General features: G+C 61.6%; 36 protein-coding genes. 22 read left to right on the plus strand and 14 right to left on the minus strand.

Features of this window, described 5'->3' with window-relative positions:
* Positions 1-182: 182 nt before the first annotated feature.
* The 4 genes from HYE77_RS21705 to HYE77_RS21720 all read left to right on the plus strand — a co-directional run bounded on the left by HYE77_RS21705 (position 183) and on the right by HYE77_RS21720 (position 7,526).
* Complete coding sequence (locus HYE77_RS21705; protein ID WP_008438591.1) at positions 183-1,094, plus strand: SDR family oxidoreductase; 912 nt, start codon at positions 183-185, stop codon at positions 1,092-1,094.
* Between the two features lie 485 nt (positions 1,095-1,579).
* Positions 1,580-3,370, plus strand: a complete 1,791-nt coding sequence (locus HYE77_RS21710) for a DUF1302 domain-containing protein (protein ID WP_177069310.1) — start codon at positions 1,580-1,582, stop codon at positions 3,368-3,370.
* Between the two features lie 26 nt (positions 3,371-3,396).
* A complete protein-coding gene (locus HYE77_RS21715) occupies positions 3,397-4,764 on the plus strand; it encodes a DUF1329 domain-containing protein (protein WP_003212808.1) in 1,368 nt (455 codons plus the stop codon).
* A gap of 272 nt (positions 4,765-5,036) precedes the next feature.
* Positions 5,037-7,526, plus strand: coding sequence for a LuxR C-terminal-related transcriptional regulator (locus HYE77_RS21720; protein WP_177069311.1), 2,490 nt, complete (start codon positions 5,037-5,039; stop codon positions 7,524-7,526).
* Between the two features lie 155 nt (positions 7,527-7,681).
* Here HYE77_RS21720 and HYE77_RS21725 read toward each other — a convergent pair whose 3' ends face one another.
* Entirely contained in the window at positions 7,682-8,470 is a 789-nt protein-coding gene (locus HYE77_RS21725; protein ID WP_008438587.1) for an IclR family transcriptional regulator, read from the minus strand.
* Positions 8,471-8,589: 119 nt separating this feature from the next.
* Between HYE77_RS21725 and hmgA the strand changes: the two genes are divergently transcribed.
* The 4 genes from hmgA to HYE77_RS21745 all read left to right on the plus strand — a co-directional run bounded on the left by hmgA (position 8,590) and on the right by HYE77_RS21745 (position 13,362).
* Positions 8,590-9,873, plus strand: coding sequence for a homogentisate 1,2-dioxygenase (hmgA, locus tag HYE77_RS21730; RefSeq protein WP_102368144.1), 1,284 nt, complete (start codon positions 8,590-8,592; stop codon positions 9,871-9,873).
* A gap of 3 nt (positions 9,874-9,876) precedes the next feature.
* Positions 9,877-11,163: a fumarylacetoacetase gene (gene fahA, locus HYE77_RS21735; protein WP_177069312.1), complete on the plus strand. Its 1,287-nt coding sequence runs from the start codon at positions 9,877-9,879 to the stop codon at positions 11,161-11,163.
* A 12-nt stretch (positions 11,164-11,175) separates the two neighbouring features.
* Positions 11,176-11,811 (plus strand): maleylacetoacetate isomerase, encoded by a 636-nt coding sequence (gene maiA, locus HYE77_RS21740; protein WP_177069313.1) that lies wholly within the window; start codon positions 11,176-11,178, stop codon positions 11,809-11,811.
* A 165-nt stretch (positions 11,812-11,976) separates the two neighbouring features.
* Positions 11,977-13,362, plus strand: coding sequence for an aromatic acid/H+ symport family MFS transporter (locus HYE77_RS21745; protein WP_087695182.1), 1,386 nt, complete (start codon positions 11,977-11,979; stop codon positions 13,360-13,362).
* Here the strand turns inward: HYE77_RS21745 and HYE77_RS21750 are convergent.
* The gene (locus tag HYE77_RS21750) at positions 13,286-14,089 is read right to left on the minus strand and encodes a SirB1 family protein (protein WP_003212796.1); all 804 of its coding nucleotides are present in this window, start codon (positions 14,087-14,089) and stop codon (positions 13,286-13,288) included. The two genes, HYE77_RS21745 and HYE77_RS21750, sit on opposite strands and share 77 nt — an antisense overlap.
* 186 nt (positions 14,090-14,275) lie before the next feature.
* Between HYE77_RS21750 and HYE77_RS21755 the strand changes: the two genes are divergently transcribed.
* Positions 14,276-15,295: a Glu/Leu/Phe/Val dehydrogenase dimerization domain-containing protein gene (locus HYE77_RS21755; protein WP_010176963.1), complete on the plus strand. Its 1,020-nt coding sequence runs from the start codon at positions 14,276-14,278 to the stop codon at positions 15,293-15,295.
* Between the two features lie 6 nt (positions 15,296-15,301).
* Here HYE77_RS21755 and HYE77_RS21760 read toward each other — a convergent pair whose 3' ends face one another.
* Positions 15,302-16,609, minus strand: a complete 1,308-nt coding sequence (locus HYE77_RS21760; RefSeq protein ID WP_102368149.1) for an acetamidase/formamidase family protein — start codon at positions 16,607-16,609, stop codon at positions 15,302-15,304.
* Positions 16,610-16,826: 217 nt separating this feature from the next.
* Here HYE77_RS21760 and HYE77_RS21765 point away from each other — a divergent pair, with 217 nt between their 5' ends.
* Complete coding sequence (locus tag HYE77_RS21765) at positions 16,827-17,552, plus strand: dienelactone hydrolase family protein (RefSeq protein WP_087695180.1); 726 nt, start codon at positions 16,827-16,829, stop codon at positions 17,550-17,552.
* 208 nt (positions 17,553-17,760) lie between these two features.
* Here HYE77_RS21765 and HYE77_RS21770 read toward each other — a convergent pair whose 3' ends face one another.
* A complete protein-coding gene (locus tag HYE77_RS21770; protein ID WP_003212789.1) occupies positions 17,761-18,021 on the minus strand; it encodes a YebG family protein in 261 nt (86 codons plus the stop codon).
* A 305-nt stretch (positions 18,022-18,326) separates the two neighbouring features.
* On the opposite strand from HYE77_RS21770, the gene HYE77_RS21775 reads away from it, so the two are divergent.
* Both HYE77_RS21775 and HYE77_RS21780 read left to right on the plus strand, forming a co-directional pair.
* Positions 18,327-18,584, plus strand: coding sequence for a DUF6124 family protein (locus tag HYE77_RS21775; protein WP_008438570.1), 258 nt, complete (start codon positions 18,327-18,329; stop codon positions 18,582-18,584).
* 283 nt (positions 18,585-18,867) lie between these two features.
* Positions 18,868-19,356 (plus strand): phosphate-starvation-inducible protein PsiE, encoded by a 489-nt coding sequence (locus tag HYE77_RS21780; protein WP_003212783.1) that lies wholly within the window; start codon positions 18,868-18,870, stop codon positions 19,354-19,356.
* Here the strand turns inward: HYE77_RS21780 and HYE77_RS21785 are convergent.
* The 3 genes from HYE77_RS21785 to HYE77_RS21795 form a co-directional block, all read right to left on the minus strand.
* Positions 19,353-19,670: a DUF3509 domain-containing protein gene (locus HYE77_RS21785; RefSeq protein WP_003212781.1), complete on the minus strand. Its 318-nt coding sequence runs from the start codon at positions 19,668-19,670 to the stop codon at positions 19,353-19,355. The genes HYE77_RS21780 and HYE77_RS21785 overlap by 4 nt on opposite strands.
* A gap of 300 nt (positions 19,671-19,970) precedes the next feature.
* Positions 19,971-21,266: a serine/threonine transporter gene (locus HYE77_RS21790; protein ID WP_177020374.1), complete on the minus strand. Its 1,296-nt coding sequence runs from the start codon at positions 21,264-21,266 to the stop codon at positions 19,971-19,973.
* A gap of 60 nt (positions 21,267-21,326) precedes the next feature.
* On the minus strand, positions 21,327-22,703 hold the full coding sequence (locus HYE77_RS21795; protein ID WP_177069314.1) for an L-serine ammonia-lyase: 1,377 nt from the start codon (positions 22,701-22,703) through the stop codon (positions 21,327-21,329).
* Positions 22,704-22,840: 137 nt separating this feature from the next.
* On the opposite strand from HYE77_RS21795, the gene HYE77_RS21800 reads away from it, so the two are divergent.
* The gene (locus HYE77_RS21800; protein WP_003212775.1) at positions 22,841-23,788 is read left to right on the plus strand and encodes a LysR substrate-binding domain-containing protein; all 948 of its coding nucleotides are present in this window, start codon (positions 22,841-22,843) and stop codon (positions 23,786-23,788) included.
* A gap of 211 nt (positions 23,789-23,999) precedes the next feature.
* The gene (locus HYE77_RS21805) at positions 24,000-24,410 is read left to right on the plus strand and encodes an HPF/RaiA family ribosome-associated protein (RefSeq protein WP_003212772.1); all 411 of its coding nucleotides are present in this window, start codon (positions 24,000-24,002) and stop codon (positions 24,408-24,410) included.
* Between the two features lie 72 nt (positions 24,411-24,482).
* On the opposite strand, the gene HYE77_RS21810 is transcribed toward HYE77_RS21805, so the two are convergent.
* On the minus strand, positions 24,483-25,991 hold the full coding sequence (locus HYE77_RS21810) for an MFS transporter (protein ID WP_177069315.1): 1,509 nt from the start codon (positions 25,989-25,991) through the stop codon (positions 24,483-24,485).
* 104 nt (positions 25,992-26,095) lie between these two features.
* On the opposite strand from HYE77_RS21810, the gene HYE77_RS21815 reads away from it, so the two are divergent.
* Positions 26,096-26,968 (plus strand): LysR family transcriptional regulator, encoded by an 873-nt coding sequence (locus HYE77_RS21815; RefSeq protein ID WP_008438547.1) that lies wholly within the window; start codon positions 26,096-26,098, stop codon positions 26,966-26,968.
* Here the strand turns inward: HYE77_RS21815 and fecA are convergent, their stop codons facing one another.
* The 3 genes from fecA to HYE77_RS21830 all read right to left on the minus strand — a co-directional run bounded on the left by fecA (position 26,969) and on the right by HYE77_RS21830 (position 30,831).
* Positions 26,969-29,314 (minus strand): TonB-dependent Fe(3+) dicitrate receptor FecA, encoded by a 2,346-nt coding sequence (fecA, locus tag HYE77_RS21820; protein ID WP_003212766.1) that lies wholly within the window; start codon positions 29,312-29,314, stop codon positions 26,969-26,971.
* A gap of 90 nt (positions 29,315-29,404) precedes the next feature.
* Positions 29,405-30,346 (minus strand): FecR domain-containing protein, encoded by a 942-nt coding sequence (locus tag HYE77_RS21825; protein ID WP_087695174.1) that lies wholly within the window; start codon positions 30,344-30,346, stop codon positions 29,405-29,407.
* Positions 30,343-30,831, minus strand: a complete 489-nt coding sequence (locus HYE77_RS21830; protein WP_177035647.1) for a sigma-70 family RNA polymerase sigma factor — start codon at positions 30,829-30,831, stop codon at positions 30,343-30,345. The genes HYE77_RS21825 and HYE77_RS21830 overlap by 4 nt, the downstream gene beginning before the upstream one ends.
* Positions 30,832-30,990: 159 nt before the next feature.
* Here HYE77_RS21830 and HYE77_RS21835 point away from each other — a divergent pair, with 159 nt between their 5' ends.
* From HYE77_RS21835 to HYE77_RS21860, 6 genes are all read left to right on the plus strand, one after another.
* Positions 30,991-31,293 (plus strand): DUF3649 domain-containing protein, encoded by a 303-nt coding sequence (locus HYE77_RS21835; RefSeq protein WP_003212759.1) that lies wholly within the window; start codon positions 30,991-30,993, stop codon positions 31,291-31,293.
* Positions 31,290-32,864 (plus strand): PepSY domain-containing protein, encoded by a 1,575-nt coding sequence (locus HYE77_RS21840; RefSeq protein ID WP_177069316.1) that lies wholly within the window; start codon positions 31,290-31,292, stop codon positions 32,862-32,864. The genes HYE77_RS21835 and HYE77_RS21840 overlap by 4 nt, the downstream gene beginning before the upstream one ends.
* Positions 32,865-33,191 (plus strand): DUF3325 domain-containing protein, encoded by a 327-nt coding sequence (locus tag HYE77_RS21845; protein WP_003212755.1) that lies wholly within the window; start codon positions 32,865-32,867, stop codon positions 33,189-33,191.
* Between the two features lie 11 nt (positions 33,192-33,202).
* Positions 33,203-33,763, plus strand: coding sequence for an RNA polymerase sigma factor (locus HYE77_RS21850; protein ID WP_003212753.1), 561 nt, complete (start codon positions 33,203-33,205; stop codon positions 33,761-33,763).
* A complete protein-coding gene (locus HYE77_RS21855; protein ID WP_177069317.1) occupies positions 33,760-34,749 on the plus strand; it encodes a FecR family protein in 990 nt (329 codons plus the stop codon). Before HYE77_RS21850 ends, HYE77_RS21855 begins: the two co-directional genes overlap by 4 nt.
* Positions 34,750-35,022: 273 nt before the next feature.
* Positions 35,023-37,263: a TonB-dependent receptor gene (locus HYE77_RS21860; RefSeq protein WP_177069318.1), complete on the plus strand. Its 2,241-nt coding sequence runs from the start codon at positions 35,023-35,025 to the stop codon at positions 37,261-37,263.
* 135 nt (positions 37,264-37,398) lie between these two features.
* Here HYE77_RS21860 and HYE77_RS21865 read toward each other — a convergent pair whose 3' ends face one another.
* Entirely contained in the window at positions 37,399-37,749 is a 351-nt protein-coding gene (locus HYE77_RS21865; RefSeq protein WP_003212747.1) for a glutaredoxin family protein, read from the minus strand.
* Positions 37,749-38,753, minus strand: a complete 1,005-nt coding sequence (gene yejK / locus HYE77_RS21870; RefSeq protein ID WP_003212745.1) for a nucleoid-associated protein YejK — start codon at positions 38,751-38,753, stop codon at positions 37,749-37,751. The genes HYE77_RS21865 and yejK overlap by 1 nt, the downstream gene beginning before the upstream one ends.
* A 396-nt stretch (positions 38,754-39,149) precedes the next feature.
* On the opposite strand from yejK, the gene HYE77_RS21875 reads away from it, so the two are divergent.
* Entirely contained in the window at positions 39,150-39,431 is a 282-nt protein-coding gene (locus HYE77_RS21875) for an HU family DNA-binding protein (protein WP_003212743.1), read from the plus strand.
* A gap of 64 nt (positions 39,432-39,495) precedes the next feature.
* On the opposite strand, the gene rlmF is transcribed toward HYE77_RS21875, so the two are convergent.
* Positions 39,496-40,518, minus strand: coding sequence for a 23S rRNA (adenine(1618)-N(6))-methyltransferase RlmF (gene rlmF, locus HYE77_RS21880; protein ID WP_003212741.1), 1,023 nt, complete (start codon positions 40,516-40,518; stop codon positions 39,496-39,498).
* Positions 40,519-40,609 lie beyond the last annotated feature (91 nt).

Genomic DNA, 40,609 nt, shown 5'->3' on the forward strand with positions numbered 1-40,609 from the left:
GCTGTAAGAGCGGAACCAATATCAGCCATCACCCAAATAACGGATATGTACCCACCCCCCGGCCACGCCAATCATCCCCCAGCCTTATCGCGCACCATTCACCCCCAGCCGTATTTATTGTGACCCCAGGCCCCGTGCCTGACACTCAACCCATCCACCCCTAACCACCCCTGGAGTCCCCAATGAGTGAGCCTGTGCAGTTCCAAGACAAGGTCGTGATCGTCACCGGTGCCGGCGGCGGACTAGGCCGCGCCCACGCACTCCTGTTCGCCAGACACGGCGCCAAAGTGCTGGTCAACGATCTTGGCGGCTCAACCCAGGGCGAAGGCGCCAACGCCTCGGCGGCCGACCGCGTAGTGGCCGAAATCCGCGAAGCCGGCGGCATCGCCGAGGCCAACCACGACTCCGTCACCGACGGTGACAAGATCGTCCAGAACGCCCTCGACGCCTTCGGCCGCATCGACGTCGTCGTCAACAACGCCGGGATCCTGCGGGACAAAACCTTCCACAAAATGGAAGACAGCGACTGGGACCTGGTCTACCGCGTACACGTCGAAGGCGCCTACAAAGTCACCCGCGCCGCCTGGCCCCACCTGCGTGAACAAGCCTACGGCCGGGTGATCTTCACCGCCTCCACCTCCGGTATCTACGGCAACTTCGGCCAGTCCAACTACGGCATGGCCAAGCTCGGCCTGTACGGCCTGACCCGCACCCTGGCGCTGGAAGGCCGCAAGAACAACATCCTGGTCAACGCCATCGCCCCCACCGGCGGTACACGTATGACCGAAGGCCTGATCCCGCCGCAAGTCTTCGAACGCCTCAAGCCGGAATTGATCAGCCCGCTGGTGGTGTACCTGGGCAGCGAGGCGTGTCAGGAAACCTCCGGGCTGTTTGAGGTGGGCGGCGGCTGGATCGGCAAGACCCGCTGGGAGCGCAGCCTGGGGGTTGGGTTTGATCCTGAAGCCGGGTTCTCCCCGGATGATGTCGCCGCCCACTGGCAGCAAATCTGTGACTTCGACGGGGCCGCTCACCCCAAGGACAACATCGAGGCCTTGAAGGAGATGATGGCCAACCTGCAGAAGTACAGCCTGTGATCATTACGTGAAAAAGTTTTAATCAAGCGGGGCGCCATGGCGCCCCGCTTTATTTCAGGCATAAAAAAAGCCGCTGCAAAGGCAGCGGCTGAAGTAAGACGTTTGATCAAGGAGCAATAAATCAACGTCAGTGAACACCGGTAACAGATTGAAAATATTGATCAATCCATAAAAAACTGGCTGTTCTTCCAGGTTCTGGAAGCGGGCGGTTTGCCCTGAAAGCCAGGCAAGAATAGGCTTTTGTTACAAAATGAAAAATAGCGATTCGAGACAAGGACTGTTACCAAACCCGCAACAGTGGCAATAACACCTCATCCATCCTCCTGATAATCCTTCATCCATCTCGTCCATGGCCTCTCCAAGACCCCGGCCAGAGCGCCCTCTCATCCTTTCGAGCGACAACACGAATACCTCCTTGGTGCGCTTATCGCTCTTGATCGCGGGCAGTAGGGTGGGGCCTTCTGTCACACCACCGGGGAAGACGCATGACAAAAACAACAATGCGCGCCATCTTCAGGCCACAGGCGCTGGCCGCTGCGGTTGCTTTGGGTTGCTGTGCCCAGGCGCAGGCTGTTTCGTTCAACATCGGCGAGATCGAAGGGCAATTCGATTCCTCGCTGTCGGTCGGTGCCAGCTGGGGCATGCGCGATGCCGACAAGAAGCTGGTGGGCATTCCCAACGGCGGAACGGGCCAGGCTTCCACCGGCGATGATGGTCGCCTGAACTTCAAGAAGGGTGAGACCTTCTCCAAGATCTTCAAGGGCATCCACGACCTGGAACTCAAGTACGGCGACAGCGGCGTGTTCGTGCGCGGCAAGTACTGGTACGACTTCGAACTGCAGGACGAAGACCGCGAATTCAAGCAGATCAGCAATAACCACCGCGACGAAGGCGCGCGCTCTTCCGGCTACGAATTACTCGATGCATTTGTCTATCACAACTATTCCATCGGCGATTTGCCGGGCAACGTGCGCGTCGGTAAACAGGTGGTCAGTTGGGGGGAAAGTACGTTCATCGGCAACTCCATCAACAGCATCAACCCCATCGACGTTTCCGCGTTCCGCCGCCCTGGCGCCGAGATCAAGGAAGGCCTGATTCCGGTCAACATGGTGTTCGCCTCCCAAAGCCTCACCAACCAGTTGAGCGTGGAAGGTTTCTACCAGTTGAACTGGGAAAACACCGTGGTGGACAACTGCGGCACCTTCTTCGGTAACGACGTGGTGGCCCACGGCTGTAACGGCAACTACACCGTCGGCAGCCCGGCGATTGCGCCGTTGCAACCGGTGGCGGCGGCGTTTGGCCAGGGCTTCCAGGTTACGAAAGAAGGCGTAGTGGTGCAGCGTGCAAAAGACCGCGAGGCGCGCGATGGCGGCCAGTTCGGCGTGGCGTTGCGTTGGCTGGGGGATGACACGGAGTACGGCCTGTACTTCATGAACTATCACAGCCGCACGCCCACCGTCGGTACCATCACCGCCAACACCAACCTGGCAACCATTGGCGCTATTGCCAACGCGGCCAACGGGATCGCCCCGGGTACCGGGGCCGGCCTGGCGCAAAGCACGATGCTCGGTCGCGGCCAGTATTACCTCGACTACCCGGAAAACATCCGCCTGTTCGGTGCCAGCTTCTCGACCACCTTGCCCACCGGCACCGCCTGGACCGGCGAAATCAGCTACCGCCCGAATGCCCCCGTACAACTCAACACCACCGACCTGACGCTGGCCCTGGTCAACCCGATTGCCGGCAACGCCGCTTCACCGATCAGCAGTTCCTTCGGTGCCGACAACGCCGGCTACCGCCGCAAGGAAATCACCCAGATCCAGAGCACCATGACCCAATTCTTCGACCAGGTACTGGGCGCCGAACGCCTGACCCTGGTGGGCGAGGCGGCCTTTGTGCACGTCGGCGGGCTGGAGGCGAAATCCAAGCTGCGTTATGGCCGTGACTCGGTCTACGGCCAGTACGGGTTCGGCGGCGACACCGATGGGTTTGTCACGGCCAACTCCTGGGGTTATCGCGCCCGGGCCATCCTCGATTACAACAACGTATTCGCCGGGGTCAACCTCAAGCCCAACGTGTCGTGGTCCCAGGACGTCAGCGGCTACGGCCCCAACGGCCTGTTCAACGAAGGCGCCAAGGCCATCAGCGTCGGCGTGGATGCGGACTACCGCAACACCTACACCGCGAGCCTGAGCTACACCGACTTTTTTGGCGGTGACTACAACACCCTCACCGACCGCGACTTCATCGCCCTCAGCTTTGGCGTGAACTTCTGATTTGGCTTAAGTAAGGACAAGAGACTATGCGCAAAATGATTCTGCAATGCGGGGTGTTGGCCCTGAGCCTGTTGGCCGCCAACGTGATGGCCGCAGTGTCGCCGGAAGAAGCGGCCAAGCTCGGCACTACCCTGACCCCGGTGGGCGCCGAGAAGGCCGGTAACGCCGATGGTTCGATCCCGGCATGGACCGGTGGTATCCCGAAAAACGCCGGGGCGGTGGACAGCAAGGGTTTCCTCGCTGACCCGTTCGCCAATGAAAAGCCGCTGTTCGTGATCACCGCCGCTACGGTCGACAAGTACAAGGACAAACTGTCCGAAGGCCAGGTGGCGATGTTCAAGCGCTACCCGCAAACCTACAAGATCCCCGTGTACCCGACCCACCGCACGGTCAACCTGCCGCCGGAGATCTACGAGTCGATCAAGCGCAGCGCGCTCAACGTACACGCGATCAACGACGGCAATGGCCTGGAAAATTTCACCGGCAACCGCTACTACGCCTTCCCGATTCCGAAAAATGGCGTGGAAGTGCTGTGGAACCACATCACCCGTTACCACGGCGGCAACCTGCGCCGCATCATCACCCAGGCCACGCCGCAGACCAACGGCAGCTACACGCCGATCCGTTTCGAGGAAGAAGTGGCCGTGCCGCAACTGATCCCGGACATGGACCCGGTCAAGGGCGCCAACGTACTGACCTTCTTCAAACAATCGGTGACCGCCCCGGCGCGCCTGGCCGGCAACGTACTGTTGGTGCATGAGACGCTCGACCAGGTGAAGGAACCGCGCCTGGCCTGGGTCTACAACGCCGGCCAGCGCCGGGTACGCCGTGCGCCGCAAGTGGCCTACGACGGGCCGGGCACTGCGGCCGACGGCCTGCGCACCTCGGATAACTTCGACATGTTCTCCGGCGCTCCCGATCGCTACGACTGGAAGCTGGTGGGCAAGAAGGAGATGTACATTCCCTACAACAGCTACAAGCTCGATTCGCCGACTCTCAAGTACGACGACATCATCAAGGCCGGCCACATCAACCAGGACCTGACCCGCTACGAGCTGCACCGGGTCTGGGAAGTGATCGGCACGGTCAAGCCGAGCGAGCGGCACATCTACGCCAAGCGCCACATGTACATCGACGAAGACAGCTGGCAGGTGGCGCTGGTGGACCACTACGACGGCCGCGGCCAGCTGTGGCGTGTTGCTGAAGGTCACGCGCAGTTCTACTACGACCATCAGGTGCCGGCCTACACCGTCGAAACCCTGTACGACATCATCGCCGGGCGCTACATCGCCCTGGGCATGAAGAACGAAGAGAAGAGCAGCTTTGTGTTCGGCTTTGCGGCCAAGGCGGCCGACTACACGCCGGCAGCATTGCGCTCGGAAGGCGTGCGCTAAAACCTGATTGAAATGCGATGAAACTGTGGGAGCGGGCTTGCTCGCGAAGGCGGTCTGTCAGTTAAAGCATCAGTGACTGATACACCGCCTTCGCGAGCAAGCCCGCTCCCACATTTACGGTGTTCCACCTTTAGAACGAGTGCCGGGTGGCCTTTTGGCTCCCGGCTTTTTTATGCCCGCCAATCAGCCTGCTGAATACTCCTCAACAACCGCCAGCCACAGGACTAGGGTAGGGCGCACGCCGCCTAATAATAAAAAACAGGGACGCAGTAATGACCGCCATGACCCGTTGTCTGGATCGTCCTGGATTCATGCCACGCTTGTCTCCCCATCATCTGTTGCGCCCGCGCCTGGCCGTGCCGCTGCTCAACGCCACGGCACGGGTGAAGTTGCTCTGCGCCCCGGCCGGCAGTGGCAAGAGTGCATTGCTCGCCGAGTGCGCGTTGCAGGCGCCTTCGCAGTGCCAGGTGTACTGGTTGCCGCTGAATGGCGTGGCCTCGGATTTGTGTCAGCGCCTGGCGCAAAGCCTTGGCCTCGACTTTGTTGATGAGCCCACGTTGCTGCTGGCCCTGAACCGCTGGCAAGCGCCGGCCTGGTTGTTTCTCGATGACTTCTGCCGCGTGCCGGCGCCTGAACTGGATGGGTTGCTTGACCGCATTCTGGCGGCCAGCAGCCCGGCCTTGACCTGGTGGATCGGCGCGCGGCGGCGGCCGGCCTGCAACTGGCCCCGGCTGTTGCTTGATGATGAGCTGTGGGAATGCAGCGCTGCCGAGTTGGCGTTTGACCCCAGCGAAATCCAGCACTTGGCCGGGCCCAGCGCCGACAAGGTATTGCAGTTCAGCGCCGGCTGGTGCGCCGGAGTGCGTATCGGATTGCTTGAAGGCGACGGGCACCCGGACAAAACCTTGCTCGACTACCTGCAACACGAGTTGTTCACGGGCCTGGCGCCGGAATTGGCTGAGGCCTGGCGCGTGCTCGCGCACCTGCCACGCTTCAACCCGAGCTTGTGTGACCACCTGTTCGGCTTTGGTGACGGTGGCGACTACCTGCGAGACTTGCAGACGCTGGGTGCCTTTATCGAGCCCTGGGAGGAGTCCACCGACTGGCTGCAAGTCTTCCCGCCACTGGCCCAACTGATGCGCGCCGAACCCTGGCCAGCCAGGCGCTCCTGGCACCGGCGCGCGTGCCAATGGTTTACCGCCGCCGAGGACTGGCAGGCCGCGTTTGAGCAGGCGCTGCTGGCCGAAGAGTACGAAGTGGCCGTGAGCCTGTTGCAGCACTTCAGTTTTGAAGACCTGTTCCGCCAGCAAAATGCGGTGCTGTTGTTGCGCCTGCATGAGCAGCATGGCGATGAATTGATGCTGGGCTCGGCGCAACTGGTGGGCTTGGTCACGGCGGCGTTGCTGTTTGCCGGGCGTTTCGACCAGGCGGCGTTGTGCATTGACCAACTGGCGCGTTTCACTCCGCAACCGACCGCGCACCTGCAGCGTTATCTGCTGGCCCGCTGGCAGGCGCAATGGGGCTGGCTGTTGCATCTGGGCGGCGAAGCCGCACGGGCCCGGGAACATTTTCTCGAAGCCCTGCAAGACTTGCCCGAGAGCGCCTGGACGTCGCGCCTGATGTGCCTGTCGGGCCTGACCCAGCAAGCCTTGCTGCGTGGCGAGCTGGACGTGGCCCAGGCGCTGAACCGCGAGGCGTTGTGCCTGGCGCGCTCCCACGGCTCACTGCTGTTGGAGGCATTGTTGGAGCTCGATCATGCGCAGTTGCTGGAGCAGCGCGGCGCGCCGTATCGGGCCCAGAGCCTGCTGGAAAATGTGCAGCGCATGCTGGTGCAACAGCGGCTTAAAGCCGGGCCGTTGATGGGTCGGATTTGCTTGCGACGTGGGCACCTGGCGCTGCGCCAGGGCCACGACGGCGTGGCCGCCGAATGCTTCGAATCCGGCCTGGGCATGTGCCTGCACAGCCAGGACAAACGCGTGCTCTACGGCTACCTGGGACTGGCGCTATTGGCCGCCAACAAGGGCGATTACGCCCAGGCGTTTATCCAGTTGCGCGACGCTGAGCGCCTGATGCAGCAACGCCAGGTGCCCGACACCGTCTATCGCGCCGTATTGCTGTTGCTCAGCGGGCATTTCTGGCTGCAACAGGGTCGCGCCGAACTGACCCTGGAGGCGGTGACCCGGGTGCTGCGGCACTACCGTGGCCCCAAGGCGAAACAAGCACCGCCGGCCACCCTGGAGTTGATCCCCAGGCTTGAATATTTGCAGGTGCTGGCCGAAGTGAAATTGCATCGCGCCGAAGAGCCTGTCGCCCGCCTGAGTGCGTTACTGGAGGCCGCCCGTCAGCGGGGCATGCTGTGCCTGGAAGCGGAGTTGCACTTGGTGCTGGGGGAAGTGGCCTGGCAAGTCAGCGATCGCCCGTTGGCCGTGCGCTCGCTGGAAGCCGGATTGGAACTGGCGGGGCGTTGCCAGGTACAGCAGGCGATTCGCGAGCTGCGCCTCAGGCAACCGGGGTTGTTGAGTGCATTGGGGCTGGAACCGCAGGAATGCCCGGCGGCGGCGGGGGAAAATCCCCTGAGCCAGCGCGAACTTGAGGTGCTGCAACTGATTGCCCAGGGCAATTCCAATCTGGAAATTGCCAGCCAATTGTTTATCTCGCTGCACACGGTAAAAACCCATGCGCGGAGGATTCACAGCAAATTGGGGGTGGAGCGGCGCACCCAGGCAGTGGCCAAGGCCAAGACGCTGGGCTTGATGGCTTGAAGCCATGCACTATTCGTCAAACAATGACGATCAAATGTGGGAGCGGGCTTGCTCGCGAATGCGGTGTATCAGTCACTGATGCTTTAACTGACAGACTGCATTCGCGAGCAAGCCCGCTCCCACATTTTGTTCTGTTGGGTGCCTGATACTGAGCGTTACGGCTGATAACCCATGCGCCAACTCACCGCCTGGGTCGCCGCCAGCAAACGCTTCGCCGCCGGGCCGTCTTCATCGGCATGGAACAGCGACGTCGGCCCCACCACGGTCAACACCGCCGCCACTTGCCCGACCGCGTTGAACACCGGCGCCGACAACGCGTCCACACCCGGCATCAGCAAACCATGCACAAAGTGCAAGCCGCGCTGGCGGATCTGCTCACAGGTGGTCGCGTATTCCTGGTCATCCGCCAACGCATGGGCGACGCCCGCCTGAATCTCCCGCTCGCGCAACTCCACGGTTTCCCGCGACGGCAGGAACGCACTGAACACCAGCCCGGTGGACGAACTGAGCAACGGCAACACCGAGCCCAATTGCGTGACCACCGTCACCGCGCGCACCGCCGGCTCGATATGCACCACCGTCGCGCCCTGGTTACCCCAGACGGCCAGGAAGCAGGTTTCATTCAACTCATCCCGCAGTTCCGCCAGGGGCAGGGCGGCGACTTTCAGCACGTCCATGCTGCCCAGCGCGGCCAGCCCCACGCGCAAGGCTTCACGGCCCAGGCCGTAATGGTTGGTGGCGGTGTTCTGTTCGGCAAAACCCGAGGCAATCAGCGCCTGCAAATAGCGGTGGACCTTGCTCGCCGGCATTTGCACGTGCTCGGCCAGGCGCGACAACGAGGTGGCCGGCGACAGTTCAGCCAGGGCCTTGAGGATGTCGGTGCCCACTTCAGCCGAGCGGACTTTCTGTTTACCGGTGTCGCGGGGGGCGGGCGGCTTTTCCATGGAGGGCATGAATCCGAAAGACGAATGGGCGTCTTTATAGCTTGACGGTCAACAGGTATCAAATTACGTTATGCGTAACTGGATTACGATAAAAACAACTTCCGCTCAGAGGATGATCCATGACCCTCGAATACCAATCGGGTTTTGGCAATGAATTTGCCACTGAAGCCTTGCCCGGTGCATTGCCCGTCGGCCAGAACGCCCCGCAGAAAGCGCCCTACGGGCTGTACACCGAACTCTTTTCCGGCACCGCCTTCACCATGGCCCGCAGCGAAGCCCGGCGCACCTGGTTGTACCGCATCCAGCCGTCGGCCAATCACCCGGCGTTCGTCAAGCTGGAACGGCAATTGGCCGGTGGACCGCTGGGCGCTGTGACGCCCAACCGCCTGCGCTGGAACCCGCTGGATATTCCGGGTGAGCCGACAGATTTCGTCGATGGCCTTGTAGGCATGGTCGCCAATTCCGGATCGGAAAAACCCTCGGGCATCAGCATCTACAACTACCGCGCCAACCGTTCGATGGACCGCGTGTTCTTCAACGCGGACGGCGAACTGTTGATCGTTCCCGAGCAGGGCCGCCTGCGCATTGCGACCGAACTGGGTGTGCTGGAAGTCGAGCCACTGGAAATCGTCGTGCTGCCCCGGGGCCTGAAATTCCGCGTCGAACTGCTGGATGCCCAGGCCCGCGGTTACGTCGCCGAGAACCATGGCGCGCCACTGCGCCTGCCGGACCTTGGTCCTATCGGCAGCAACGGCCTGGCCAACCCACGGGATTTCCTCACCCCCGTCGCCCATTACGAAGACCTCAAGCAACCGACCACGCTGGTGCAGAAATTCCTCGGCGAACTGTGGGGCTGCCAGCTCGACCATTCGCCGCTGAACGTGGTGGCGTGGCACGGCAACAACGTGCCGTACAAATACGACCTGCGTCGTTTCAACACCATCGGCACCGTGAGCTTCGATCACCCGGACCCGTCGATCTTCACCGTATTGACCTCGCCCACCAGCGTGCACGGCCTGGCCAACCTCGACTTCGTGATCTTCCCGCCCCGCTGGATGGTCGCCGAAAACACCTTCCGGCCACCGTGGTTCCACCGCAACCTGATGAACGAATACATGGGCCTGATCCAGGGTGCCTACGACGCCAAGGCCGAAGGCTTCGTGCCCGGCGGCGCGTCGTTGCACAGCTGCATGAGCGCCCACGGCCCGGATGGCGAGACCTGCACCAAAGCCATCAACGCGACGCTTGAGCCCCACAAGATTGATAACACCATGGCGTTCATGTTCGAGACCAGCCAGGTGCTGCGTCCCACCCAGTTCGCCCTTGAATGCTCGCAGCTGCAACCTTCCTACGACGCTTGCTGGGCCTCACTGCCCGCAACCTTCAACCCGAATCGGAGATAACCCATGACGCAGCCTAATCTCACCCGCAGTTGGGTGGTTTCCGCCAACGGTCACCGGGATTTCCCGCTGCAAAACCTGCCGTTGGGGGTGTTCAGCCTTAATGGCTCGGCACCGCGCAGTGGCGTGGCGATTGGCGAGCAGATTCTTGATCTGCACGCCGCGTTGGAATGCTTTGAAGGCGAAGCCCGCCGGGCCGTTGAAGCCACCGCCGGCGGCCAACTGAACGCATTTTTCGAACTCGGCCGTGGCCCGCGCGTGGCCCTGCGTGAACGCCTGCTGGAACTGTTGGCCGAAGGCAGCGAACAGCAAGGCAAACTGCAAGCTGCGCTGCACCCGGCTGCCGATTGCCAGATGCACCTGCCGGCCAGGATCAACGACTACACCGACTTCTACGTGGGCATCGAGCACGCGCAAAACGTCGGCAAGCTGTTCCGCCCGGACAACCCGCTGCTGCCCAACTACAAGTATGTGCCGATCGGCTACCACGGCCGCGCGTCGACGATTCGCCCGTCGGGCACCGAGGTCCGCCGCCCGAAAGGCCAGACCCTGCCAGCCGGCCAGACCGAGCCGACCTTTGGCCCCTGCGCACGCCTGGACTACGAGCTGGAGCTGGGCATCTGGATCGGCCAGGGCAATGCCATGGGCGACTCGATTGCCATCGGCGACGCGGCTGATCACATCGCCGGGTTCTGCCTGCTCAACGACTGGTCGGCGCGGGATATCCAGGCCTGGGAATACCAGCCGCTGGGCCCGTTCCTGTCGAAGAGTTTCATCACCAGCATTTCGCCATGGGTGGTGACGGCTGAAGCCCTGGAACCGTTCCGCAAGGCACAACCGGTGCGCCCTGAAGGCGACCCACAACCGCTGCCATACCTGCTGGACAAGCGCGACCAGGCGGCCGGTGGTTTTGATATCGAACTGGAAGTGCTGCTGACCACCGCCTCGATGCGCGAGCAGAACCTGCCGGCCCATCGCCTGACCCTGAGCAACACCCAACACATGTACTGGACCGTCGCGCAAATGGTTGCGCACCACAGCGTCAATGGTTGCCAGTTGCAGGCGGGTGACCTGTTCGGTTCGGGCACCTTGTCGGGGCCGGAAGCCGGGCAATTCGGCAGCCTGCTGGAAATCACCGAGGGCGGTAAAAAGCCGATCGAACTGGCCTCCGGCGAGGTGCGGAAATTCCTCGAAGACGGCGACGAAATCATCCTGCGTGCCCGCTGCACCCGCGACGGTTTTGCCTCCATCGGCTTCGGCGAATGCCGGGGTACCGTGGTCGCGGCGCGCTGAGAGGGCAGGGCCATGGAACTCTATACCTACTACCGCTCCACTTCGTCCTACCGGGTGCGGATCGCGCTGGCCCTCAAGGGCCTGGGCTTCACCGCCGTGCCGGTCAACCTGCTGGTGCCCAAGGGCGGCGCCAACCATCAGCCGGAGTACCTGGCGATCAACCCGCAAGGTCGCGTGCCGGCCTTGCGCACCGATGAGGGTGATGTGTTGATTCAGTCGCCGGCGATCATCGAGTACCTGGAGGAACATTATCCACAGGTGCCGTTGCTCTCCACGGATCTGGCAACCCGCGCCCATGAGCGCGCGGTGGCGTCGATCATCGGTTGCGACATCCACCCGCTGCACAACTCCAGTACCCAGAATCTGCTCAAGCAATGGGGGCACGATGAAGCGCAGGTGCTGGAGTGGATCGGGCACTGGATCAGCCAGGGCCTGGCGGCGGTGGAGCAGTTGATTGGTGATCAGGGTTATTGCTTTGGCGAGCAGCCGGGGATGGCGGATACGTTCTTGATTCCACAGTTGTATGCGGCCGAGCGGTTCAAGGTGTCGCTGGCGGCGTACCCGCGCATTCAGCGGGTGGCGGGGTTGGCGGCGCAGCATCCGGCGTTCATGGCGGCTCATCCCGCCAACCAACCGGATACCCCATAAATCTCCAGGCTCACACCGGCCAAATGTGGGAGCGGGCTTGCTCGCGAATACGGTGTATCAGTCAGCAGATGTATTGACTGGCATACCGCTTTCGCGAGCAAGCCCGCTCCCACATGTGATCTTCAGCGTGTCCAAAATATATAAAAACAATACAGGTCCCTTGCGATGCACAATCAGATTGCCAGCTTTCGTGCGGCACTCGACGCCCGTCCGGTGTCGCGCTATCAGTGGTTGATTCTCCTGTTGCTGGCACTGTTGCTGGTCACCGACGGCTACGACGCCCAAGTCCTGGGCTACGTAGTACCGGCGCTGGCCAAGGACTGGGGCTTGGAAAAAGCCGCGTTCGGCCCGGTGTTCAGCGCCAACCTGCTGGGGCTGACGCTGGGCTCCCTGGCCGTCACGCCGCTGGCGGATCGCTTCGGGGTGCGGCGAATCCTGCTGTGCTGTGTGTTGATCTACGCCAGCCTCACGGTGCTGATGGTGTTCGCCAACTCTCTCAATACCTTGATGGCCGCCCGCTTTATCTGCGGCATCGGCATGGGCGGTGCAATGCCCAGCGCCATGGCCCTCATGTCGGAATACTCACCACCCCGCCTGCGAACATTGATGGTGACGCTCGCCGCCTGTGGCTTTTCTTTCGGCGGTGCGGCCGGAGGTTTTGTCGCGGCCGGGTTTATCGACAGTTTCGGCTGGCAGGCGGTGTTCCTCGCCGGTGGTGTGACGCCATTGCTGTTGTTTCCGTTTCTTGCCTGGATGTTGCCCGAATCCCTGCCACGCCTGCTGCGTGATGCACCGCCGTATGCGCGCCTGCAAAAAGTCACCGCGCGAATGCTGCCAGGCTGGCAACCGCCGCCAGCGAGCGAGGCTGAAAACCGCCAGGAGCAAGGCAGCAAACTGACGGTGGTGGAGCTGTTCCGCCATGGTTATGCGCGCCCGACCTTGCTGCTGTGGGCAACGTTTTTTGTCAGCCTGATCCTGCTGTATTTCATGATCAGCTGGCTGCCTTCGCTGTTGCTGGAAAGCGGCCTGGGCCTGAACGAAGCCAATCTGGTGACCTCGATGTTCCTGTTCGCCGGGACACTGGGCGCCATCGGCATGGCCTGGTTTGCCGACCGGCTCAAAAGCAAAGTGCGCCTACTGTCCGGCGTGCTGGCAGCGGCTGCGGTGTGCACCATCCTGCTGGGGCTGAATCACGACAATCCGCGCTATCTGGTGGCCTGCGTGTTTGCGGCGGGCTTCTGCATCATCGGCGGCCAACTAACCCTCAATGCATTCGCCAGCAACTTCTACCCGGCTCACGTGCGGGCCACCGGTACAGGCTGGGCACTGGGTGTCGGGCGGTTCGGGTCGATCCTGGGGCCGCTGTTCGGCAGCCTGCTGCTGGCGATGCACATACCGGTGCAGCAGATTTTCTTCTTCTGCGCGATTCCGGCGGTGATAGCGGCGTTGTTGATTATCCAGGTGCGCTCGCCAGTCAATGCACCACAGAGTTCGGCGGCAAATGCCCCAGCCGTTCGGTCAGGCGTAGACGCTGGATCGGGTCTTCGCTGAGCATCAACGCGTGTTCCAGGTCAAAACGCTCGGCGTTTGGGCAATCCAGGCGCTGATACAAACTGGCCCGGGCCAGGTAATCGGCGGCGCTGGCATTGCCCAGCTCCAGCACGCGTTCGGCATCCACCAGAGCCGCCAGGTGGTCGTCGTTGGACAGGTGCAACTGGCGCAGATTACGCGACAGCCGTTGCAGGATCGATCGCGGCTCGGCGGTGTGCAGGTGGTCGGCCTGCAACTTGAGATTGGGCCCGTACTGGCGGGTCAGCAGGTCGCGGCAATCGTTGGGGTACAGGCGTCGGCCGCCGCAGGGGTCGAGGAGGTGATCGGCGCCCGGCACGCGCAACAGGAAGTGCCCCGGGAAGTTGACGCCCACCAGCGGAATGTCCAGGCGCCGCGCCAGCTCCAGGGCAATCAGCCCGAGAGCCAGCGGCTGCCCGCGTTTACGCTTCAACACCTTGTCCAGCAGCGCGGCGGCGGGGCGCAGCGGGGTGTGGTCATCCTGGGCGAACCCCAGGTCGTTCATGCGCCGCAGCAACGGTTGTCCGAGTTCATCCGCCGGCAGCATCGGCATGCTGAGGCTGACCAATTGCTGCAATACCTTGAAGTCCTGCAGGATGGCCAAGGGGTCCACCGCCGGGTCGTGCTCGGCCGCCATCCACAGCGCGGCTTCAAACAGCGCGGGCGGTGAGCGTTCCAGGCAGGCAAAAAAGGCGTCGCGGGGCTTCATTGGGTTCTCCGGCGGATGTCTCGTTTTAGCCTTGCTGTGAACTTTCGTCCAGTGCCTTAAGACAGGTCCTACCTGTTTATGTCGCAAACCCTTTAAAACCGGTGGTCTTATTCCTGCGCGCTTCAGCAGGGTTTCGCTGGCAGTCCTATACTTGGCGCCTACCAGAAGTGATTCGGGAGCTTGACGATGTTTGCGCTCATGCACAGCACCCGCCTTGAATCGCTGCACCTGAGCGTTGACCCGGCCACCGGGTTGAAGGCGGTCATTGCCATCCACAACAGCCGCCTGGGTCCCGCCCTTGGAGGCTGCCGCTACCTCTCTTACCCCGACGATGAAAGTGCCGTGGCGGATGCCGCGCGCCTGGCCCAGGGCATGAGCTACAAGGCCGCGCTGGCCGGTTTGCCGGTGGGTGGCGGCAATGCGGTGATCATCCGCCCCGCCCATGTGGAAAGCCGCGCGGCATTGTTTGAAGCCTTCGGCCGCTGCATCGAGCAGTTGGATGGCCGCTACATCACCGCCATCGACAGCGGCACCTCGGTGGCCGACATGGATTGCATCGCCCAGCAGACCCGCTATGTCACCAGCACCACGGCGGCCGGCGATCCCTCGCCCCACGCGGCGATGGGCGTGTTCGCCGGCATCCGCACCACCGCGATGGCTCGCCTGGGCAGCGATAACCTGGAAGGTCTGCGCGTGGCGATCCAGGGCCTGGGCAACGTCGGTTATGCCCTCGCCGAGCAGCTGCACGCCGCCGGGGCTGAATTGCTGGTGAGCGACATCGACCACGGCAAGGTGCAACTGGCGATGGAACAACTGGGTGCGCACCCGATTGCCAACGAAGCCTTGCTCAGCACTCCGTGCGATATCCTTGCGCCCTGCGGTGTGGGCGCGGTGTTCAACCGCTACACGGTCGCGCAGTTGCGATGCGCAGCGGTGGCCGGCTCCGCCAGTGCGCAACTGACCAACCTGCAAGTGGCCGATCAGTTGGAAGGGCGTGGGATTCTTTACGCGCCGGACTACGTGATCAACTCCGGTGGGCTGATCTACGTGGCCCTCAAGCACGGCGGCGCGGAGCTGGAAACCATCACCGCGCACTTGTCGAACATCGGCACACGCCTGACCGAGATCTTCGCCCATGCCCAGGCTGAAAAACGCTCACCCGCGCGGGTAGCGGATGAGCTGGCGGAGCGCTTGCTGTACCGCTGAGGCGGGTCAAAGCTGATATTTCTCCCGGGCCAGTTGGCCCACGCCCATACGATCAAGGATGTGCATCGGGCACAGAATCGTGACCCGCACGGTTCCCGGCAGGCGGCTGATTTCAATTGAGCCGTTGATGGTCGCGCGGTTGCGCACTTCGTCGAGCGGCAGCCCGGTCACGGCGGCGGCGCGTTCCAGTCCATTGTCTGTCGCGACGTTGAGATTGGTCCCACTGCCGATGAAGGTGATGGGCGCGTTCTCCTCGATCTCCACCTGGCCCCAGCGCTCCCCCAGTGCCTTCACCCGCAGGCGTTGCTCCGCGGTCATCGGGCGCGCCATGGGCGGCAGGTCATCGAGGTTTTGCAGCAGGATCGGCCCGTCCAGGCTCAGGCCCTTGATCACCTGCACCGTCAGTTCGGTTTCCCCCGACACATCGGTGGCATGCCCGGCAATTTCGCCATTGCCCTGTTGAGCATGCATATCGCCCATGTACACCCCGGCGCCGGGGACCTTCACCGGGCAGATCAGGATGCAGCCTTCGCGCACGGAATTGGTGTCCATGTGGCCATCGGTTTTCGCGGCGTGCAGTTCATCGTGGGTCATGCTGTAGCGATGGGGCGCGCCCACCAGGTACTGGCCGAAGTCGCCGCAGTTGTGGGAATCCGGCAGATCCCGTGAAGGCGTGGTGCCGATGTTGCCCAGGAATGGGCGCATATGCGCGGCCAGGCCCGGGATATCGGCGCGGGCCAGGGACAGGATCGAGTGCTGGGCAGACAGTTCGGGCAGCGCCGACATGTCCGATGCCTTGCCGGCCAGGCGATCCGCCACGGCCTGGTTGACCGTCAGGCTCACCTGATGCTCGGCATCCAGAACGATCACGTAACCATTGCTGAAACGAAACGCACTGACCTCGGCGCCACAGGCATCGCAACGAATGGCGTCATCGCCAATGCCTTCGACGTGGCTGGCGGGATGCTCTTGCCCGCAGTTGGAGCAGAACTTCGCGACGAACGGGTCGCCGTGGTAACGCCCTTCGACAAAACTCATGACCCCCGAGGACGTGGCCAGGGAGGTGACGCGCATGCGCTTGATCTTCAGCGCCACCGCGTCGCCGATGTCGGCGCCGGCGATGAACACGGGCTGGGTCACTTCATGGCCACCCTCAAAGGCCGGCGTGATCATCGGGCCCCAGCAACCGGGCGGGGTGCCGGTGATCAAGGTGCCACCGTCGGCCAGCGGGCCGAGCATTTTCTGGCTGGGGCCGAGCAGTCCATTGGTGTAGGAGGTGACGGTGAGACGGTCGACAGATGGGAGGTTATTCATTTTATTTTCCGGGCCCTGGGTGATTGAATGTTGAACAGGCTTCATCACTTAAGCGCCGATGTGTATCTGTCGTGTGTCGCGCTGCCGCGATTGCCGGTACGTGTGTATCTCAGGGGCATCCATACACACTCTGATACACCCGCAGTGGCGTTCACGGGTAAATACAGATATCTCTGTTGCAGGCTTACTTTTTCAAACCCACCAGAACGAGGTTGGCATGTCCAAACAAACAGCAGGGCGCTCCAGCGGGCGCATGATTACCTTCAAACGCCCGGATGGCGCTGACGTCAACGGCTACCTGGCCAGCCCGGCCGTACTCGAAGGCGCGCCGGCGATCGTGGTGATCCAGGAATGGTGGGGCGTAAACGATCAGATCAAGGGCGTGGCCAATCGACTGGCCGAATGCGGTTACCGCGTGTTGGTGCCGGACCTTTATCGCGGCGCGTCGACCGTGGAAGAGGAAGAGGCTCACCACCTGATGGATGGGCTGGATTTTGGTGACGCGGTTTCTCAGGACATCAAGGGTGCTGTGCAGTACTTGCAGGCGGATTCGAAAAAAGTCGGTGTGACCGGTTACTGCATGGGCGGGGCGTTGACGTTGCTGGCGTTGAACGCGATTCCGGAAGTCGCTGCGGGCGTGGTGTGGTACGGCTTCCCGCCGCTGGAGTATCTGGATGCTTCGAAGATCAAGGCGCCGCTGATCGGGCATTGGGGCACGCAGGATGCCTTCTTCAATATCGACACCGTGGCGGAGCTGGAGTCAAAACTGCATGCTGCGGGTGTGGACGCGACTTTCCATCGCTACCTGGCGCGCCATGCGTTTGCCAACGAGACGGCGATTGGTGATGGTCGGATTGCAGACACGCAATACGATGCCGCCTGGTCGCAACTGGCGTGGGACCGCACGTTGACGTTCTTCGGCAAGACCTTGTGGCAGGCATGACACATGTGAAAGGCATCAACGCATAACCTGTGGCGAGGGAGCTTGCTGTGGCGAGGGAGCTTGCTCCCGCTGGAGTGCGCAGCGCTCCCAAGCTTTTGGGTCTGCTGCGCAGCCCAGCGGGAGCAAGCTCCCTCGCCACAACAAGCTCCCTAGCTACAAGCAAGCGCCCTCTGCCACAGCAAGCCCTTTCGCCACTACTGGCAATGCATCACTCAGCCGCTGGCTGCCCAATCTCCGCCAATGCACTCGCATTGTTCTTGAACGCCGCCGCAAACGCCGCGCGGTTCTTGGCCATGAAAATACCGGCATCTTCAGCCTGCTTCTCGCTCAAGCCTTCGACGTTTTTCAACAGCACTTCCATCAGGGACTCTGCCAGTTCAAGCATCTGGTCGTGTGCGTCGGCAAGTTTGCGATCCACGAATGTAGTCTCCAGGTCACGGGTACTGCGATACAGGGTTTCAACAGCCATTTTTCGGCCTCGTCATCGGTGCAGTATTGAAGGGAGTTGCCCTTGGTTCGAATGTCGCCAAGCGTTCTCGCGACTACTGTATTTATATACAGCTAAAAGCATAAGCCAATCCATGGGCTTTGGGTAGTGGCTTTTCAATGTAGCTGGCAAATGCTGGTTTGCCCTATCGGAAACTTCTCACAGGTTGGTGGGGTTGCAGGAGCGTCATTCAGTGGCTTACCTTCTCCGGGCTTCGCTTATGCGGTATACGAGTTTGGCGGCTCGAATTTAAGGAGCAAACATCTTGTAAATCCAAGGAATGCACCATGGTAAAAATGACTGCCTGTTTTTCTGAATCGCCTATAAAGCCGCCTACCGCGCTTTTCGCTGTGACCCCAAATACTGACACTGAAACATTACTCGCCAATGCCAGCGAAACCTTGAACAGTGCCCGTGAAATGGCCAGTAGCCTGGCTTTTGAGCTTGAAGGACCACAGCGAAGTTTGCTTCTGGCGATCCATCAACTGCTGGAAATGAGTGGTTTATTGGTCGATCAAGCGTTGGATCAAGTCGCCCCGACCTGACCTGAATCACCCGGTCACCTGGATCGTTCCCACGCTCTGCGTGGGAATGCATACCGTGACGCTCCGCGTCACCTCTACCCGAAACCCTGGGGCATGGGACGCGGAGCGTCCGGGGCGGCATTCCCACGCGGAGCGTGGGAACGATCATCAAGCAGCAAGATAAGTGCCTCATATCACCCCGCCACCATCTCACTTCCTGTTCCCTGGCCTTTTTTCTGCATGCAGAGAAACCGTCACGTCCAACCCGCATTATCCGGTCGAGCCGACCTAAGGAAGCATCATCGTGAAAATCAACTGGGCTGAAAACCTGCGCAAGACCGTGCACCAACTGGCCGAGTCCTTGGGAAATCTGTTCGTCGAGACCTTCCACTACCTGGCACTGTTCGCCATTGGTGCGGTGACCGCCTATGCCGCGGTGATGGAATTTCTGGGGATGCTGGAGACGGGGCACATCAAGATCGATGACATCTTGCTGCTGTTCATCTACCTGGAATTGGGGGCGATGGTCGGGATTTATTTCAAGACCAACCACATGCCGGTGCGTTTCCTGATCTACGTGGCGATCACGGCGCTGACCCGTCTGCTGATTTCCAACGTGTCCCACCACAACCCGCCCGACATCGGCATCATCTACCTGTGCGGTGGGATTCTGCTGCTGGCGTTCGCGATTCTGGTGGTGCGGTATGCGTCGTCGGCATTTCCGTCGGTGAAGGTCGAAGGCCCGCGCCGCAAGGGTGAAGCGAGCCTTGAAACAGAGAAGGGCGAGCTCTAGAACCCTGCGTTGAGCGGCGGCCTGCTGACCGGCGGCCGCTGCAGTACCTGGTGGCTGTCCCCATCGGTCATCACCGCCAATATCTCCATCGCGCTGTGCCCCTGCTCGATCGCAATCCCGAATTGCACACTCTGCACCAGCCGTTTCAGGCGCTGGGGGTCGTTGCGTTGTTCGGCGCTGATCATGCGTTTGGCCACGACGCCGTCTTCATCGGACAGGGTCAGCATGATGCTGCCGTCCAGCCGCTGGATGCTTAAATTGACCCGGTATTTCGGGGCGAAGGTGTCGGTGATGATCTGAAAAGGGTTGTCCATGGTGCGTTACCGCCTGATAAGAACATGCAGTCATTGACGACCGGTGTCGGGATTAGTTCGCGTTTCCTGACCACCGGCCATTCGCTCGCTGAGGTTTTCACAAGGTCCGTTTTCCTCAGTAGCTGTACAGCAAGGGGCGTGCCGTACAGCAATCTGCCTGCCATCAAATTTCCACTGTGGGAGCGGGCTTGCTCGCGAATGCGGTGTGTCAGCCAATGATTGCTCGGCTGAACGACCGCTTTCGCGAGCAAGCCCGCTCCCACATTGGGTGGGTGGTGTTTTTGAGTTCGGTGATCCGTTTCAGGGCATGACCGAAAAAACGATCGCAGACAGCGCAATCAAACCGATCAACACCACAAACACGTTGGACGCCTGGCCCGAGTACTGGCGCAGGGATGGCACTCGGCGGATGGCGTACATCGGCATCAAGAACAACAGGCAGGCGATGATCGGCCCGCCCATGGTTTCGATCATGCCGAGGATGCTCGGGTTGAAGGTGGCCACGGCCCAGCAGGTGAGCACCATGAACAGCGCGGTGCAGCGCTCCAGCCACTTGGCCGACATGCTGCGGTTGCGCCCGCGCAGGGATTTGACGATCAGGCCCTGGAAGCCTTCGCTGGCGCCGATGTAGTGGCCCAGGAAGGATTTGGTGATCGCCACCAGCGCGATCAACGGTGCGGCGTAGGCGATGACCGGGGTCTGGAAGTGGTTCGCCAGGTACGACAGGATCGAGATGTTCTGCGCCTTGGCGGCGGCGAGGTCAGCCGGCGACAGGGCCAGCACGCAGCTGAAGCAGAAGAACATCACCGTCAGCACCATCATGCTGTGGGCCATGGCCAGGATGCCGCTGCTTTTGCGTTCGGCTTGCGGGCCGTACACGCGTTTCTGGTCGACGGCGAAGGCGGAGATGATCGGCGAGTGGTTGAAGGAAAACACCATCACCGGGATCGCCAGCCACAAGGTCTTGAAGAAGGCCGGCAGGGGCATGCCTTCGCTGGCGGAGGCGAAGAACGCACCGTTCCAGTTGGGGATCAGGCTCACCGCCAATAGCAGCAGGGCGGCGACGAAGGGGTACACCAGCACGCTCATGGCCTTGACAATCACGCCCTGGCCGCAGCGCACAATGGCCATCAGACCGAGGATCAGCACCAGCGACAGGATTGCCCGGGGCGGTGCAGCCAGGTGCAGTTGGTGTTCCATAAAGCTGGTCAGGGTGTTGGTCAGCGCCACGCTGTACACCAGCAAAATCGGGAAGATCGCGAAGAAGTACAGCAGGGTGATCAGCTTGCCGGCGCCGATGCCGAAGTGTTCTTCCACCACTTCGGTGATGTCGCCCGATTTGCCCGACAACACAAAGCGCGTCAGCCCACGGTGGGCGAAGAAGGTCATCGGGAAGGCCAGCAGCGCCAGCACGATCAACGGCCAGAAGCCGCCCACGCCAGCGTTGATCGGCAGGAACAAGGTGCCGGCACCGATGGCGGTGCCGTAGAGGCCGAGCATCCAGGTGGTGTCGTGTTTGTTCCAGCCTTGTGTAACGGTGGTCGGCGTCAGGTCTACAGCGGGATTTTCGGCAGCAGGTGTACGTACATCGGTCATCGTTATTGCCTCGTTATTATTTTTGCGCGGGCTCACGTTGGGGCGATCAGGGAATGCTCCTCAGCACTCCACCCAGCTGACGGCCAGGCCGCCCCGTGAAGTTTCTTTGTATTTGTCGTGCATGTCGGCGCCGGTGTCGCGCATGGTGCGGATCACCCGGTCCAGGGAGATGAAGTGTTTGCCGTCGCCGCGCAGGGCCATTTGCGTGGCGTTGATCGCCTTGACCGCGGCGATGGCGTTGCGCTCGATGCACGGCACCTGGACCAACCCGCCAACCGGGTCGCAGGTCAACCCCAGGTTATGTTCCAGGCCGATTTCGGCGGCGTTTTCCAGTTGCTCCGGGGATGCGCCGAGCACGTCTGCAAGGCCGGCAGCGGCCATGGCGCAGGCGGAACCGACTTCGCCCTGGCAGCCGACTTCGGCGCCGGAGATCGAGGCGTTTTTCTTGCAGAGGATGCCGACGGCGGCGGCAGCCAGGAAGAAATTCACCACGTCATCGTCGGACGCGTCCGGGTTGAACTTCATGTAGTAGTGCAGCACCGCCGGGATGATTCCCGCCGCGCCATTGGTCGGCGCCGTCACCATGCGCCCGCCGGCGGCGTTTTCTTCGTTGACGGCGAGGGCGAACAGGTTGACCCATTCCATGGCGGACAAGGTCGAGGTGATGACGTTGGGTTTGCCGATTTCCAGCAGGCTGCGGTGCAATTTCGCGGCGCGCCGTGGCACATCCAGACCGCCGGGCAGGATGCCTTCGTGGCGCAGGCCTTGTTCGACGCATTCACGCATCACCGACCAGATATGCAGCAGGCCGCTGCGGATCTTGGCATCGCTGCGCCAGGCCCGCTCGTTGGCCATCATCAGCTCGGAAACCCGCAGGCCGTGCTTGTTGCACAAAGCCAGCAGTTCGACGGCGCTGGAGAAGTCGTAAGGCAATTCCACTTCGCTGGCCGGCGCAATGCCGGATTCGGCTTCCGCCGCTTCGATGATGAAACCGCCGCCCACCGAGTAGTACGTTTGCTCGCTCAACGGGCCGTTTTCGCCGTAGGCATGCAGGGACATGGCGTTGGGGTGGTAGGGCAGGCTTTCGTCCAGCAGCAGGAGGTCGTGTTGCCAATTGAAGGCAATCGACGTGCGGCCGCCGAGCAGCAATTGGCCGGACTCGCGCAGTTGCTGGATGCGTGGGCCGATGCTGGTGGGGTCGATGCTGTCTGGCCATTCGCCCATCAGGCCCATCACACAGGCGCGGTCGGTGGCGTGGCCGACACCGGTGGCGGACAGCGAGCCGTACAAACGCACTTCTACCCGACGGGTTTCGTCGAGCAATTGCTGATCGATAAGCGCTTGGACGAAGGTCGCCGCGGCCCGCATCGGGCCGACGGTATGGGAGCTGGAAGGACCAATGCCCACTTTGAATAGATCGAAAACACTGATAGCCATGCTAAACCCTTACAAGCAATGGAGTAGGAATCGCTGCCATGTTTTGTAGGACAAGCGGAATTGGCGCGATACTGAGCCTCTGGATCGGCACTGACCAACGAATTATCCTAAGACACCCTTTAGCAGGACTAAACCCTATGGCTCGCCCGCTTCATGGCCAGACCTACGTCTGGTTGCACGTTTTTTCCTGCGCGGCACGGCATTTGTCGTTCACCCGCTGCGCCGAGGAACTGCACATCACCCCGGGCGCGGTCAGCCAGCAAATCCGTCAGTTGGAGGAGCGTCTGGGCTTTCGCCTGTTCCATCGGCGCGCACGCGGGGTTGAGCTGAGCGCAGAGGGCCAGCGGTTGGCGATCACCGTGGGCGAGGCCTATGGCAGCATCGATGCCGAGTTGCAGCGGCTGGACGCCGGGATGATCAGCGGCACCTTGCGCCTGCGCTCGATCCCGTCGTTTCTCGGCAAATGGCTGACCCCGCGTTTGCCGCGTTTGCAGCAGCGCTTCCCGGATATCCAGCTGCGCATGGTTGCCGAAGACAGCAGCGTCGCCCTGCACGAGGGCGACTTCGACCTGGCCATCGACCTTAACGACGGCAGCTATCCGGGCTTGTTGTCCACAGCCTTGCTGGACGAGCAGATTTTCCCGGTGTGCGCACCGAGCCTGCTGCGGGGGCGACCGCCACTGCATGGCCCCGCTGACCTGGTGCATTTCCCGCTGCTGCACGACATCACTGCCTGGCGTGGGAGTTATGAGTACGCAGAGTGGGAGTTCTACCTGAATGCCATCGGCTATGACGCCGCCGACGTACGGCGCGGGCATACCTTCAACCGCAACCACCTGACCATCGAGGCGGCGATTGCGGGCATGGGCGTTGCGATTGCCCGGCGAACCTTGCTCAATGACGAACTGGAACGCGGCACCTTGATCGTGCCATTCGGCCTCGCCGTTCCCAACCACAAACGCTATGTGCTGCTGTACGCGCCGGGTGCGTTGAGCCATCCGGGCGTGCGGGCGGTGCATGACTGGCTGGTGGAGGAAGCGGAGATTTTTCGCGGATTGCACCCGTTGGGAGAGGGGCAATTGTAAGGAAGTTGGCGGTAAGAAGATGTAACTAACTCCCCACCCTAACAGCGTTTTTGGTTGTAGTCAGGGTTAATTTGTAATGTGGGATTTATCTTTGCAAAGGGGTTGAAATGTTCCTCTGTCTGCTCAATTGTGTAATCAGGAGGTCATGGTTTTCATCCATCCGGTGAAGCAGGAATGGCCTTCGGCGAGCTAGCTGAAATAAGGGAAAACTATGCAAATCCAAGTCAATAGCGATAACCATATTGAAAGCAGCATCCGACTGGAGGAGTGGGTACGTACCACCATTGAGAGCACGCTCGAACGTTACGAAGAAGATCTGACCCGCGTCGAGGTTTACCTGCGGGACGAGAACGGTGACAAGCCCGGCCCACACGATCTGAGTTGCCGACTGGAAGCACGGCCAAAAGGCCATCAACCGCTTTCGGTCCTCCATAAAGCCGATACGCTGGAACAGGCGATCGATGGCGCAGCGACCAAGCTGGAGCATGCCCTGGAGCATCTGTACGGCAAACTGCGCGGCAAACCACGCGCCGCGGGTCAAAGCCTGCCCAATACCAAGGCCGACGAGGCCGAGCTAGAAGAGGAATTCCTGGAAAACGAACAGGCTGCGCTTAACGGCTGATAGCTGATACTTTTTTCAACCCCACTGAAAACGGGCCTGCAGATGCAGGCCCGTTTTTTTATGCGCAAAAGGTCAGTGCGGGCTGCGCCGGAAAAAACAGGCGCTCAAGGCCGCCAGTGCGCACGCTCCAACGCCGGCATACAACATGGCCCATCCCGCACCGTTGCGCAGCGCGGCCTGGGCGATCAGTGGGCCCTGCGGCAACACGTCCAGCCTGCCGGCGGCGATGTCCTGACTGAGGGTGGCCAGTTGCGCGGTGTCGGGCAATACGCCAGCCAGGTAATGAGCGATCCCGAGTATCAACACCAACCCCATCAACGCGATATTCAGCGCCAGGGTGATCAGCCGTGCACTGAAGTCGATGCCCGAGGCCATCCCTGCGCGGTCGGATGAAACTGATCCGGTGGTGGTGTTGGTGGTGGGCGAGTTGGTAAACGCCAAGCCGCTGCCGGCAATCCCACAGGCGATCAGGACCCATACCACACCGGGCTGGCCGCTATGATTGATCGCCGCCATTGTCACAAACCCCACGCCCATCAGGCCCAGGCCCAATGGAATGATGCGTTCGGCGCCATAGCGCAGGGCCAGGCGTTCAGCCAGCGGCGGCACCACCAACGTGGGCAGGGTATAGGCGAGCAGGGCGAGCCCGGTGAGCATGGTGTCGTAGCCCAGGCCGGCCTGGAAATACAGCGGCAGGTAGATCATGAAGGGCCAGAAGCTGAAGTTCATGCCGATCGAGCCCATCAGCGCGCCGTTGAAGCGCGGGATGCGAAACACCGAGAAGTCGAACATCGGATGCAGGCTGCGCCGCTCGACAACCACGAACAACAACAGGCTGCCCACCGACAGTCCGGCCCAGCCGAGCATGGCCGGGGTGGCAAAGCCGCTCTCGGTGCCCTGGGTGATGAAATAAACCAGGGCGAACACTGCCAGGGTGAGGGTGGCCATACCGGCTATATCGAGGCGATGGGCCGCCGGGTCACGGGATTCCTGCACGCTGATGCGCAGCAACACCAGAGTGAACAAGGTCAACGGCACATGCACCAGGAACACCCAGCGCCAATCCGCCACCGCCAGGATCAATGCCCCCACCATCGGCCCGAAACCCAGGCCCACCCCGGCGATCACGCCCCACACCGCAAAGGCCCGGGCCCGGGCCGCCGGCTCGCGGAACTGGTGCGAAAGGATCGCGAACTGGCAGATCATCATCGCCCCGCCTCCCACGCCCTGGACAAAACGCGCCGCGATCAGCGTGGACGCATCGTTCGCCAGCCCGCAGGCCAGCGAAGCCAGCCCGAATACCCACAGGCACAGCACCAGCATGCGTCGGCGGCCAAAACGATCGGCCAATGTGCCGGCGGCCATCAGCACGCTGGTGCAGGCCAGGGTGTAGGCGTTCATGATCCATTGGGCGTCCTGGAAGCCGGTGCCCAGTTGCTGCTCAAGGGTGGGCAGGATGACCGGCACGCTGGAAATCTCCAGCCCGAACATCAGCGCCACCAGGCACACGGCGGTGAGTGCAAGGCCGTCCCGGGCGGTACGCGGCGGGTTGATGGCGGATACAACGGCGTCGGGTGGCATGGCCTCTTCCTTTCGATGGGGGAAGGTGTCATTTTCACGGGAATCTGATTCTTTATTAGCGATACTTCTTCCTGTGATAAGGGAATATAGGGCGACAAACGACCATGGCCACTCCGCGTTTTGATGGTGTTGAACTGTTTTTGCAGATCGTCGAGAGCGGCAATCTGACGGAGGCCGCCGAACGGCTGAACCTCACGCGCTCGGCGGTGGGCAAAGGCTTGGCACGTCTGGAAGCGCGGTTGGGGACGTCGCTGTTGCAACGCTCCACCCGGCGTCAGCGTTTGACCGAGGACGGGCAGGCCTATTACGAGCATTGCCTGCGTGCGCTGGCGGAACTGGAAGCCGCCGAATCCGTGCTGGAAAGTGGCCGTCAGCAGCCACGTGGACGGTTAAGGGCCAGCTTGCCTTTGGCGTTCGGTCATCACTATGCGGCGCCGGCGTTGTGGGGGCTGATGGACCGTTTTCCGCAACTGGAGATTGAAATTTCCTTCTCCGACCGACTGATCGACCTGGCCCAGGAAGGCTTCGACCTGGCGGTGCGCATCGGCGCATTGCCCGACACCGACCGCTTGAGTGCACGTCGCCTCGGCGAACAGGCGATTGCCCTGGCGGCGTCACCCGCGTACTTGCAGCGCACACCTCGTATTGACTCCATCGACGACCTGGCCGGGCACCGGGGCATTGCCTATCGCAGCAATGCCCCGCACCGCGAGCGAGTCGCCTCGCCGTTGATCCTCGATGACCTGCAGGCCGTGGCCGATGCCGCCATCGCCGGGGTCGGCCTGGCCTGGTTGCCCAGTTGGCTGATCGCCCACTACGTGTTGCGCGGGCAATTGCAGGCGGTGCTGCCGGGCCACCGCGAGCAACCGATGCCGATCCATGTCATCTGGCCCACGGCGACGCACATGCCGGCCAAGACCCGTTGCGCCATCGACGCGTTGGTGGCCGGCACACCGTCGTGCCTGGCGGGTAGCTGATCAGAACGCGATGGACGTCTGCACATACAGCGTGCGCGGCTCGCCGACGTATTTGCCCTTGTTGTTATCGTCAAACGAGCGGGTGTAGTACTGCTTGTTGAAGATGTTTTTCACACCCACCGCCACGTTCAAATCCGACAGCTGCGGGCCAAAGTCGTACGCCGCGCGGCTGCTGAACAGCATGTAGCCAGGAATGCGTCCGGTGCTGCCATCAGCACTTTCTGCTTCAGTGTTGGCGTTGTCGGCAAACTGGCTGCTCTGGTAGCTGCTGTCCACGTTCAACTTCCAGCGACCTTCGGTGTAACCCACACCCAGCGTGCCCTTGTGCTTGGAGGAGAAGGGTACGCGGTTACCTTTGTTCGGGCCGTCTTCGCGGATGGTGGCGTCGACGTAGGCGTAGGTGGCGTACACATCAAAACCGGCGAGCGCCGGGCTCAAGCCGTCGAGGGCGTAGTTGATGCTGGACTCGATGCCCTGATGGCGGGTTTCGCCGCGGGCGATCACGGTGTCGTTGGTCTGGTTGCTGTCGTACTGGTTGTCGAAGTTGATCAGGAACGCGCCGATCTCGGCGCGCAAGGTGCCATTGTCATAGCGTGTGCCGAGTTCCCAGGTGCGGGCTTTTTCCGGCTTCACTTCGCCACTGGTCACGCGGTTGGGCATCTGGCTGTACTGCACGCTGCCGAACGACCCTTCGGTGTTGGCATAGAGGTTCCAGTCGTCGGTCAGGTGGTAGAGCACGTTCAGCGCCGGCAGGGCGGTGTTGTAGTCGCCTTTGTATTTGACGTTGCTGAGGTTGTTGGTCTGCTGGGACTCGATCATCTCGTAGCGGATGCCCGGGGTGATGGTCCACTTGCCGATATCTATCCGGTCGTCGACGAAGAACGCATTGGCTTCGGTGCTGCCCCGGGTGTCGCGGTCGTTGCGGCTGTCGGTGGTCGGCAGTTGCTGATTGGCGGAAATCGGCGTGCGGTAGCGCAGTTCGTGGCCGGCCTCGTTGATGTAGCGGTAGCCCACGCCGACTTCGTGGCTGGTTGGGCCGAGGTCGAAGCCTTGGGCGAAACGGGTTTCCAGGCCGCGTACCCAATACTCGCGGGGCGACAGGGAGAGGAAGTTGCCCTGGTCCAGGTAACCGCTGCGCAGGGTGGTGGTGAAGAAGCTGTTGACCGTGAATTCCCGGCGGTCTTCCTGGTAGCGATAGCCCGCGTTGAACATGGTGCGCCGGCCCCAGAACTGGTCGTAGGGGCGGGTGGACTGATACGGGTCGGCCTTGTAGGCCGCAGTGCTCAAACCACCGGGCATATCCGCCTTGCCTTCGTAGTACTGCGCCATGGCGTTGAAGCTGTTGGCGTCGTCCAGCTGGTATTTGCCCTTGAGGATCAGGTCGTCGATGCGGGTGTCGCTGTTTTCGCGCCAATCACCACCACGGGTGCCGGAATACAGGATCGCGCCGCCCAGGCCGTTGTCCGCCGTGCCGCCGGCCAGCAGGTTGCCGGTGGTCTTGAAGCCATCGTGGCTGGAAGACGGGCTGGTTTCGGTTTGCAGGCCGCCTTTCACCGTTGGTGCATCGGGAATCGCGCGCGTGACGAAGTTGACGATGCCGCCGACGTTCTGCGGGCCATAACGCACTGCGCCGCCGCCGCGTACCACGTCCACGGCATCCATGTTGCCCATGCTGATGGGCGCGAACGACAACTGCGGCTGGCCATACGGCGCGAACGGCACCGGGATGCCGTCCATCAAGACCGTGGAGCGCGAGGCCAGGCGTGGGTTGAGCCCGCGAATGCCGAAGTTCAGCGCCATGTCGTGGCTGCCGGTGCCGTTGTTTTCCGGGGCGTTGACCCCGGGAATGCGGTTGAGCACGTCGCGGGCCTGGGTGGCGCCCTGGCGTTCGAATTCTTCGCGGCGGATCACGTCCCGGGCGCCCGGGTGCTCGAAGACGTTGGTTTGCGCCGCGTCCCCCAGCCAGTCGCCGACCACGTTGGAGGTGCCCAATTCGAGGGTGGCCGGAGCATTCGCCGGTTGCAGGCTGAAGGCGTTGTTGCCCTCGGCACGGGCTTGCAGGCCGGTGCCTTTGAGCAACGCATTCAAGCCTTCTTCAGCGGTGTAGTTGCCCGACAGGCCAGGGCTTTGCACGCCGGCAGTCACGTCCGAGCCAAATGAAATCAGCACGCCGGCTTCCCGGCCAAATTGATTCAGCGCCGCTTCCAGTGACGTAGGGGCGATGCGGTAGGGCTTGGCGTCGGCCGCCATTACGTAGGGAACGGTGCTGAAACTGAGGCTGGCCCCCAGCAACAAGTGGCGCAGGGTGCGGGCGAGTGGCGTCAGGCGAGTCGGTTGCTGGGGCATGAAGTGCGGTCCTGAGAAGGAAGGATCAAGGTGGCTTTCCTTCTCTGTCACGCGAGGTGCGGAAAACGGCTCACGGGGTTTGAAAATATTTCAGGCACGGGCTTCGACAGTGACCCAGTAGCGGGTAAACCGCCGGACCCTGACCGGCAGGCTGACTTGCAGCAGGTCCAGGATTCGTTCGCTGTCGTCCAGCGGGTAGCTGCCGGAAATCAGCAGGTTGGCCACCTGCGGGTCGCAATTGAGCTGGCCACGGCGATAACGGCTCAATTCGGCGAGGAAATCTTCCAGGCGCATGTGGGCCGCCACCAGCATGCCGTCGGCCCAGGCGCCGCTGCCGGCGTCGGTGGGGCGGGCGGTGTCCCAGCCTTTGCGGGTGAAATTGACCTGATGGGCTTTCTCCACCGACAACGGCAAACCGCTATAGGTGTTGGGCATCACGTCAACGTGCCCATCAAACACCGCCAGTTGTGTGTGATCGTTGAATTGCCGCACGTTCAGCCGCGCGGCCTGGGCGCTGAGCAGGCCCTGGGAAGTGATGACCCGCAGCGGGGCGTTGCCGGGTTTGGCGGTCAGCAGGATTTCGCCTTCGAGCAGGCGGATCAAGCGTTGCTGGCCATCAAAATGCACATCCACCGCACTGCCGGTGTTGAGCTGCAACTGGCTGCCATCCGCCAGCTGGAACTTGCGCCGTTGGCCGATGGGGCTGCGGTAGTCGGCACTCAACGGCGGCAATATATGTTGCTGGCGCAAACCCCAGGCCGCTGCCGACCCGGCGCCGAGTATCAGCAACAACTTCAGGGCCTGACGACGACTGTTGGATTTCGGTGCATTCAAGGCGGCATGGGCCAGGGGTGATGGCATCCCGCGCAAGCGCTGGTTCACTCGCTGGATGTGCTCCCAGGCCCGCTGATGTTCGCTGTGGGCGTCCAGCCACTGTTGCCAGGCCGCTTGTTTGCGTGGGTTGAGCGGGCCCTGCTGCATTTCCATCAGCCAGTGCACCGCTTGTTCGGCGACTTGCGTTGAGAAACTCATAGGGCGAAGTAGCAGCGCATCGCCGCTTTATTCAGATGGCGCTTGACCGTGGCGATGGAGATGCCCAGTTCCGCGCCGATTTGCGCGTAGGTCAGGCCGTCGAGCTGGGACAGCAGGAACGCGCGTTTGACCAGGGGCGCCAGGCCATCCAGCAACTGGTCCAGCTCCATCAGGGTTTGCAGGATGATTGCCCGCTCTTCCTCCGACGGCGCCACGTGTTCGGGCATTTGCGCCAGGGCGTCGAGGTAGGCGCGCTCCAGGTCCTGGCGGCGGTAATGGTTGCACAGCACACGCTTGGCGATGGTGGTGAGGAAGGCGCGAGGTTCGATCAGCGTCGGTGTTTCCCGTGCGGTGAGCACGCGGATGAAGGTGTCCTGGGCCAGGTCGGCGGCGCTTTCCGGGCAGCCGAGCTTGCGTCGCAACCAGCCGGTGAGCCAGTGGTGATGGTCGTGGTACAGGACTTCGACGGTGTTGGACGGCTGCAACGCGCACACTCCGGCAGCATGGGCATGCTTTAGAGAACAAGAATTGTTCGCATTGTAGGGCGCGCAGGCGGGTTCGGCAATTGCCAGTGATGCGTTCTCTTTTGCTTATGAGAACCTTTATCATTAATATTGCGCACTGACGAACCTGGCGCCTTGTGCATGAAACGCAAAACCTCACTTCCCGTTTCCTACCGTCTTGCCGTGACTTCGCGGGTGCTGGCGGCTGTGGTCGGCGGTTACCTGCTGGCCTCGCTGGCCAGCGTGTGCATGACGCTGTGGCTGCCCACCAGCCGCGCCGATGCGGTGATCAGCGGCATGCTGAGTTCGTTTGTGTTCTACCTGTTGGCGGTCATCTGGTGCTTCGCCTGCCGCACGGCCTGGCGCGCCTGGTTTGGCGTGTTGCTGCCCAGCGCGATAATGGCCACGTTCGCCGGGTTGGCGTACTGGATGGCGCGCACATGAAAGAGGGCTTCCGCCAGGCCATGGCCTGGTTGCACACCTGGGCCGGGTTGATCTTTGGCTGGCTGCTGTTTGCGATTTTCCTGACGGGCACCCTGTCGTATTTCAAGGACGAAATTACCCACTGGATGCAGCCCGAAGTGCAGGCGCATCCCGTCGATGACGCCCGTAGCCTGGCCGCCGCCCAAACCTATCTGCAACACCAGGCGCCCAATGCCGCGCGCTGGTTTATCACCTTGCCAAGCAGCCGTGAGCCGGGCCTGTCGGTGATGTGGCAAGACAAGGTCGACCCGGGCAAACGCGGCAATTTCGTCGAAAAACTCCTCGATCCCGTCAGCGGCCAGCAGGTCCAGGCCCGGGAGAGCATGGGCGGCGAATTCTTCTATCGTTTCCACTTCCAGCTGCAGATGCCCTATCCGTGGGGGCGCTGGCTGTCGACCATCGCCGCGATGGTGATGTTCGTGGCGTTGATCACCGGGATCATTACCCACAAGAAAATCTTCAAGGACTTCTTCACCTTCCGCCCGCGCAAGGGCCAGCGTTCCTGGCTCGACGGGCACAACGCCGTGGGCGTGCTGGTGTTGCCGTTCCACTTGATGATCACCTACAGCAGCCTGGTGATTTTCATGAGCATGGTGATGCCGGCGAGCATCCTCGCTTCCTACGGCAACGACACCCGTGCGTTCTTCAACGATGTGTTTCCGGCCACCGACAATGCGCCGGCCCTCGGCCAGCCGGGGCAATTGCTGCCACTGGGCCCGATGTACGAGCAGGCGCGCGGGCAATGGGCCGGTGGGCATGTCGGACGGCTGGTGGTGAATAATCCAAGCGATGTGAACGCCTCGGTCAATGTGTTCCGCGCCGGGTCGGATCGAGTGGTGCATGACTTTGGCAGCACCGTGTCATTCAACGGCACTACCGGCGAACTGTTGCGGGTGAGCGGCGAGCAGTCGCTGCCGGCGGCGATTGGTGGCAGCTTCTACGGTTTGCACATGGGCCATTTCGCCGGCCCGGTATTGCGCTGGCTGTATTTCATCTGCGGCCTCGCGGGCACGGCAATGATCGGCACCGGGCTGGTGATGTGGCTGGGCAAGCGTCAGCTCAAGCACACCAAAACCGGTGTGATGCCCTTTGAGCTGCGGCTGGTGGAAGTGCTGAACATCGCCAGCATGTCCGGCTTGATGATCGCCATCGCTGCATTCTTCTGGGCCAACCGCCTGTTGCCGGCCAGCTTTGCCGGGCGTTCGGACTGGGAAGTACAAGCCTTCTTTATTGCCTGGGGCTTGAGCGTCGTGCACGCGATTGTTCGCCAGGGGCGCCGCGGCTGGGTTGAGCAATTGAGTGTGGGCGCGCTGCTGTTTATCGGCGTGCCGGTGCTCAACGCGCTGACCACGACCCAGCATTTGGGTGTGACCCTGGCCAACGGCGACTGGGCCATAGCCGGCTTCGACCTGACGTGCCTGGGCAGCGGTGTGTTCCTCGCCTGGGCTGCCTGGAAAATGCAGCACCGCCGCGTCCCTCAGCCCAAGGCCGAACGTGCCCGGCCATTGACCCTCAATGGCGAGGTGAACTGAATGCTCCTGGCGCTATTGCTGTGTTACGCAGGGTTTACCGCGTTGTGCCTGTCTATGGACCGGCACCATGGCGAACTGCTGCACAGTAAACCTTCGCCTCGTCGGCGCCTGGGTTTGCGCGTGGGCGGCTGGCTGCTGTTGATTGTCTCGATCTGGCCGGCGGTGCTCGCGACCGGGTGGAGCCAGGGGTTGGTGGAGTGGTGCGCGGTCTTGATGCTCAGCGGGTTGTTGCTGGTGTTGCTGTTGCCGTATCGGCCAAGGCTGGCCTTGATCCTGGCGGGCCTCGGCCTGCTGGCCAGTCCGGTTGCGGCCTTCGCGACCCTTTGAGTCCACCGTTGATGATCACCACGCCCCCCGAACATCCAGAGCAGCACGCAGACGCGGCGGGCGGACGGGCGCATTTCCTGCAGGTGTTCCTGTCCCAGCGCTCGCAGATGGAAGCGCTGGTCAGCCGCCGCGTGGGCTGCCGTGCGACGGCGGCGGACCTGGTGCAGGATTTGTTCCTGCGCTTCTGGCGCCGGCCGCTGGTGCAGGTCGAGGAACTCAGCACCTACCTGCTGCGCTGCGCCGGCAATATCGCCATCGACCACTTGCGCAGCGAAGGCGCCCGGGTGCGCAGCAGCGAAGGCTGGCTGCCGGAACAACAGGATAACCAGGGCTGCGAACCCCAGGCCGCGCTGGAGGCGGGCAATGATCTGCGTCACGTTGAAGCAGCCTTGCGCAGCCTGCCGGAACGTACCCGGCAGATTTTCCTGCTCAACCGCATCCATGGCCGCAAGTACGCGGAAATCGCCAAGGCCATGGGCCTGTCCCAAAGCGCCGTGGAAAAACATATGATGCGTGCCCTCGAAGCCTGCAAGGCCAGCCTTCGTGAACCATCGCCAAGGAAAGCCCCGTGAACGCCACTGCCCGCGTCACCCCGACGCCCGACCAGGAACAGGCCGCACTGGCCTGGTTGAGCCTGTTGCATGACCAACCCAGCAGTGGCGACCAGGCCACGTTCAGCCGTTGGCTGCGGGCCGATCCTGCGCATGTGGAAGCCTACGCCCAAGCCCAGGTGCTGTGGGAATTGAGTGAAGTACCGGCCAGAACGTTGGCGGATGAGGATGCCCTGGCGCTGCAGGGTTACTTGAACGCGATGAATACGTCGAAACGCTCCAGCGTGCGGCGCTGGTCTGGCGCCCTGGCGATGGCCGCCTGCCTGCTGGTGATGATCTCGATGGGCGCCGGCTGGCAGCCGTCACGCTGGGTCGATGACTTCGGTGCCGATTATGTCACCGCGCCGGGTGAGGTGAAGACCGTCACCCTGGCCGATCAAAGCCAGGTGACCCTGGACGCCGACAGTGCGATCGCAGTGGATTTCAAGCATGGCGAGCGCCATATCCAGCTACGCCGTGGCGCCGGTTTTTTCAGTGTGACCCACACTGGCGAATCCTTTGTGGTCGAGGCCGGCAGCGGCGAAGCACGGGTGCTCGGCACGCAGTTTGAGGTGCGCCTGCAACCGGCAGGTGCGCAGGTGACGGTGTTGTCCGGTCGGGTTGGGGTAACGCCGTCGAAGTATGCTCAGCAACAGATTCTGACGGCCGGCCAGCAAGTGGCCTACGCCGATGGTGTCGCCGATGAGCTGCACGCGGTCGACAGCGAGTCGCGCCTGGCCTGGCGCGATGGTTGGCTCAATTACTACAAGGCACCACTGACCGATGTGGTGCAAGACCTCGGCCGCTACTATCCGGGGCGCATTCTGCTGCTCAACGAAGACCTCGGCGCCCGGCGTGTCAGCGGCAGTTTCCCGAGCAAGGACCCCCAGGCGGTGCTCAATGCGTTGCAGGCGGTCTTGGGGTTTGAACAACACTCGCTGCTCGGTCGGATGATCGTATTGCGCTAGATACAGAGCGCTACGCTGCAATGGCGTGGCGCTGTCATTACTTGCACCACCTGCCCTTGAAAATCCCCATGCCTTGGCACATCCGTGTGTGTGGACCTTTCATTTAACCTTCATCGCAATCGCCAAAACCTGTAACCAAATCGTTACGTGATGCACGGATGATCCTCGGATTCCTGAGCAGGTGGTCAGGAAGATTGGCGGCGCTGTTCACCCAGCCGAGATCGCCAATACCTCCCCCATAACAACAGATAGATGCATGTAAGGGATCTACTCGTGACCTACAACAAACTCTATGCCCTGCTTTTAGCATCGGGCCTGGGCGGCTTTGCGCCGCTGGTTCTGGCAGACGATTCCCAGGATGTCGGTTCGGTGCACGTCGCCGGCGAACGTACCCTGGGCACCGGCCACATGATTCAGGAAGAAAGTGCCAAGGCCCGGTCCACGGTGACCAAGGAAGCCATGGACGAAATGTCCCCGACGGCCAACGCCATCGACAAGCTCAAGTACACCCCGGGCATCAACGTTTCCAACGACGACGCCAGCGGCATGAGCGGCACCAGCTTCACCATGCGCGGCATGAACTCCGACCAGGTCGGGGTTTCCATGGACGGCGTGCCGATCAACGACTCCGGCAGCTACGGTGTTTACGCCAACCAATTGGGCGACCCGGAAAACGTCGGCGAAGTATTTGTCACCCAGGGCTCCTCGGAAGCGGACGGCCCGCACATTGGTTCCAGCGGCGGTAACATCGGCATGGTCACCATTCGGCCGACCAAGGAGCCGGGGCTGTTCGTCAAGCAATCCATGGGTTCGAACAACCTGACAAAGTCCTTCGCCCGCATCAACACCGGGGACCTCGGCGGCTTCAAGACCTGGGTGTCTGCCTCTCACACCGAGGGCGACAAGTGGCGCGGCAAGGGCACCTTGCGGGGCGACAAGGTGGAGTGGAGCACGCTGTTCGAAGACGACAACGGCAACACCAGCAACTTCACCATGAAGTACAACACCCAGGAAAACTACAACTACAACACGCTGAGCAAGAGCCAGTTCCAGCAACAGGGCCGCCGCCTGGATTACGCGGAAACCCCGGTCTACAAGAACGGATTGCTGTCGTCTTCCTACAAGCTCAACCGCAACCCATTTGAAAGTGTCATGACCACCTTCACCCAGCGCTGGCGCCTGCGTGATGACCTGGCCCTGACGGTTGCGCCTTACTACTACTGGGGCAACGGCGGCAGTTTCAGCGGCCAGACCGCGACCAACCTGGGGCCGAAGTCCGACAAGAGTGGCAACTACGACCTGAGCAACCTCAAGTCGGCCAACTACTATCGCCCCTCGTGGACCGAAACCTGGCGCCCTGGCGTGACGGTCAAAATGAAATGGGACATCAACGAGGAACACAGCCTGGATTACGGCTACTGGTACGAGCGCGCTCGCCAGCGCCAGACCCAGCCGTATATCGGGATCAACAGCGAAGGTGCACCGAACGACGTCTGGGGCGATTACAACAGCGGCGGCCAGGTGGTCGACAAGAACGGCAAGACTGTCCAGGGGCGCCATCAATACACCGTGACCCCGGCCCAGAAGTTGTGGGTGCAGGACAGCTGGCAAGCCACGCCAGACCTGAGCTTTGTCGGCGGCCTGGCGTACCAGTACGTCGAACGGGACGGCGACAACCTCGGTAGCCTGTACGACAAGCCGGAAAAACGTAACGCCCGCTACCATCAGTTCCTGCCGAACTTCAGTGCCAAGTACCAGGTCGACGAGAGCAACCAGGCGTTCTACAACGTCACTCGCAACATGCGCACCCCGCAGAACTACGTGCTGTACAACAAGGGTGACTCCCTCAACCTCAACCCCGAGCTGAGCTGGAACCAGGAGCTGGGCTGGCGCTACACCGAAGAGAAAATGGCCCTGAGCGCCACCCTGTTCTACATCACCTTCAAGGACCGTCAGCTGTCGACCACCGACTTGAACGGTGACTACGTGATGGCCAACGTCGGTGACGTGACCAACAAAGGCCTGGAGTTGGAGTGGAGCGGCCTGCTGCCGTACAACTTCAACTACTACGCGTCGTACACCTATACCAAGTCCGAGCAGCAGGACGATTTTGTCAGCAAGAACGTGTTGTTGCCGACCAAGGGCAACCAGTTGGCCAACGTGCCGGAAAACATGCTCAACCTGGTGTTTGGTTACGACGACAAGCGCTACTACGGCAACATTGCCGGCAAGTATGTCGGGGCGTTCTACGGTGATTTGACCAACAACGAGAAAATCTCCGGGCGCACCGTGTTTGATCTCAACGCCGGTATCTACCTGCCGGTGGACAAGAAGGTCTTCAAGTCGGCCGCGCTGCGCTTCTCGATGCTCAACGTGTTTGATAAGGAATACTTGAGCTCGGCGCGCACCGTGTCGTTCAACTCGGCGCCGGTAAATGGCCTGGCGGCCAGCTCGGCGTATTACAACGTGGGTGAAGAGCGTACGGCGATGGTTTCCCTGGAGGCCAATTTCTAACGCGTACGCAAACCCAATGTGGGAGCGGGCTTGCTCGCGAAAGCGGTGGATCAGTCGCCAGATGTATTGACTGAACCAGCGCATTCGCGAGCAAGCCCGCTCCCACATTTGATCTGCGGTATTTTACAGAGTGAGTTACTTCAGGGCCGCCATGATCGCTTCCGGGTTGTAGTCGCGAATCAGCGTGCCGTTCACGTCCACAAACGGAATCCCGCCGCCCCCCAACGCCTCGTACGCCTTGCGCGCCTGGGCGTCCTTCTCGATATCGAACGCCTGGTAGGGAATCCCCTTGGAATCCAGAAAGCGCCGGATCTGTTTGCAGTAGCCGCACCACTCGGTGGAATACAGCACCACGCGCGCTGCCGCGCGTGTCTGCTCCGGCACCACCTGGGAGGGGTTGAACAACCGCTCGATCTTGCCCCAGTTCTGGAAAACCACCACCACCAGCAACACCAGCAGGACTTTCTTCAGAACCCCGCCCAGCATCAGTTGCGACGCTTGAGCTGGTCGGTCAGCTGGGTCGGCAGGCCCTTGATGATCAAGGTGCCGGCGGCTTCGTCGTATTCGATCTTGTCGCCCAGCAGGTGCGCTTCAAAGCTGATGGACAAGCCTTCGGCACGCCCGGTGAAACGGCGGAACTGGTTGAGGGTGCGTTTATCCGCCGGGATTTCCGGCGACAGGCCGTAGTCCTTGTTGCGGATGTGATCGTAGAAGGCTTTTGGCCGATCTTCATCGATCAACCCGGACAGCTCTTCCAGGCCCATCGGCTCGCCGAGCTTGGCCTGGCTGCTGGCGTAGTCCACCAGGGTCTTGGTTTTCTCGCGGGCGGATTCGTCCGGCAGGTCTTCGCTCTCGACGAAGTCGCTGAAGGCCTTGAGCAGGGTGCGGGTCTCGCCCGGGCCGTCGACGCCTTCCTGGCAGCCGATAAAGTCGCGGAAGTACTCCGAGACCTTCTTGCCGTTCTTGCCCTTGATAAACGAGATGTACTGCTTGGATTGCTTGTTGTTCTGCCACTCGGACACGTTGATGCGCGCGGCGAGGTGCAGTTGGCCAAGATCCAGGTGGCGCGACGGCGTCACGTCCAGCTGGTCGGTCACGGCTACGCCTTCACTGTGGTGCAGCAGGGCGATCGCCAGGTAATCGGTCATGCCCTGTTGATAGTGGGCAAACAGCACGTGGCCGCCGGTGGAGAGGTTGGACTCCTCCATCAGCTTCTGCAGGTGTTCCACCGCAATGCGGCTGAAGGCGGTGAAATCCTTGCCGCCGTCGAAATACTCCTTCAACCAGCCGCTGAACGGGTGCGCGCCGGACTCGGCATGGAAAAAGCCCCAGGCCTTGCCTTGTTTGGCGTTGTAGCTCTCGTTGAGGTCGGCAAGCATGTTCTCGATCGCGGCCGACTCGGCAAGCTCGGAGTCGCGGGCGTGGAGAACTGCGGGTGTGCCGTCGGGTTTTTTGTCGATCAGGTGGACGATGCAATGACGGATCGGCATGGGCTTCTCGGCTGGTTGAAGGGGAGGGGGGGGCTCCCGGAAAAAGTCGCCAGTGTACCGCACCCGCTGGGGATGGCGCTGTTCGGAGGGCGTTTTGAGCGCCATCCGACGGGCCATATGCCTTTTTTTCACGGTTTAGAGCGATAAAGCTGACCAAATGGGTATGTTGAGGCGGATATTTCCCCGTCTCTGTGCTAGTTTTGCCCCGTCTTACGCGCAGTCTGGGCGTTAAGCGTGCATTCAGCATTTGTCAGGTCGAACCAAACCCGGTTTCAGGTATCTATAACCCCGATCTTCGTGGTTATAGCCCTTGGGTGCCAGGCCTTGATGGCAGGGCTCGATGGCTGACACTGCACTCTGCAATCCAAATGAATTTGATAGGGAAGGAACACCACAATGGCTATTACTAAAGACCAACTGATCGCTGATCTGGCTGAAGCTGTAGACGCACCGAAAACCACCGTGCGTGCTCTGCTGGACCAACTGAGCCAGATCGTTGCTGATCAGCTGGAAAACGGCGGCGAAATCACTCTGCCAGGCGTTGGCAAACTGAAAGTGACCGAGCGTCCTGCCCGTACTGGCCGTAACCCTTCGACTGGCGCTGCCATCGAAATCGCTGCCAAGAAAGTTATCAAGCTGGTTGTGGCCAAAGGCCTGACCGACGCTGTTAACAAGTAAGACGCAGCAAAAAAAACCGTGCTCCGGAGCGATCCGGGCACGGTTTTTTGTTGCCTGCGATTTATCAGTCTTTACGGGCCCAACGCTGGCGCCACACCTGTTGCTCGCTCGGGGTCTGGAACGTCCAGGCGACGAAGCGGCTCTGCTTCTGGCCCTGGGACATCTCCACTACCTGGCTTTCCAGCACACCGGCCTTTTTCAGCGCTGTCTGAATGGCCGGCAGGTTTGACGCTTTCGACACCAGGGTGCTGAACCACAGCACTTTATGCTGGAAATGCGCGCTTTCAGCGATCAACTGCGTCACAAACCGCGCTTCACCGCCTTCACACCACAATTCCGCCGACTGGCCACCGAAGTTCAGCACCGGCAACTTGCGTTTCGGATCAGCCTTGCCCAGTGCGCGCCATTTACGTTCGCTGCCCTTGGTCGCTTCATCCATGGACGCGTGGAAGGGCGGGTTGCACATGGTCAGGTCAAACCGCTCGCCCGGCTCCAGCAAGCCCAGCAGGATCTGCTTGGGGTTGGTTTGCTGGCGCAGCTGGATGGCCTTGTTCAGCCCGTTGGACTGCACGATCGCCTTGGCGGCGGCCACGGCGGTCGGGTCGACTTCCGAGCCGAGGAAGTTCCAGCGGTACTCGCTGTAGCCAATCAACGGATAGACGCAGTTGGCGCCCATGCCGATGTCCAGCACCTTCACCGGCGCGCCACGGGGGATCACGCCTTCGTTGACGCTGGCGAGCAGGTCGGCGAGGAAGTGCACGTAGTCGGCACGCCCCGGTACCGGTGGGCACAGGTAGTCAGCCGGGATGTCCCAGTGATTGATGCCGTAGAACGCCTTGAGCAACGCCCGGTTGAACACCCGCACCGCGTCTGGGCTGGCAAAGTCGATGCTTTCCTTGCCGTACGGGTTGATGATCACGAATTGCGCCAGTTCGGGCGTGGTCTTGATCAGCGCCTGGAAGTCGTAACGGCCCTGGTGGCGGTTACGCGGGTGCAAGGTGGCCTCTTTGCGCGGAACGACGGGCTTGGCCGGCGTACTGGATTTTGGCTTCTTGCGCGGTGCTTTGGGTGTGCTGGGGGCGGTCATGGGCTGCGTCGATTCTGCGTTTGTTTCAAAAGTGGCGGGTATTGTCACACATTCCTTGGTCGAACTCGGTCAAATGTGGGAGATTCTATGG

The organism is Pseudomonas sp. IPO3774 (assembly GCF_013386835.1).
GTDB lineage: Bacteria > Pseudomonadota > Gammaproteobacteria > Pseudomonadales > Pseudomonadaceae > Aquipseudomonas.

Bases quoted from the DNA above. Each gene is read 5' to 3' on its own strand.
- HYE77_RS21710 (WP_177069310.1), top strand. From the start codon at position 1,580: ATGACAAAAACAACAATGCGCGCCATCTTCAGGCCACAGGCGCTGGCC.
- rlmF (WP_003212741.1), bottom strand. From the start codon at position 40,518: ATGACCGCCCCCAGCACACCCAAAGCACCGCGCAAGAAGCCAAAATCC.
- HYE77_RS21875 (WP_003212743.1), top strand. From the start codon at position 39,150: ATGGCTATTACTAAAGACCAACTGATCGCTGATCTGGCTGAAGCTGTA.
- HYE77_RS21815 (WP_008438547.1), top strand. From the start codon at position 26,096: ATGGCCACTCCGCGTTTTGATGGTGTTGAACTGTTTTTGCAGATCGTC.
- HYE77_RS21705 (WP_008438591.1), top strand. From the start codon at position 183: ATGAGTGAGCCTGTGCAGTTCCAAGACAAGGTCGTGATCGTCACCGGT.
- HYE77_RS21745 (WP_087695182.1), top strand. From the start codon at position 11,977: ATGCACAATCAGATTGCCAGCTTTCGTGCGGCACTCGACGCCCGTCCG.
- HYE77_RS21795 (WP_177069314.1), bottom strand. From the start codon at position 22,703: ATGGCTATCAGTGTTTTCGATCTATTCAAAGTGGGCATTGGTCCTTCC.
- hmgA (WP_102368144.1), top strand. From the start codon at position 8,590: ATGACCCTCGAATACCAATCGGGTTTTGGCAATGAATTTGCCACTGAA.
- HYE77_RS21805 (WP_003212772.1), top strand. From the start codon at position 24,000: ATGCAAATCCAAGTCAATAGCGATAACCATATTGAAAGCAGCATCCGA.
- HYE77_RS21785 (WP_003212781.1), bottom strand. From the start codon at position 19,670: ATGGACAACCCTTTTCAGATCATCACCGACACCTTCGCCCCGAAATAC.
- maiA (WP_177069313.1), top strand. From the start codon at position 11,176: ATGGAACTCTATACCTACTACCGCTCCACTTCGTCCTACCGGGTGCGG.
- yejK (WP_003212745.1), bottom strand. From the start codon at position 38,753: ATGCCGATCCGTCATTGCATCGTCCACCTGATCGACAAAAAACCCGAC.
- HYE77_RS21765 (WP_087695180.1), top strand. From the start codon at position 16,827: ATGTCCAAACAAACAGCAGGGCGCTCCAGCGGGCGCATGATTACCTTC.
- HYE77_RS21825 (WP_087695174.1), bottom strand. From the start codon at position 30,346: ATGAGTTTCTCAACGCAAGTCGCCGAACAAGCGGTGCACTGGCTGATG.
- HYE77_RS21800 (WP_003212775.1), top strand. From the start codon at position 22,841: ATGGCTCGCCCGCTTCATGGCCAGACCTACGTCTGGTTGCACGTTTTT.
- HYE77_RS21840 (WP_177069316.1), top strand. From the start codon at position 31,290: ATGAAAGAGGGCTTCCGCCAGGCCATGGCCTGGTTGCACACCTGGGCC.
- HYE77_RS21755 (WP_010176963.1), top strand. From the start codon at position 14,276: ATGTTTGCGCTCATGCACAGCACCCGCCTTGAATCGCTGCACCTGAGC.
- HYE77_RS21810 (WP_177069315.1), bottom strand. From the start codon at position 25,991: ATGCCACCCGACGCCGTTGTATCCGCCATCAACCCGCCGCGTACCGCC.
- HYE77_RS21790 (WP_177020374.1), bottom strand. From the start codon at position 21,266: ATGACCGATGTACGTACACCTGCTGCCGAAAATCCCGCTGTAGACCTG.
- HYE77_RS21845 (WP_003212755.1), top strand. From the start codon at position 32,865: ATGCTCCTGGCGCTATTGCTGTGTTACGCAGGGTTTACCGCGTTGTGC.
- HYE77_RS21770 (WP_003212789.1), bottom strand. From the start codon at position 18,021: ATGGCTGTTGAAACCCTGTATCGCAGTACCCGTGACCTGGAGACTACA.
- HYE77_RS21850 (WP_003212753.1), top strand. From the start codon at position 33,203: ATGATCACCACGCCCCCCGAACATCCAGAGCAGCACGCAGACGCGGCG.
- fecA (WP_003212766.1), bottom strand. From the start codon at position 29,314: ATGCCCCAGCAACCGACTCGCCTGACGCCACTCGCCCGCACCCTGCGC.
- HYE77_RS21775 (WP_008438570.1), top strand. From the start codon at position 18,327: ATGGTAAAAATGACTGCCTGTTTTTCTGAATCGCCTATAAAGCCGCCT.
- HYE77_RS21715 (WP_003212808.1), top strand. From the start codon at position 3,397: ATGCGCAAAATGATTCTGCAATGCGGGGTGTTGGCCCTGAGCCTGTTG.
- HYE77_RS21760 (WP_102368149.1), bottom strand. From the start codon at position 16,609: ATGAATAACCTCCCATCTGTCGACCGTCTCACCGTCACCTCCTACACC.
- HYE77_RS21750 (WP_003212796.1), bottom strand. From the start codon at position 14,089: ATGAAGCCCCGCGACGCCTTTTTTGCCTGCCTGGAACGCTCACCGCCC.
- HYE77_RS21835 (WP_003212759.1), top strand. From the start codon at position 30,991: ATGAAACGCAAAACCTCACTTCCCGTTTCCTACCGTCTTGCCGTGACT.
- HYE77_RS21725 (WP_008438587.1), bottom strand. From the start codon at position 8,470: ATGGAAAAGCCGCCCGCCCCCCGCGACACCGGTAAACAGAAAGTCCGC.
- HYE77_RS21865 (WP_003212747.1), bottom strand. From the start codon at position 37,749: ATGCTGGGCGGGGTTCTGAAGAAAGTCCTGCTGGTGTTGCTGGTGGTG.
- HYE77_RS21720 (WP_177069311.1), top strand. From the start codon at position 5,037: ATGACCGCCATGACCCGTTGTCTGGATCGTCCTGGATTCATGCCACGC.
- fahA (WP_177069312.1), top strand. From the start codon at position 9,877: ATGACGCAGCCTAATCTCACCCGCAGTTGGGTGGTTTCCGCCAACGGT.